Annotated in this window: 26 protein-coding genes (2 of these 26 only partly in view); 16 read left to right on the forward strand and 10 right to left on the reverse strand. The window is 51.1% G+C overall.

All coding sequences use genetic code 11. The annotated features are described in order from the left end of the window. Nucleotides 1–955: the 5' portion of a helix-turn-helix domain-containing protein gene (locus EL628_RS23115; protein WP_126582378.1), read on the reverse strand. Its footprint begins 431 nt before the window's first position; the window shows 955 of its 1,386 coding nt (coding positions 1–955); the start codon lies at nt 953–955; its stop codon lies beyond the left edge, outside the window. A 316-nt stretch (nt 956–1,271) separates the two neighbouring features. Between EL628_RS23115 and EL628_RS23120 the strand changes: the two genes are divergently transcribed. From EL628_RS23120 to EL628_RS23140, 5 genes are all read left to right on the forward strand, one after another. Next, nucleotides 1,272–2,363, forward strand: a complete 1,092-nt coding sequence (locus EL628_RS23120) for a glycoside hydrolase family 5 protein (RefSeq protein ID WP_126582379.1) — start codon at nt 1,272–1,274, stop codon at nt 2,361–2,363. Between the two features lie 225 nt (nt 2,364–2,588). Then, the gene (locus EL628_RS23125; RefSeq protein ID WP_126582380.1) at nt 2,589–3,098 is read left to right on the forward strand and encodes a hypothetical protein; all 510 of its coding nucleotides are present in this window, start codon (nt 2,589–2,591) and stop codon (nt 3,096–3,098) included. Next, on the forward strand, nt 3,095–6,097 hold the full coding sequence (locus EL628_RS23130) for a DUF642 domain-containing protein (protein WP_161975699.1): 3,003 nt from the start codon (nt 3,095–3,097) through the stop codon (nt 6,095–6,097). The genes EL628_RS23125 and EL628_RS23130 overlap by 4 nt, the downstream gene beginning before the upstream one ends. Nucleotides 6,098–6,294: 197 nt before the next feature. Further along, nucleotides 6,295–7,668: a TolB-like translocation protein gene (locus EL628_RS23135; protein ID WP_126582382.1), complete on the forward strand. Its 1,374-nt coding sequence runs from the start codon at nt 6,295–6,297 to the stop codon at nt 7,666–7,668. An 869-nt stretch (nt 7,669–8,537) separates the two neighbouring features. Further along, entirely contained in the window at nt 8,538–9,026 is a 489-nt protein-coding gene (locus tag EL628_RS23140) for a GNAT family N-acetyltransferase (RefSeq protein WP_126582383.1), read from the forward strand. A gap of 110 nt (nt 9,027–9,136) precedes the next feature. Here EL628_RS23140 and EL628_RS23145 read toward each other — a convergent pair whose 3' ends face one another. Then, nucleotides 9,137–10,096: a GNAT family N-acetyltransferase gene (locus EL628_RS23145; RefSeq protein WP_126582384.1), complete on the reverse strand. Its 960-nt coding sequence runs from the start codon at nt 10,094–10,096 to the stop codon at nt 9,137–9,139. A gap of 548 nt (nt 10,097–10,644) precedes the next feature. On the opposite strand from EL628_RS23145, the gene EL628_RS23150 reads away from it, so the two are divergent. The 5 genes from EL628_RS23150 (at nt 10,645) to EL628_RS23170 (ending at nt 17,590) form a co-directional block, all read left to right on the forward strand. Beyond that, a complete protein-coding gene (locus tag EL628_RS23150; RefSeq protein WP_126582385.1) occupies nt 10,645–11,619 on the forward strand; it encodes a hypothetical protein in 975 nt (324 codons plus the stop codon). 420 nt (nt 11,620–12,039) lie between these two features. After that, the gene (locus EL628_RS23155) at nt 12,040–12,789 is read left to right on the forward strand and encodes an ABC transporter ATP-binding protein (protein ID WP_126582386.1); all 750 of its coding nucleotides are present in this window, start codon (nt 12,040–12,042) and stop codon (nt 12,787–12,789) included. A gap of 25 nt (nt 12,790–12,814) precedes the next feature. After that, a complete protein-coding gene (locus EL628_RS23160; RefSeq protein WP_126582387.1) occupies nt 12,815–15,538 on the forward strand; it encodes an ABC transporter permease in 2,724 nt (907 codons plus the stop codon). A 177-nt stretch (nt 15,539–15,715) separates the two neighbouring features. Then, nucleotides 15,716–16,957, forward strand: coding sequence for a sensor histidine kinase (locus EL628_RS23165; RefSeq protein WP_161975700.1), 1,242 nt, complete (start codon nt 15,716–15,718; stop codon nt 16,955–16,957). Between the two features lie 27 nt (nt 16,958–16,984). Further along, nucleotides 16,985–17,590, forward strand: coding sequence for a response regulator transcription factor (locus EL628_RS23170; protein ID WP_126583589.1), 606 nt, complete (start codon nt 16,985–16,987; stop codon nt 17,588–17,590). Between the two features lie 216 nt (nt 17,591–17,806). Here the strand turns inward: EL628_RS23170 and menB are convergent, their stop codons facing one another. From menB to EL628_RS23200, 6 genes are all read right to left on the reverse strand, one after another. After that, nucleotides 17,807–18,670, reverse strand: coding sequence for a 1,4-dihydroxy-2-naphthoyl-CoA synthase (menB, locus tag EL628_RS23175; RefSeq protein ID WP_126582389.1), 864 nt, complete (start codon nt 18,668–18,670; stop codon nt 17,807–17,809). 84 nt (nt 18,671–18,754) lie between these two features. Then, complete coding sequence (gene menD / locus EL628_RS23180; protein ID WP_245994387.1) at nt 18,755–20,572, reverse strand: 2-succinyl-5-enolpyruvyl-6-hydroxy-3-cyclohexene-1-carboxylic-acid synthase; 1,818 nt, start codon at nt 20,570–20,572, stop codon at nt 18,755–18,757. Nucleotides 20,573–20,578: 6 nt separating this feature from the next. Further along, nucleotides 20,579–22,057, reverse strand: a complete 1,479-nt coding sequence (locus EL628_RS23185) for an isochorismate synthase (RefSeq protein ID WP_245994544.1) — start codon at nt 22,055–22,057, stop codon at nt 20,579–20,581. A 33-nt stretch (nt 22,058–22,090) separates the two neighbouring features. Beyond that, complete coding sequence (locus tag EL628_RS23190) at nt 22,091–23,539, reverse strand: ABC transporter permease (protein WP_126582391.1); 1,449 nt, start codon at nt 23,537–23,539, stop codon at nt 22,091–22,093. A 6-nt stretch (nt 23,540–23,545) separates the two neighbouring features. Beyond that, complete coding sequence (locus tag EL628_RS23195) at nt 23,546–24,496, reverse strand: ABC transporter ATP-binding protein (protein ID WP_126582392.1); 951 nt, start codon at nt 24,494–24,496, stop codon at nt 23,546–23,548. A 240-nt stretch (nt 24,497–24,736) separates the two neighbouring features. Then, nucleotides 24,737–24,979 (reverse strand): MbtH family protein, encoded by a 243-nt coding sequence (locus tag EL628_RS23200; protein ID WP_126582393.1) that lies wholly within the window; start codon nt 24,977–24,979, stop codon nt 24,737–24,739. Nucleotides 24,980–25,231: 252 nt separating this feature from the next. Here EL628_RS23200 and EL628_RS31065 point away from each other — a divergent pair. Then, nucleotides 25,232–26,090 (forward strand): IS5 family transposase gene (locus EL628_RS31065; RefSeq protein WP_371859653.1). Its coding sequence is split into 2 segments (ribosomal slippage): nt 25,232–25,618 and nt 25,620–26,090, totalling 858 coding nucleotides; the frame shifts between segments, so codons are not numbered across the junction. A 194-nt stretch (nt 26,091–26,284) separates the two neighbouring features. Here EL628_RS31065 and EL628_RS23210 read toward each other — a convergent pair. Together EL628_RS23210 and EL628_RS23215 are read right to left on the reverse strand one after the other, a co-directional pair. Further along, nucleotides 26,285–26,983 carry a response regulator transcription factor gene (locus tag EL628_RS23210; RefSeq protein WP_126582394.1) on the reverse strand — a complete coding sequence of 233 codons (699 nt, stop codon included), beginning with the start codon at nt 26,981–26,983 and terminating at the stop codon, nt 26,285–26,287. 426 nt (nt 26,984–27,409) lie between these two features. After that, a complete protein-coding gene (locus EL628_RS23215) occupies nt 27,410–30,532 on the reverse strand; it encodes an ABC transporter substrate-binding protein (protein ID WP_161975701.1) in 3,123 nt (1,040 codons plus the stop codon). 472 nt (nt 30,533–31,004) lie between these two features. Between EL628_RS23215 and EL628_RS23220 the strand changes: the two genes are divergently transcribed. The 5 genes from EL628_RS23220 to EL628_RS23240 form a co-directional block, all read left to right on the forward strand. Next, nucleotides 31,005–31,439 carry a hypothetical protein gene (locus EL628_RS23220; protein WP_126582396.1) on the forward strand — a complete coding sequence of 145 codons (435 nt, stop codon included), beginning with the start codon at nt 31,005–31,007 and terminating at the stop codon, nt 31,437–31,439. A 303-nt stretch (nt 31,440–31,742) separates the two neighbouring features. After that, complete coding sequence (locus EL628_RS23225; protein WP_126582397.1) at nt 31,743–32,030, forward strand: hypothetical protein; 288 nt, start codon at nt 31,743–31,745, stop codon at nt 32,028–32,030. 81 nt (nt 32,031–32,111) lie between these two features. Further along, nucleotides 32,112–32,447 (forward strand): MbtH domain protein, encoded by a 336-nt coding sequence (locus tag EL628_RS23230; protein WP_126582398.1) that lies wholly within the window; start codon nt 32,112–32,114, stop codon nt 32,445–32,447. A gap of 267 nt (nt 32,448–32,714) precedes the next feature. Next, nucleotides 32,715–56,387, forward strand: a complete 23,673-nt coding sequence (locus tag EL628_RS23235) for a non-ribosomal peptide synthase/polyketide synthase (RefSeq protein WP_161975702.1) — start codon at nt 32,715–32,717, stop codon at nt 56,385–56,387. A 1-nt stretch (nt 56,388) separates the two neighbouring features. Continuing rightward, a protein-coding gene (locus tag EL628_RS23240) for a non-ribosomal peptide synthetase (RefSeq protein WP_126582400.1) crosses the window boundary here: on the forward strand, nt 56,389–57,671 show its 5' portion. Its footprint extends 11,107 nt past the window's final position; the window shows 1,283 of its 12,390 coding nt (coding positions 1–1,283); it begins with the start codon at nt 56,389–56,391; its stop codon lies off the right edge, out of view.

Consider the following 57,671-nt stretch of genomic DNA (forward strand, 5'->3'; position numbering starts at 1 on the left):
TGTAAGCCCAGTTTGCCAATAGATGCGCTTTCAAGCGCAGATACTCACAATCATTGCGCTGCTCAATACAACCTAAAGCCGTTTCCAGATGATGAATAGCCTCAAGGTGTTTTCCCCCTGCATTGGCCACAATAGAGTACCAATTCAGGCTCTGAGCCTGATTCCAGAGATCATGCCCTGCATAAGCCACATTAAAAGCTCTGGTATGTGCCTGCTGGGCTGCGACATAATCATTCTGGAAATAAAAGCCAGCCCCGATAAGATTATAGATGGTTGAAAAAAAGCCCGGGCAGATGGTGGGATCGAGAAAGACATATGTTTGCTGGACAAGGTGCAATAAGGCCTGGCCCAGAACGATGACCTGCCTGGGACTGGACGTGTGAAAGATCTGCCAGCTCTGTTGAATGCTCGTATCGAGCGCAACGGTGAGTTGTTGCCGTTCCTCATCTGAAATACAGCGTGTAGTGAGTTGCGTCTCCAACTGAAGGACATTTTTTCGGATGCTAGCGGGCATATTTTGCATTCCTTGCAAAATGATGCGTAGGGGCTCGAGGATCGCGTTAAGGTTCCATTGTTCATCAAATAAGGAAGAGAGCTTCTGGGCTTCAAAGATTAACCACGGCCCTGATGGTTCCTGAGCGCGTAAATATCTATCAAGCTGATCTGTGGCTAATTCTGTCAGCGCCGTCTGAGCAGGCTTGTTGCTCTGAATCTCGATTGATGTCTCATGGTCCATTTGAGGACTTGAGAGATCAGGGTGCAGGAGACCTAATTCATGCGAGCTCTTCCCAAAGTAAGCGCATAATCTTCGTCGTGACTCAGCATTGATGACGTAATTATGCTCAGCTCTCCAAATCGTTGAAGCTCCTACCTTTGCTTCATCCGCAAGCCTGGCGGTGGTTAAATTATGTTGACAACGAGCTACGCGCAGAGGATGGATTTGTGCCTTGTTCATCATTGCCTCCCAGGTGCTTCAATGCATCTATTGCAATTATGTACAGACAAGATACAGTTGTCAATGCTCTCTCCTTCAATAAAGGGCCCCTTTTTGGAAGTGAAGAAAAACTGATGATCTGGCTATCGGGGTTTTCATCTAGTACTATAGCATATTTGCTACTTGTTAGCACAAGAAATTTTTATTCAGTTTTTATTCACATTCATGATTTCATTGACTTTTATTGGTACTCTATGCTACACAGAGTGCTTGGAGATAGTTTCTGTCTCATTGTGTCTCTGAGAAAAAGAGTGATAGTAAGAAAGTGTGGTACTTTATGACGACTTCTCACCGCTCCTCTCGTGCAGGATATTGGCACACACACGAAAACTATATTTATGATAGCAACGATCAGATCGTTCGCATTGCGGGCATTAATTGGTTTGGCTTTGAGACATCTACCTATGTCGTTCACGGTCTTGAGCTGAGAAATTATTGCGATATGTTAAAACAGATACAGAGTCAGGGATATAACACCATTCGTTTGCCCTATTCGAATCAGCTCTTTGATCCTGAGAGTAAACCGAACGAGATTGACTTTACTAAGAATCCTGATCTGGCAGGCCTGACGGGTCTGGAGATCATGGACAAGATTATTCTTCAGGCGGGAGAGTTAGGGCTACATATTATCCTTGATCGCCATCGCCCGGATGCTTACGCACAATCGGCCTGCTGGTATACCGCAGACTATCCAGAGACACGTTGGATTGCTGATTGGCAGATGTTAGCGCAACGTTATCGTGATCAGACGGCGGTTATTGGGGCAGATCTCCACAATGAGCCTCATGCGCCTGCTCGTTGGGGTGGAGGTGATCTATTAACAGATTGGCGACTGGCTGCTGAACGTGCAGGGAATGCGATTCTTGATGTCAACCCCAACTGGCTGATCTTTGTTGAAGGGGTTGATTGCTATGGTCCTGATGAGCGCTCATCAGAAGAACTACACTACTGGTGGGGTGGGAATCTCGCGGGAGCGGCGATCGATCCCGTCCGTCTGAATGTGCCTGGTCGTCTGGTCTATTCTCCTCATGACTATCCACCCGAAGTTCACCCTCAACCCTGGTTTTATGCTTCGGATTATCCTGAAAATCTGCCGACCATCTGGGATAAACATTGGGGATATATTGCGAAACAGAAGATTGCTCCAATCTTGTTGGGAGAGTTTGGGACACGATTACAGGATGAGCTGGCTCAGCAGTGGCTTGAGGCGCTTACCCGCTATCTGGGGATGGGGAAAACAGGCATGCATTGGACCTACTGGTGTTGGAATCCAGATTCTGGCGACACTGGTGGTATTTTAGAGGATAATTGGCAGACGATTAATCAAGTCAAGCAGGCGTATCTTGCGTTGATCACACCTTCCAGTTAACGACTGCTTCAAGTGAAGCATCGGTTCACAATAAAGGAATTGAAAACAGGTATCGAAATATGGTGTGTGCTCGACCTTTTTTATGAATAAATCAGCCATAAGGTTTTTTCTGGACCGTAACATAAGTTCATTCGCCAATTTGTGAGAGTATACTCGTTTAAATGGATGTGTATCAATTTATTGAGTGATACACGATTTCTTGCAGATAAGCGAAAGGATTGCCTTATGGCCGAGCTATCCGATACGGAATTTATTTTGCAGGTAGCGCGTGACGTGGTCGAAGAGATCGCACCAGAAGAGCTGGTATCGTTTTCACTGGTTGCGGAGGCATATATACAGAACCCGCAAGGTTTGCTGACGCGCCAGACCTCTGAAGAGGTAGATCTCGGGTTAGGAGCTGGCGAACTGATCACCGTCTGGGCTCCAACGATTTTGCTGCTGCTGCAACAGGCAATCCTACAAGGTGGGAAAGATGCAGTAACAGATGGAACAAAGGCTCTCTTTTCAGGCGCATTTGCGCGCATTGGGAGACTATGGCATCCCAAGAATAAGAAGCAGGCTGTGGCCTTACCTGCGCGGGGGCATGAACTGAGTCGGGAGGAATTGCAGATCCTGCTGAACTTTTTTCATACGACTGCGCTGGAATATGGTGTGAAAGATCCTAAGGCTCGTCAGATCGCGGAAGCCGTGGTGGGTAAATGGGCGACCCGGTCTGTGAAAGAGGCAGGCCAGTGATAAAAACAGCTCCTCTTTCACCTGAGCTGCGACCGAACCTGGGGGCGTTTGGCACCGAGACGGATCGCAGGCTGGTGCTGCTGCTCTTTGCCATTCTCGCAGCCAGCCTCTATATGCTGCATGTTGAACTGGTAAGCACCTTTTTGCAAGGAATGTTTACTGACTGCTTGCAAAAGTCATTTAATCATCCAGGACTGAATCTAAACGCCATGGCACCTGATGGACTGTTGCAGACATGCAGTATCGTCCCGGAACGCTGGCAAACGTTGGGGATGCTAGTGGGCCTGTTCGTACTATTGAGTCTGGGACTGCTCGTGTACTGGCTTTTTCCGCGCTTGAAAATTCTATGGAACAATCTGATGCCGTTGGAGCACTATCGGCAGGCGGTAATTGTGCGCGGGAACGAGCGGATACATATTGTAGAGTTTCTGGAAGATGTGCGTGCGACCTATATACCATGGGTGCAGCTGCGTTATGTAACGAATCGCAAGGAGGCAAAGCAGAAGCTTCCGTCCGTATTTAGTGGGCCAGGACAACTTTATCTCTTTGTGCCTTTTCATACGGTGATGCTATTCCAGCAAGATACAATGGCGTTTCGTGCGGGTGTGCTCCACGAGCTGGCCCATTGTTATCATAAAGATTCTCAGAAGGTCTATTTTGCGCGTGCAATGACGCTGGTTTTTGCGCTGGTCATCTTACTGCCATTTCTCGTGTTTATGCTCTGGTCGCTGATCGTGGTACCTACGAGCCTGACCCCACTGGTAAAGATAGAGTTTGTGTGTAGTCAGTTCTGGGGCGTGCTGGTGATGATGGGGCTCATCTGGTTGCTCTACCGCTCAGTCCTACGATCAAGAGAGGCGGCGGCTGACGTACAGGCCAGCTATTGGGCAGGCACCGATACAGCGTTAGCAGAGGCATTGCAGCGTTTGAATAGAGGAAGACGTTCGTGGTGGCAGGTGCTGCGGAGCTCGTATCCAGATGAGCGAGAACTGAACGTGCAGCAACCGGAAAGGCTCTTCCGTCTCCGTCCCTGGGAGGCGCTGGCGACGGGGATAGCAGCCAGTCTAAGCCTGCCCACCTTCTATTTTACGGTATTGACGCTCTCTTCAGCGTTAAATCTCAGCACTATTTCTCTCCCCGCATTGATTTTTTTGGGGATAATTGGTTCGCTGTTCTTATGCCTGCTGGTTGTGATTGTGGTTGGGCAGATGATCTGGCGAGCAATGCTGCTCGTGAAACTCCAGGGAGGAAAGCACCTGGTAGGAACGGGCCGTCTTGGACTCTATCTGGCTCTGGGTTTCGTGCTGGGTTTTCTCTTCTCATTACAATTTACGCCCTTCCTGATCTATTACTATCTCAACTGGCAGATCGTGCTGGTGTATTTTGGCCCCTGGCTTCTGGCTCTGGCCCTGATCCTGGCTGGTTTCTGCCGCTGGCTGGCTCTGCTGGCGGGCGTCTGGCTGGAGGTAATTGAGAGTAGGAGGATGGCGCGCCGGGTAAGCGCCGTGAATCTCGTGGTGGCCAGCATTGTGCTGGCGACTGTCATGGCCGGGGTGGCGTTTTTATGCTTGATAACGCTGGGTTATCTGTTTCCACAGGGCATTGATTATCACGCTTTACTCAGGCCAATCACATTGCAGGCCAACGATATACGCGTTTTCTATGGGATTATATCCCAGTGGCTGGCCTTTGGCCTCCTGCCCCTTCCCGGAGTCGTCTTCATCCTGATCGTATTATGGGCTATGCCGCTGTTTAGCTGGTTCTGGTATCGGAGGCAAAGATCCACCAATCATTATGGCTGGGGCTTAGCTGATAGGGGTCCAACCACTTTAGAGAGACCATCTGTACACAATCCGTTTCAATTGGGCTTGTTGGGGGAGACGTCACTGGTGCTGGGTGTCTTCTTCTGCGCACTCTTCTTGCTCTTCCATCAGATCTCACTTGCCGTAGTGAGTGTAGAGCAGCTCTATCCATACACGTTTGCTCTGGTCGTCGTCCCACTGGTGATTGCGGCACTCTGGCAAGGTGGACTCGCAGCCTTGTTGTATTGGGAGACTGACGGGCAACGATTCATCAACGGACTGGTAGGCGCGTTTCTGCTGGGAGTGGTGATTGCGATCGGCTGTTTTTTCGTCTATCGTCTGTTTGGGGGAGCGCTTGGCTATCCAGTAGCAGGGGATCAGTTCTGGATATTCTGCTGGCAAGTGCTTGCCTGGGGAAGTATCGGCACCTATGCACTGCTGCTGGGCTTCAAAGGCTGGCAACGTGCGAAGAGTCTGTTTGTATCAAACAGCCTGGAGACTGCTTCACAACCAGTTGTGGATCAGCTTGATAGGAGAGCCGAGAGCAGAGTACGAGACAGGCGCAGGCGGTGGCGCTGGCTGTGGTTAGTCTCAGTATTATTGATAATCATTGCTTTACTCTTACCGCGCTATGTAAGTAAGCAGGCACCAACGGCAATGGCCTTTACAGGTATCGTCAAAGACGGAGATTTTGAAGTTCCTGTTGTGCCGATAGGATCATTTAACGAGTATTCTGCTGGACAAACCTTTAGCGCCTGGACCGTGGCTGCGGGAAGTGTCGATCTGGTGGATAATCAATACTGGCGATCGGGTCACGGCAAACATTCAATGGATATGGACGGAAATAGTGCGGGGGCCCTCTATCAAGATCTCCCAACAAACATTGGAGGAACCTACATACTCTCGTTTGAACTGGCGGCTAATCCTGAATGTGGAGATGCAGTCAAGACATTACAGATCTGGTGGGGCGGTAAACTGCTGGATCAGATTCAGGTGAGCTCGCATGGGTATAACAATCAGCAGATGGGCTGGCACAATTCGCTGAGTTATGCCACACATACAGCGATGAATGTAAAATTTCCATATATAGTACAGGCAACTGCCACAAAAACACGACTGGAATTTATCAGCCTGACGCCAGGCTATTGTGGTGCAGTGATCGATCTGGTGTCAGCAGTAGAGACGAGCACAGTGTAAGAAATCCGCTTGCTGTGAGAAGCTCAGATCTATGGAGCTTGAAATGCGCACAAACGCACAGTAACTGTGTGGCCTATCTCATACCGCTGACCCAAAAAATCCCTTAGAATGCAAAGCAGAAATACCTATTAGCTTATTATCAATCAGAAATCTGATTTTCTTCTGATAAGGTGTGTCTTGCAAGGAGCGTGGTGATTATGCTAAAGCGTTCTCAGCGGATTTCGATTTTTTCGACTCTATCCATCATCTTTTTTGTTTTTATCCTCACAGCATGTGCCAATACACCGGCCAATCCTGGCGATCAAGTGGCTACAACGTCTCCAGGTGGCCAGGGAACAGCAATAGCTCAGACAGCGACCCATACCACGCCTGGGCCATTTGGGGATACGTCGTGCCCGGCTGCCAATACGGCGCGTGCCGCAGTGCTGCACCCGCTGGCCCTGGGGAGCCATCAGAACCTTGTGTATATCTACAATGACGTGCCAGCCAACACCTCAACCTCGTCGGGTGTGTTGAGGCGTTATGATGCAGCAACGAGCCAGAAGGTCGATATCGTAACCAGTGGTCTGCGCATCGATCAGGCTCAGGTCTCTCACGATGGGCAATGGATCCTTTTCCTGAGCATTCCAGATCCTCGGGGCGACCACGAGCATAGTGCTCTGCTCCAACTGGTGCGTATGGATGGTCAGGGTTTGCAGACGCTCTATTGTTTCCCGAATGCCACGTATTCTGGCCAGGGCACCAGTACGCGTCTACCGATCTCGATCCAGTGGTCTGAAGATCAACACACGATTGCCTTTTCAACCAACATCAATAACGATACCAGCACCATTACCCTCCTCAATGTGACAAACGGCCATCTCACCACTCTCCTGAGCCAGCACGATAGCCTTTATACCTACCGTGTGCTGACCTGGCTTGATCAGAAGAACGTGTACATTCTCAAAGAGGGAGGTAGTGCGCCCACACCTCCAGCCACGCTCTACGTTATGGATGTCACTACCGCTTCTCCAGCGCTCGTCAACGTTATGACCACCGATACGCGCATGAGCTACTATTCATTCGATAGCAGTCCTGACGGGTCCAAACTCTTTAGCTCGTACTGTTTGCAGGCAGCCAATCCCTATAATTCTACTGTCTCAAGCGGTCCTGCGAAAGGGGGAACACGCACAACCTTCTTTCAGGGCACGCCACAGGATTGTGTCCAGGTCACCCGCGCCATCTCATCCAGTAAGTTGCTATTGCTGGCTCACGTTGCCACTGAGGCTGGCAATGCCTTCTCCAACGATGTCTGGACCATGGATGCAACCCCTGGAGCCAACTATAATATAGTAAGCCTGCTCTCTGTCTCACCCGACGATGCGACGAGCTACGATTTCAACGAAAGCACCCAGTTTTCCTGGTCGAACATGTCACGCGACAGTAGCTTCTACGCCCTTCAATCCACTAATCCAGCGGCGAAAGTCCAGAGCATTTTGATTGGTCCGCTGGCTGGCGGAGATGCCAAAGCGATCGCGACCACCCCCAGTGGCTTGAGCACCGTGAATCTGGTGGGCTGGACAACAATGTAAAGAAGGCTCCTCCGGTTCCACAATGTTCGCCCCTCCAGGATTCAATTGGAAACAATGTCATGGCGGGGCTGGCATAGTGGAATGGGACATTTCGGCAGGAGACAAGCGACCTGCCCTACTTGTATTGTTTATCACGCACCATTTTGAATATAAAACGATGTAAAGTAGGGCGTCTCTTTCCTCTGTTCCCATTCCGCTCTGGTCGCCCCTCCATGGTTCAATGGGAAAGGAGGCTATGGGGGTGCTGGCATAGTGGAATGGGAAGTTTAGGCAGGAGACAAGCGACCTGCCCTACTTGTATTGTTTATCATGCACCATTTTGAATATAAAACGATGTAAAGTAGGGCGTCTCTTTCCGCTGTTCCCCTTTCACAATGTGAGCCCCTCTATAGCTCAATTGGAAGCGGAAAACGGGAACAGAAGCTATGGAGGGGCTGTCATGGTGGAATGGGAAGTTTAGGCAGGAGACAAGCGACCTGCCCTACTTGTATTGTTTATCACGCACCATCTTGAATATAAAACGATGTAAAGTAGGGCGTCTCTTTCCTCTGTTCCATCTCCACAATGTAATAAATGATGCAAAAAGTGAGCAGTTTTTGCCCAAAAGAGTGAGCATGAGTGCTTCAATGTCTGGAGAAACCGCTTCCCATCTGGTATACTCCTCTTGAGAGTTGGTAATAATTGTCGCTCTCGGCGTAAAGTGGCCGCCAAAAACGGCATATCCTCGGTGATGGTTGCAGATTGTACCTACGTTTTGTGCTACAAGTACGACAAAAGACGAAAACGTTTATCCTCATGGTGGTACGTTTCGAAACATCGACGAGGAAGATCCTGAAAAGTGGTGCATCCTGTATGAACGGGGAGAACATATGGAACCAATCATTGCGCAAGCACGTGTGCGCGACGCTGAAGCGATTCTGAAACTTCAGTACCTCTGCTATCAAACGGAAGCTGCTCTCTACGAGGATTACACCATAGCACCATTAACGCAATGTCTCACTGATCTCCTCTCTGAGTATGATACCCACACTATCCTGGTTGCTCGACTTGGAGAAGAAATTGTGGGTTCGGTACGGGGACAACTTCGTGAGGATGTCTGTCATATTGGACGCCTCATTGTTCACCCTCGGCTCCAGGGTCGTGGTCTTGGAACAAAGCTTCTGGACGCAATGGAAGAACGCTTTGGTAGCGCAACCCGCTATGAACTCTTCACAGGCTCTCGGAGCGAGAGGAATCTGTATTTGTATCGGAAGCTTGGGTACGTATCCCTCCGGGAAGAAACAGTCTCGCCGCAGTTGCGCCTCGTCTTTCTTGAAAAACAAGGAGTCTCCAATCCATCAAAGAATTCATTCTTGTGATTGCGCTGACTGTAGGGAAAAAAACTGTGGCCAACGTCCCTCCCATCCATCAGGCCTCATTCTGCTACTCACTCCATCCTCTCGGCTCGTGAGCCTGAATTGACAGCAGATCACAAAACACGTCGATAAGCAACATCCTGTCTGACGATGTGAAATCCCAACTCCTGATACATTGCCAACGTCTCCTGCGCATCGCCCCAGGATTCGATCTCGATAGTTACTGGACGACGAGGTAACAGCGCATGAACGCCATAGAGCAGCAAGGCGCGATAAAGAGCTGTTGAACGGTACTTAGGAATGACACCGGGGGCGTCAGCGTAACCTATAGGCTGATCACTGATTCTGACGCCCTCAGACGCCGATACGTTTATCAGACCGCGCGTGATACCTGCAAGCTCGCCATCAGGAGCGAAGAGATAATAAATCTGCTCAGGGGGAATAGTTGCAAACCAACCAGCCACATCTTCAAGGGTGCCCTGCTTATGTGACCATTGCCCCTCATAGCTGCGATTATTCGCCTCAAGAAAGACGTTGATATCATTGATCTCCGCATGGGTGCGAATAGAGAAACCTGGAGGAAAGACCGGTTCAGGAAATCCGTGATCGGCTGGGATACTCAAGTGTGTAAAAGCAGAGATTGGTTGAAATCCATGTCTGAGTACAAACGCAGTCGCCTCTTGGTGCTCCTGATTGGCAGTACAGTCCACATCTTGGCACTTCGATTCGCGTGCTCTCTGTATTAAGCGTTCTACCAATGCGCTTCCAATCCCGAGCTTGCGCCATTGAGGATGGACGCCGATGTAGAGAACTGGATGAGGATCATGCCCCCATTGGAAGAAAGAGCCATAGCCAACTAAGGTGACAGGATCATGTGCAGTCACCACCCAGATATCACGCGCCGGATCTTGCCCATACAACTCGCTGGCTTGCGACACGACTTCCTTGCTCACCACCTCAAATCCCGCATCCTCCCCATTCTCCTGTATCGTCTTGAGCAGTTCAACAACCAGCGGCAGGTCATGTTCTTTGTCGAGATTACAAAACGTCAGGTTACTTAAGGTCTGAGACATAGAGGCTTCCCTTTCGTGAAAGGTTTTTTCTGTAATTCAGCGATATATACGTCCTCAGATCAGCTATAGCATGCGTAGCATTGACTCAGAATAGATGGCTGGACAAGCAGTAGTAGCGTGGAGCCTTGCTTTTTCGAGTATACTCGGCTGCATGACAAATAGCAAGATTTTCTCAAAAAAAACGTTTTTCCTGATAACTTTTCTTCATTCGGCTCTAAAGGCTTCATTGGCTCTCAGAAATAAAGAAGGGAGTTGGTAAAAATGCTAATCAGAAGTCGCAATCCATATGATCGGTCAACCAATGGCCCTTACATAATACTTAGAGAAGATTTCTCGTATAAGATATCTCCCCCTTGTAGTGAAGCAATGAGCCTCTTTTCTGGTTTCCGTGTATCATTACTATCTTTACGCTGCCTTACTAAGGACACCTAGAATATGAAAATACACTGAAGTGTACATGAATAATTATATTTATACTTATTATCACTACCAATGTGTAGAATAGCACTTTATTTAGTCATCCCTAAAAAAAGAGGAGAAGTATCGCTATGAAACGATCCCCTTTTATTTTTGTCGCCACTCTGGCTCTGGCCCTGGCAATGGCTATCAACCTTGGCAGTTTTACTGGACCGGCAAGTGCAAGCCCGGGTAGTGAGGTTCTGCACTCGATCAGTAGCATGAAGGTGAAAAAAGCCTGTAGCAAGAATTGTGCTGGTGGTAATAACCTTAGCTATCATGGTGGTAAAGGTGGAGTAGGCGTTGAAACTGGAGCAGACAAGGTCTATCTGATCTATTGGGGATCCCAATGGAATAACAATGATCCTTCTGGAGAGGCCTCCATCCAGCAGAAATTCTTCAATGGCGTCGGTGGCTCAAGCTGGAACAACTCTGTAACCCAATACTGTGAAGGTGTTGCCAGTGGCACCATTACCTGTGGATCTTCAGGAACGCATGCGACAAACCCCAGTGGTGTGCTTGCCGGAGTCTGGTATGATAACGCCTCTGCTGCCCCTTCCAGACCCAGCCAGTCAAACCTCGCCAGCGAAGCGGTGAAGGCCGCAGCACACTTCGGGAATACAACCGCCTCGTCAAATACAACGGTTCAGTATGTAATCAATACTTCCACAGGTCACAGTTCGAGCGGTTTTGGGACCCAATACTGCGCCTGGCACAGTTCGACGAGTTCGAGCTATGGCAATATCGCCTATACTAACATGCCTTATATTACTGATGCAGGTGCGAGTTGTGGGGCTAACTTCGTAAACTCTGGTAGTGCGGGCCTGACCGATGGCATCACCATTGTTGGTGGTCACGAGTTTGCTGAGACCGAGACCGATATCTTCCCCAGTACTGGATGGGTTGACGGCAGTGGGAGCGAGAATGGCGACAAATGCGCCTGGATTAGTTCCGGTCAGGGTGCATCCACCAATATCAGTCTGAGTACTGGGACCTTCCCTGTCCAATCTCTCTGGAGCAACGCGTTCAATAATAATACTGGCGGCTGCGTTATCTCCTATCCATAAATCTCCTCTGAAAACTCTGTTTTCATGAATATCTACTGAGAGTTACGCAAGTTCCTCGGAGGGATCGCCAATTCTGGCGATCCTTCTTTTTTTATAGGCTATGACACGGGAACCGCCGCAAGCCGCCGTCCCTTGAGGGCGTGCAGAGTGTTACAAATGTCATGTGTCCTCTCATGATAAATGCCATCTGCAACTTATGATTGCCTTCACTACCCTGATAACCCCTCCTGCCCGTATACTTTGTTCAGATAAGGATGAGATGCATCCACTGATCAATAAAATATCTTTATAGATATTTATGGTCTTGATAGATAAAAAAATCTCCCCTTTATCAAAAGAGAAATATCTACTTATTAATTCGCTATTGCGACAATGTATTGTCATGTTTGAGATACACAAAAAAGCAGGAGGAAAAGAGCTATGGATAACACTATTGAGCAAACAAACCAGTCAATGGGAGAGGCAGAACAGAAGATTGTGATGGATATCAAGAATATTACCAGAACGCTTCCTCTGGGCCGAGAGCGTATTGAAATTCTGAAGGATATTAGTTTTCAGATTATGAGTGGAGAATTTATTGCAATCGTAGGGCCATCGGGTTCTGGTAAAAGCACCTTACTTGGAATTATTGCCGGCCTGGATAATCCCACTACGGGCCAGGTATTTATCGATGGCGTTGATGTGACACGGCTGTCTGAAAATAAACTGGCGCAGGTCCGCAATCGCAAGATTGGGATGGTTTTTCAGGCCTTTAATCTGATTCCAACGCTCACCGCACAAGAAAATGTGGAGGTTCCATTATATGTTGGCAAACATAAAGGCTCTCCCTCAGTTCGTGCAAAAGAATTATTGACCCTGGTTGGACTGTCGCATCGGCTCCATCATCGACCTGGCCAGCTTTCTGGTGGTGAGCAGCAACGCGTAGCCATTGCACGCGCGTTGGCAACTGATCCCGCTCTGGTCATTGCCGATGAACCAACGGGCAATCTGGATGCCCGTAATGGAAGCAATGTGCTCAAACTTATCAGCGACCTGCGCGAGCAGACTGGCAAGACCTTTATTATTGCAACCCATGATCCGGCTGTTGCCTCGCATGCTGATCGTGCAGTGCGGATTGTTGATGGACGTATAGCAGAACTGGATCACACTCATGGAGTGATTACTCAATAGCTTTGTGCAGAAAGAGGCAACAAACATGAAAGCATCGATGTACTTCAACTACGCATTGCGAGCGCTGCTGCGAGGTCGGCAGCATACCTTATTGGCAGTGTTTTGTATTACCGTTGGTGTTATGGCAGTGGTGGCTCTGCAACTTGTTGGTTTTATGCTCCAAAACTCGCTCAGCACCAATGCACGCGAGGCCAATGATGGTGATATCACGGTCATCGCACAGGGGGCACCACTCAAGGCCAGCGACCTGACATTTTTCACCAACCTCAAGCAAGAGGATACAATTACCGCTGAGACTGCTATTCTCAGTGCAAGCGGCACGCTACAGAATGGGGGCTCTGCAACCCATGCCTTTTCCATTGAGGCGGTTGATCCACACACATTTCCGTTATTGTCGCAGCCAACGTTTGCGACTCCTGGTAATGGGAGTATTGCACAACTTCTAACGAACAAACAGGTGATTGTCACACAACAATTTCTCACGACCTATCACAAACATGTGGGAGATAGTTTCGCCGTCTATGTCAGAACCCCAACTGGTTCAGGTGTGACCCTTACGGCCAGCATTGCCGGAGTGATTGAGAATACAGGCGCGTTTGCCCAATCAGGGAATCTGCTCCTCATCTCCGCACATGATTACCTGGAAGTAGTCCCCGCAGTCCTTGCAAACTACACACTTATAAATATTGCCACTGCCGATCAGGCGCATACTGATAAGACCGTGAAAGAGATCATGACGCGTTTTCCATTGGTGACAACCCTGACTGCAACCGATGTCCTTAAAGGACAACAATCCTCGATCGATCTGATTAACAAATTCCTGGAGATTGCAGGTCTGGTCTCGCTCCTGATTGGAGGCGTGGGAGTCATTAATACCATGCAAGTTGTGCTCTCGCGTCGCAAAACAGAGATAGCGATGCTCAAGACGGTTGGATATCATCGGAGCGACCTCTTTCTCCTCTTTGGTCTGGAAGCGGGTCTCCTTGGACTTATTGGTGGCATCCTGGGAGCCTCCGCTGCCATAGGCGTAAGTTATCTCATTCGCATCTTGCTTGAGAACCTTGGTTCGAATATCCCCTTTGCCCTGAACCTGAACCTGATTCTGGGTGGGGTCGGGGTTGGTACTGTCACTGCGCTCATCTTCGGCCTGCTGCCTATCGTTCAGGCTGCAAATATTCGACCATTGCACGTGTTACGAGAGCTTGAGAACAAGAGTCTGAGTAGTCGTCTCCTGACCTTTCTTCTCCTTGTCCTCTTCTCAATGCTCTTCTGTTTCCTCGCAATCGTCATATTGAACGGCAATGTACTGCTTGGCATTATCGTCACCTACGGCACATTCACCTTCCTTTTGATCTTGAGCCTTATCTTCGGGCTTATTGTATGCGCTGTGAGCAAGTTACCGGTGCCTGAAACACTCCATATCAAGCATGTGTTGTTGATCCTCCCAGGAATCGTCATCTCAGTCCTGGTCTATCGGGTGCTTCCAGTGTTTGGCCTCTTCTTGCTGGCTCTCTCGCTGATGGGAATTGTCATCGTGTTTGTGCCACGTCAGTGGAAGCTCACTATCAAAATGGCCTTGCGGAACATTGGGCGGCAACGCATTCGTACGACGGCAACACTGATGGCGCTGTTTATTGGAGTCTTTGGAATTGGCATAGACATTGGGTTTGGTCAGGATCTGGGACGACAGATTACTGACGGACTGAATCAGAACTCTCCCTACAATCTGGTTGTAACCACAAGTGGTCAGGAGGAGAGCAACGCGTTACGAACTCATCTGCATATCATTCCGGGCCTGACCGACAGCCGTGAAGACCCGTTTGCTGCATCGCTGCCGATTGCGATTAATGGTCGCCCTTCCCAGCAAGAGCTGCCAGCCGGGGACACAGGCCAGCAGGATCTGAACCTGTTGGGAGGAATTGAGGGCTATGATCTGACCAGAACGCTGCCCGCACAGACAATAACGGAAGGACGCAACCTCACTAAGAGTGACGCAACAACGAACAACGTCCTTGTCAGCCAGGTTATGACGAGTAAAGGGTGGGCAGGAATGACGCTCAAGCCTGGCGATAGCGTCACATTGTCCAGTCGTGATGGGAAGGTACAGAAGACGGTACTGATTGTAGGAATCATCTCTGTCCCCACCAGTTTTGAGACATTGGGCGAGGTACTGGGTTCGAGCTCGCTGGTAAATGCACTGAACGCAACGCAGAGCGAGAACACGACGGTCTTTTACATGAAAGTTCCCCCATCGCAATTTGATCAAGCGGTGAGCACATTGGCGCGGATTGCCCCGAATGCTTCGGTGCAAAATCTCAGCGATGCAGGGACCTCTTTCCTGCAACGTGTGACCAGCTTCCTGGATGTGATCATCGCCATCGCATCACTCTCACTGCTTGCCGCAGTCGTCATCATTGCCAACTCTGTTGCCCTGGCAATGCTGGAGCGCAGACGCGAACTGGGTATTCTCAAATCAGTTGGGTATACCAGCCAGACCATTTTGAGTCAGGTCTTGATCGAAAATGGCATCACGGGAGGCGTGGGAGCCTTTATTGCAACGCTATTAGCAGCGGGTAGTGTGACGATTGGGAGTAAAGGTTTCTTCAACAATAGTCTGACGCTGACCATGCAGCCAGTTGTGGTTGTGAGTATGATTATTGTGCCTGTACTCCTTGCACTTGTGACTGCTGTTCTGGTGGCCTGGAATGCAGTTCGTGTACGCCCACTGATCGTTCTCAAATATGAGTAGAGGAGACGGCCATTCCAGAGGCACTATTCAGCCTCTGGAATGGCCTTGAGTAAAGCTTACTGGAGAAATACTTTATTTCAATGTAGAATACCATAGAAAAGAATTTTGTGACGTATGAAATTTTTCATTTATATATCTTTGCATACTCTTGCAGTTGATGAGAAGGACAAGAATCTCATGAGAAAGAAGTACCAACAAGTGATAGTAACCTCCTTCAAAGCTAATGGACCCCTTCCGTATATGCTGGGAATCCTTGCGATTGTCTGGATTCCTTTTGGTCTGTCTGATGGGATCAAAGATCTGTTCTCATTTCATTTTACGTCGTTACATGACGTCGTTATAGCCATTGGAGCCTTACTCTTCGTTGGCCTCTATCTTTGGGGGAGCTATGAAAACGTCCGGTACCTTATTACGACAACGCCACCGCTCAAACGTGCAGACACCTCTGTCTGGTTGTTGATCGCGGTCCTTATAGCATTGAGCATGATGCTCGTCTATCTGAACGAAAAAGATTGGGGATCGTGTTTTATCTTCGTCTGTGCCTACTCATCAACGCGCCTCTCTACGGTCCAGACAGTCTGGATTACGGGAGGCATTATGCTCTATGCGCTCATAGGCGCTGTTGTCCATGCCGTAAGCTGGTCTGAGCTTGGATCGGCACTTTTTTTGGTTGGAATTGTAAGCTTTATTGTAGTTGCGATGGTTCGCTCATACAGGACGGGCCAGGAATTGCGTCTGGCTCGAGAAGAGATTGCCCATCTGGCTGTCACCACAGAACGCTTGCGTATTGCCCGCGATCTTCATGATCTGCTCGGTCACAATCTTTCGCTCATTGCCCTGAAAAGTGAACTGGCTGGCCGTCTCCTGAGAAAAAACGTTGAGCTGGCCAGCGTCGAGATCTCCGATATTGAGCAAGTAGCGCGAAGAATGCTACAAGAAGTACGCGAAGCTGTTGGAAGTTATCGCCAGCCAACGCTGGTCAGTGAGCTGTATAGCGCGCAAGAGATCCTGAATGCGGCTGGTATTGGGTATACCTATGAAGGTGACGAACAGATCCTGAATGATCTGCCTCAAGCGGTTGAGTCTGTATTTGCCTGGACGGTGCGTGAAGGTGTGACAAATATCATTCGTCATAGCCGTAGCCGCCAGTGCATTATCCGAATCATGCGTAGCGGTCAGAGCGGTTCTGTCGAAATTATTGATGATGGTACTGGTATGACAGGCCAGGAGCATCGTCCTGGTAATGGCTTACGTGGCCTGACTGAACGGGTAGAAGCACTGGCTGGTCAATTAAGCGCCGGGCCAGCGCTTCAAGGTGGTTTTTGTCTCGCCGTCTCATTTCCACTTACCCAGCAATCGGAAAAGCCTGGCAGTGCCAGTTATATCTCCAACAACGCTCGTTGCAGTGCCACCTGCTAGCACCAATGAAAAAGAAAGTGAATGATGATGATTCGTATTCTACTGGCTGAAGATCAGGCTATGGTGCGTGGAGCGCTTGCTGCATTATTGACGTTGGAAGGAGACATGGAGATTGTGGCGCAAGTGGGGCGAGGAGATGAAGTTGTTGTCGTAGCGAACGCTACAAAGCCAGATGTGGCCCTTCTGGATATTGAGATGCCAGGATGTGATGGTCTTACCGCCGCGGCTGCGCTCCATGCACAGTTGCCCACCTGCCGCATCCTGATTCTGACCACTTTTGGGCGTCCCGGCTATCTTCGTCAGGCGATGGAGAACGGAGTCGTTGGTTTTCTGCTCAAAGATGCGCCAGCCGCGCAACTGGCGACCGCTATCCGACGAACTATGGTTGGTGAACGCGTGGTTGATCCCACATTGGCCATGGCTGCCTTGAGCGAGGGGAATAATCCATTAACGGAGCGAGAGCGTACTGTCCTGGCCGCTGCCGCCCATGGAGCCAGCCTCAATGAGATTGCCTCTTCGCTTTCTCTATCTGAAGGCACCGTTCGCAACTACCTCTCTGTCGCCATCCAAAAGCTGAGGGCCCACAATCGTATTGAAGCCGCTCGTATTGCCGAACAGAAAGGGTGGCTCTAATTGGCTGGCAACCGCCCGGCAGATCAACGATGAGTAGATGCTGTTTGAACTGGCTGAGAACTGCTGGATCTGTGAAATGTATAGTTAAATATAGTTAAGCATACGTTGGCGACACCACCAGCGATACCCGTCTGAAATCAGACCGGACCGCTGGTGGCGAGGCTTCAACATAGGCCTATCTTCATACCCGTGAATTGGCGACCCGTCGGATCGAAGTTAGGGGAGACGTGGGAATTTCGAGAAATCTGGCGCTCGTTTTTCCAGATAGGCATTCTTGCCCTCTTTGCCCTCCTCGGTCATATAATAGAGCATGGTGGCATTTCCGGCCAGATCCTGGATGCCTGCCAGGCCATCAGTATCGGCATTGAAGGCAGACTTGAGGAAGCGCAAGGCAATCGGGCTCTTCTCCAGAATCTCTTTTGCCCACTGGACTGTTTCTTTTTCCAACTGGTCCAGGGGCACAACCGTATTGACCAGCCCCATATCCAGCGCTTCTTGAGCATTATATTGTCGGCAGAGATACCAGATCTCACGCGCCTTTTTGTGACCAACCAGGCGTGCCATATACGTTGCTCCCCAGCCTGCATCGAAGCTACCAACGCGAGGGCCCGTCTGTCCAAAGCGTGCGTTATCGGCAGCGACCGTTAAATCACAGAGCATATGGAGAACATGTCCTCCGCCGATAGCGTAGCCAGCTACCATTGCAATAACCGGTTTTGGTAAATATTTAATGATCTTTTGCAGATCCAGGACGTTGAGGCGAGGCATCCCATCTCCACCAACATACCCGCCATTGCCGCGAACACGCTGATCTCCGCCTGAGCAGAAGGCCTTCTCCCCTTTTCCCGTAAAAATGATCACGCCCACTTCAGGATCTTCACGGCACAGGTTGAATGCGTCGATCAATTCGCTAACGGTTTCTGGCCGAAAAGCATTACGCACCTCTGGACGATTGATCGTAATTTTTGCAATGTTATCAGCCTTCTCAAAAAGAATGTCCGTATACTCTTTAACTGTCTGCCAATCGAGTGCAGGTTGAATAGGATTATTCTCTGAATCGGTGGTAATCTGCTGTACCATAGGTTGTCTCCTTCTCTGTTCACTGTGCTAGCTCAAAGCCGTGTCGGGCATTGAGACGGCACAGTGATAATAATCATAAGCAATCTATACGTCATGCAACGCCTGCTCGGTGATTTTCCAGAGTTGGCGATGCATCAGTACATTACTTTCACGCTCGGTGCGCAGCTCGATGATGGTCATCCCCTCATGCTGTAAAGCCATCTGTAGTTGTGACTGGAATTGTTCCCACGTCTGGGCCTGATGGACTGGCCATCCATAGAGCCGACCACTCTGCTGATAATCCAGGCCAAGCGGCGTCCCAAAGAGTCGATCGAAGTGGTCCGGGTGAGCGGCTTGCGGCAGAAAAGAGAAGATACCTCCACCATCATTATTAATTAAGATAATAGTCAGGCGCAGTTGATGGAGATGAGATGCAAGCAAGCCATTCAGATCATGAAAAAATGACAGGTCGCCAATTACAAGGACAACTGGTTCATAGTGTTCTGCTACAGCACTGATGCCTAAAGCAGTAGAGATCAGACCATCAATGCCATTGGCCCCTCTATTCCCCATAAGACGAACATACCCATTTCGCCGCCAGAAGAAGGTATCCAGGTCGCGTATCGGCATACTATTGCCCACCATAAGCGTCGCCCCCGTTGGAAGCATGGCCGCCAATTCAATAAAAACTCGGCCCTCGAAAGGAGTGGCGAAATCCTGTATCATCGTCTGAAGTGTTTGTTGTGTAATCTGGTCCCTCTGTTGCCAGGACGTTAGCCAGTCCTGACTTTTTCCAGGCACTCCTGGATGCGACAGCTCCTTAAGAGAGGCCAGCAGACACTGACAGAACAGTATCTGATCGGCGTAGATGAGCTCAGAAGCGAGCTGCGTTGGCTCCTCCCATCCATTCTGTCCATCAATGACCAGTTGAGGACAATGGCCCTGTTGTTGAAGATAGAGCACAAGGGGCTTGGAGGTAGGCATCGCGCCAAAGCGAATGATAAATTCTGGCTCTGGTAGATTATGTTTAATGCGTAAGAACGCATCGTAGCTTGTGATAACCAGCTCATTATCGAAACCGCGTAGTTGCGATAGTGGATCAGCAAGGACAGGGCAGCAGAGATGCCGGGCAAGTTGGGGCAAAACACCAGCCAGTTCTGGATCATGTTGAGGACCAACGATAATAAGGCCACGTGTAGCCGCGTGTAGCCGTTGTGCCAGTTCTGTGACCACATGAACCGGTGGTGGCGCAAAGCGTGCATTACTGACAGCGACATAGGGGCTGCTCTCTGTCCTGCCATACCAGGCTGTTGTCTGACGCTGCTCGACTGGTGGAAGTGGACTGTCCGCACTGGGCTCGGGGACCAGTGGCTCGCGCAAAGGGAAGTTCAGATGAACAGGTCCTGCTGGAATCGCCAGTGAGGAAGAAACAGCGCGATTAGCCATTGTGCGAATATAGCGCAGCATGGCATCGGTTGCTTCAGGCAGTGGTAGATCCACGAACCACTTGACATGTGTCCCAAACAGGCGAATCTGATCGATACTCTGAGGAGCACCACATTCGTGTAGCTCATGTGGTCGATCAGCAGTAAGCACCAGTAAGGGAATACGTGAGAGCCTGGCCTCAACAAGAGCAGGTAAAAAATTGGCAGCAGCCGTACCAGAAGTGCAGACCAGTGCCACTGGTGTCGAAGATCGCTTCGCCATGCCCAGACCGAAAAAGGCTGCTGAGCGCTCATCGACATGTGTCCATAACCGGATCTCTGGTTGGGCAGCAAAAGCCAGCGCCAGCGGAGTCGAGCGCGAGCCTGGGCAGACAACAACATGGCGCACACCAGCGCGATACAATTCTTCTATAAAAGCTGCCACATAGGCGTACGTCGGATTGGCTGGTTGCCTGATATGTTCAGATGGCATATTCATGTATGATCAGTTCTCCCATCCTAATCCATGCAGCATCACTTTGAGCTTCAGACATGACTCGACATACTCGCTCTCAGGATCTGAAGCTGCAACGATACCACATCCAGCAAATAAGGTTGCATCGCGCTCACCGATTAAGCCCGATCGTAAAGCGACTGCAAACTCGCCCCCGCCCCCTGCATCGATCCAACCAATCGGGCTGGCGTACCATCCACGATCGAGAGCCTCTTGTTCTCGAATGGCTTGCAGACTGGTCTGGCGTGGGAGCCCGCCCACAGCAGGCGTGGGGTGAAGGTGAGCAATCACTTCCAGAATGCTATAGCCAGCCAGGAGTTCGCCCATGATCGGAGTCATGAGGTGCTGAACATTCTTGAGCTTAATCAGTTGGCGCTGATCGCCTGAGCGGACCTGACGGCAAAACTGAAGCAGAGTCTCTTGCAGCATAGCCACAACGCTATGGTGTTCTCCTTGATTCTTAGCGCTGGCAAGGAGCTCAGCACCAATCTGCTCATCCTCCAGTTCATTGGTTCCGCGTGGGGCAGTCCCGGCCAGCGCCATCGTAGAGAGCTGGCCCTCGTGAATGCGTACCAGACATTCTGGAGTAGCGCCAGTGAAGCAGCGTCCTCCACGCTGAATAGCAAAAATATAAGAGCCGGGATTACTCCGTGTGAGCCTGGTAAGAATCTGGCTCACATCAAGGCTGGCCTGTATCTGGGGATTGAGCGTTACTTGCACCCCGCGTGCCAGCACAACTTTTTGATAGAGACCTGCCTGGATCTGCCGCACAATGTTTCCCACAAGCTCTCTCCACTCGTTGGCGGGACGCAGATCGTGGATAGCCATACACTGGCTGAAATTAATCATTGACTTCCGTGTCGAATGACTGTCTAAGGCGGCCTGGAATCGTTCGAGAAGAGCCTGTGTCTGTGTTAGATGGAGCTCAATGTCATCGTCTGGTCCCACGAGTATATTTATAGCGACCATTGTCTGTCCAGCCTCTTGCAAGAACAACATCTGAGGCAAAATAAGCAAGCCATGGGGAAAACCTTCCCAGAGAGGCGTCGTTGGCTGGAGCACATCAAAGCTAAATCCACCATAAAAGAGAGGGAAGCGTACTTGCGTATCTGATGGTGCTCCACTAATGACCGCATGTTCTACCAGCGTCTGCCAGCCTGTCGCCGTCTCAGTAAAACGTGTAGCCCCCCAGGTTTCAATCTGCGCAGCAGAGCCACAACCGATAAAGGCCGTTTGCGTTGATGGTTGGGTCCAGAAAAAACAATCTCCCGGTATGCATTGCTGAAGACAGGGAAACAGATTGATGGGCTGGAAGTATTCAACGGGCTTGACAAGGCAGGCGACAATGTTTCGCTGATAGTGCAATGCCCTGCTGGAAGCTTCTTGAAGCGAAACACGTAGTTGCTCCTGATCGAATGAGACACTGCGCAGGGGAGGAGTACCCATGCTTTCTCTATTGGCGACAACCATAAATTTCACCCACGCCTCCTGAATGTTCTTTAACTATTCATTCTTATCTACTATTATTTGTGCCACTCCATATTTGCCACGCGTTGCATTTCTTGCTGTGCACAAATAACGAAAAAAAGCACCTGCACCAGATTTCTGCCCATACATCAGCACCCCGGAACGGTAGATAGAAGCTGCAAACCAGGTAAGCCCCAGAAGGGCAGCCAGCATAAAGAGACTACTGAGGGCGATCTCCCACCAGGGAAGAGGAACAGCAGCTTCGCGCACGAGCATCATCATAGGCGTAAAAAATGGAACATATGATAGTGGCACTATCCAGTTAGCATCAGGAGTAAATGTGGCGTAGAAGCTGACCAGATAGCTAGCCATAATGAAAAATGACAGAGGCCTGGCCGTACTGGCCACTTCTGCCTGGCTACTTACCAGAGCGCCAGCAGCGGCATAGAGTGCTGCATACAGCAGAAAGCCCAGCACAAAATACAGGACGAGCAGACCAAGCATGTTAAATGAAAGCGCAGTCATTTCAGGCAGCGTGCTATTCGCCTCAATGTGGAGAGCCCTTTGCAATGGAGGCTGTATAAGTAGCGTCACACTGCCAGCGACGTAGATCAGGCTCATCTGTGAGACACCGACCAGGCCAACTCCAATGATTTTACCGAGCAGGAGCTGGAATGGCGTCGTCGCATTGATCAAGATCTCTATAATGCGCGAGCATTTTTCTTCGCCAACACCTGCGGCAACCATATTGCAATATTGCTGAATGAACAGGAACAGAAGCACCGTAGTGAGCATCGTTACAATAATGGCGGAATCATTTTCCAGAGGGCTCCAGGTATTTTGCTCCAGAAGTGAGCTGGTCGCTTCAAAGACAGGCGGAGTAAATAGTGAATCTGTTTGTGCTGGTTCAACACCAATCTGGCTCAACTTATCCTGAATATGGAGCTGCGCTGCCACTGTCTGCACCTGAGACAGATCCATATTATGTGTGAGAGACTTATTGGTATAGTAAATAAATTGTAGATCTCCAGACGTGTTGCGAGCGATCTGTAGCAGAATTGAAAGTTCATTGTCGCGTACTTGTTGACGAAATATATCAATCTCTGTGGCGGAAGCCATACGGAGTGCGAAGTGCGCTTTTTGAGAGGATTTCGCGATGACCTGCTGGGAACTATCATCTCCAACGTTCAGATTAGCATTGAGAAAAGAAAGAAGCGTGTGCCCATCAAAATTGCCGATCTTGCCAGCTGTATTGATAATGACAATCTGCGTCTGTGTTCTGGCAGTGATGGTCGTGAGAATAGTAGGAATAAATGCAGTGATAATGACCACCAGTACCAGCAGAAACGTGATCATCTGAAAATTGTGCTGTTGTACCTGCGCCAGATATTCACGCTTAATAATCAGAGGAAGGGTAAACCGAATTTTCCGCTTTGTTCCGGCAGGAAACGGGCTATTGTGGGCGACATGATTAGATAGCGGCATCGTTAGCTATCCCTCTTTTCCGATTGTGACATCCGCCAGAAGATTGTCTGGCTGAGAGATGCCTGCAACCTTCTCAATGAAGATATCGTGAAGCGATGGCTCTGCCAGTTCAAAACGTGTGATCTGACCACCTCTGTTCAGTGCTTCTTCTAGAATCTCATCCGGATGAATATGAGCTGGCAGAACCATTTCAACATAGTCCTGGCGACGTTTCGTTATCTGTATGCCTGACATCTTGTCCAGCCAATAGATCTCCCGGTCATGTTCTTGCGCCAGACGCAACACTTTGCGGCCAGTGCTGCGCTTTACGTGTTGAATCTCGCCAGAGATAATGCTGCATCCCTGATTGATGATCATTACGTGCTGGCAGAGCTCCTCCACTTGCTGCATCTGGTGCGTAGAAAAGATAATAGTTTTCCCTCTTTGATGCAATTCCAGGAATGCGCTCTTAAGCAGATCTATATTCACTGGATCCAGTCCACTGAACGGCTCATCCATAATAAGCACATCGGGATCATGCAGGATAGTTGCCAGAAACTGTACTTTTTGTTGATTGCCCTTTGACATCTCGCGCACTTGCCGCTTGCGATAAGCCGAAATCTGAAGATACTGGAGCCAGTGATCGATCTCTTGCAGAACTTTTCGTTTTGGTATGCCATAGAGCTGTGTCAGGAACAGCAACTGATCCTCAACCGTCATTTTGGGATAGAGGCCGCGTTCTTCGGGAAGATAGCCCCAGAACTGGCGGTCGAGAATCTGCACAGACTGACCATTCCAGGTGATTTCTCCTGTATCGGGTCGAATCAGGTCGAGAATCATGCGCATCGTTGTTGTTTTACCGGCTCCGTTGGGTCCGAGAAAACCGAAGATGCTCCCCTGCTCAACCTCCATCGAGAGGTCGCGTACTACAAGGTTCCCCATATAGGATTTATTGACATTCCTGATCGAAAGACCCATGGTTCCCTCCTTGTCGTAGACCTCCCCTGGTATGCACGCCTATCCCGTTCTTCAACCTGATGTATGCATAGATCTGGTGGTATTTGTAGAATGCGAACTTAAAAGCAGCTCCCATCTGAGGATGCTGCTTCCATTTACCGGGTACTGAGACTGTCAGAGATGGGATGTAGGAACATCACAGAGCGGTGCAGCCTGAGCAGGTATAGACCCTGCTTTAAAGCGCAGCCCGCTTCATGGGCACTATATTTCCTGTTTAGCCGTTTGTTGGAGTGCCGCTTCTTCCATCTTTTTGCGCAGACTCAAGGGGCGCATATCAGTCCATACCTCTTTGACAAAGGCCAGGCACTCTTCTTTTTTGCCGGTTTTGCCAGCGTCTTTCCAGCCGAGAGGATTTTCCAGATAGGTCGGCCAGATCGAGTACTGTTCCTCGTGATTAACCACGACTCTGTAAATAGTTGTGTCTTCTTGTTCGTCAGAGCCCATAGCTTCCTCCTGGGGAGATAATCTAGTATGCAGCCGTCATGTAGCTGCTTCCACTACTCTCTAGGAGAAAATATACCCTCATGAAATAGAAGGTACAATGGATAAGGGATGTACTTTTGAGGGGCATTTCTACGCTTAGCAAAGTATTTCACCTGATGTACCAGTTTTTTCTTAGAGTGTGTCCTAAAACCAGTAAGTGGCCGATAGAAAAAAGAAAGGAGTCAAACAAGCGATCAGAAAGGATCACAGCCAATGGAAAGAAGCATCACGCGAAAGCCGTACGCCACCGATCTGACGGATGCCCAATGGGAGTTGCTGGCTCCCTTCATCCCAGATGTCTCGCCCAATGCGACCCAAGAGACCATTCCCAGGCGCGAGATCGTCAACGGCATCCTCTACGTGTTGCGAACAGGCTGTTCGTGGAGACTGACACCCCACGATTTGCCCAACGGCAAGACGCTGCACCATTATTTGCGTCAGTGGAAACACAGCGGGGTTTGGGAGACCGCCATGACCAGCTTACGCAAACAAACCCGTCAGGCCATTGGCCGAGAAGAGGAACCCAGTGCGGTCATCATCGACAGCCAATCGATCAAAACCAGTCCCGTCCGAGGCATCGAGCGTGGGTTCGATGCGGGAAAAAAAAATCTGGGGTCGTAAACGACATCTTCTCGTTGACACGCAAGGCTTCGTTCTGGCGGTCAAAGTGCATACCGCGGGCTTGACCGACCGCAAGAGCGCTCCTCTGCTGTTGGCCGGGCAAAAAGAATACTTCCCACGAGTTTCGTATCTGTTCGCTGATCGGGGATACACTGGGCCGCTTCTTGATTGGATCAAAGAGCACCTTGGCTGGGAACCGGAGATTGTCCCTCATGAACACAACGACTCCCAGAGCGATTGGGTGCTCGTCAATGGGGAACCGGTCAAGATTGCCAAACCAAAAGGCGGTTTTCAGGTTCAACGAAAACGATGGGTTGTTGAACGCACCTTTGCCTGGCTCACGCGGTTTCGTCGCTTGGCGCGCGATTATGAGGGTCTCCCTTCGAGCAGTGAGGCTCTTATCCAGATCGCTGCGATCCGTCTCTTTTTGACGCGTTTGGCTCCTTTCTAGGCCTTTGCGTTTATCTTAAGACACACTCTTAACAGTTCTAATACGAATATTCCCTGTGCTCTCTTCCCATGTTCTCCCTCTCAAACTTGCCCTGTTCCTTATTCTATGTCTGTTCCTCATCCGCTGGAGAGAAGAAGGCCTGGCTGCGCCAGAAAATGCGCAACCAGACCTTTCTTGCCTGCTCTTCTGCCGTGTCAGGCCTGTGGTAGATCGAGAATAGAAAAGAGACCGAAGCGATAGGCGGCTAAGAGTGCATCATGTTCGCTATGCACCCCCAGTTGTTCATAAATATGTTGGCGATGCTTGCCTACCGTGGTGGGTGAAATACTGAGCTTCCTGGCAATGCTTTGTTGGCTGTGACCCAGGCACATTAAAGTTAACACTTCACGTTCCCGTTTGGTCAATGAGACAAAAAGAGGTGTACTGAGATGTTGGCATTGTCCTTGCAAAAAAATAGATTGTTCAAAGGCATGCAAGAGCCAGCCACATATCTGAGCAAGCAGTTGGGCAATGGTAAAAGGAATGGATGGAAGGGTCAGCTGTTCAGGATCAGGGGCAATACACAGGGTCCCGTAGACTACTTCACCAAACTGTACGGAAAAACTGAAGAGTGTTCTACCAGTAGGGGACGCGGTCAACTGGTTTCCCTCACGATCTCGCAATGTGAGTTGAGCTTTCCCTTGTGTAATGTTTGTGACTTCCCTGCACAGTTGCTCTGCTACTTTTGTTGTTTGCCCAACAATTGTCTGACTGGCCCAGAGTAGACGAAGAACATATTGAATGCTATCAATGTGGCCTGCTTCGTATGCACTACTGGTGGGCTTCGTATGATACTGAGAAGCAGCTACAGCTACCTGCGTATGCTGTGGTCTCAGTTGCTGGGTAGACGACATCCAGGATCCTCCTAAAAATAGGTGTCAGGAACTGACATTTGATCAGCCGTACAAGATAATATGATCAATGCCAATTAATAAACTGAATGATTGAAGACCTGCATGTATGCCCTCGAGAGAGGTCTATACAATCGGATCTTGTGTACAGATAAGAACAATAGTACATAAATAAGTGCTAATTAAACAGATCATTAGTAATCAATTGAGTAGTCATTTACTATCATTAAGCGGAGTGAGACTAGTCACATTGCTATAAAGGATAGTATTCAAGATTTTTGGAGAGAGCATTTCTGTGAGGCATGAGAGACAGAAGCTCAATTTTTAGGAAGTGTTATAAACGGTCTTAACCCACTACTATCTTCTATGCCAGAGTTCAGTCTATGCATAGATCACGGACCTTCGTCCTGATGAGACTGCATGGTAATGCTATGGGCGAAATTGACCAACAACCTGTTTGAGCACAATCTGATTTTTACCATCAATGCTCTCAATATCCAGTAGGACAAAGGCCTTGTTAATCGGATCACCCTGATTATTAAAAGCGATCAGCCCACTGATGCCCTGAACTGGTGGGACCTGTCCTTTGCCTAAGGAAACGAGCTTCCGATAGAGGATCTCGCCTGTGATGGTTGGTTGTTGCGCCAGTATGATGGCCTGACTGATAACCTGTAGCGCATCATAGGTTAAGATGGCATGGCTTCCAGGTTGAGGAATACTGATCGTATCAACAGAGATATCTTTAAAGGTATTAAACCAATCGGAGAAAAAAGGTGGCTGCTGCGTTTTTGGAACATGTTCAAACGTCCACTCGTCTCGATGGGCAAATGCAGAAAAGATGAGTCGACGCATATCATCTGGAAACTGTGCGGCGATTGAGGCATCTGTGCCTCCTCCATAACCCAGGATTAAGTTTGTCGCTACTGCATCGCCTCCCATGATTTTCAAGTTTGCCAGGAATGTGTTTCCCGGGTCAGCTCGCGAGGCATTTCCCAGTGCATGAGCCAGGCGTACAGCATCGACATCAAAACCGGCTATAAAGATAAGATTAACATTCTTCCTCTGTGCTTCTTGTATAACGCTCTTTTGATAGGTATCGACTGTAGTTACGCCTATACTAAAATTGTCGGTGGTATCATAAAGAATACTTGCCTTTTGGGAGGTGACCCTCTCACTGAAGGCCTGGGCGAGAGAGACACTGTAAGGATCGGTAGGATCTTGCATCAACAGGATTGTATGGGCATGAAACTGATTAACAGCGACATCGCCCAATGTCTGGCCTTGCTGATCATCAGTTGGGTTCACGCGAAAGAAATAAGGGCTGCCACTAAGCGTGGTACTGGATGCCGATTGTGAAATCATAGGGATATGCATTCCTGTGATGATATCAAGGGCATTTGTGGTTTGCGAACTAAATGGCCATCCAACCACTGCAATAATATGGTCGGGATTATTGTTTCTTACACGATTGGCGATGAGTTGTGCCGCAGTTGCGACAAAGGCGTTATCCGCACCAGAATTATCGATAAGAATACGCAAATGTAGTTTGTGTGGAAGCAAGCCTTCGGTATTGATCTCACGTTGTGCCAGAAAAGCGGCCTGCATAATAGAGCGGGCACGAAGAAGATAGGTTGGTTCGCTGGCAATCGCCAGTCCCAGTACGACAGTGACATAGGGGGCACCGCTTTGCCGAACATGAAGATTCTCGTTATAGATCTGAAGCTCTCCATCACTTGCATCGGTACTGATCGCTTGAGTCATATAATTAACGGCACAGCTGGTGTTGCCTTGGCGCAGGCAGGAAGCTGCAAGATCTTTCAGGTTCCCATCCATGCGACCTGCGTAGGTATCGAAAATAAAGTTGCCATCGCTCAGGCCAATGCCTTTTTCTTGAAAAAGCTGAGCTTCCAGCCTGGTCTCTTCAGCCAGACTGTTGGTGATCGTACCCTGTATTGTCTGACTTTTACCCAATCCGAGGAGTGGATAGAGGAGCATTGTGAGAATGCTGCTGAGCGCAATAATGCTTATAATGATGAAAATGCCCGACTTCTTCCTCGCAAAATGCCAGTTTCGTCGGGCAAATAGTTGTATAGGATTGATAGGTTGATGTGATGATTGATGCTGTGCTGGTGGGATGTATCCTGGGGGATGGTTGCTTTTCTTCTTCGCAGGGGCCTGGTTAAGGGGGCCTGACTTCTGTTCTGATAAGCTGAGAAGCTGATGTTGCGGATATCCTTTTTGCGTGAAATGCTCTCGTAGGACCACCTGTGTCAGGGGGTGGATGGTAAGCGTCTTCTCTAGAGGGTCACGCCGAACGAGGAAATAGCGGCGTAGCTCTGCTATCGCAGCATCAAGCATTAAAGGATCACTGACATGGGCAAGCTTCTCGGTAATAGTCTCTTCGGAAAGAACATTGGAATCGCAGAAAGCACAGATAGACAACAGATCTGTTGCAACTGCATTCGCTTTCTCGACTTTCTCGACAATCTGTAGCAGGGTAGAGGTAACCGATGCTGGATGGCTAGCAACCACCTTTCCGCGTCGATGGAGCAGAGTAGCGCCTTGAGTTCGATAGAGAGAAAGATAGCTGGACAGGCTACAGCCAGTCTCCTCAACATAGGCTCCTGCCTGATCGAGCGCCAGAGGAAGGCCACCCATAGCCTCCATAATGTGTCTGGCATGGGTGCGTAAAAGCTCGGGCGCATCCTGAAGAAAACTTTCGGGATCAATATATCTTGCACGACGAAGAAGTAAGAGCGCCCCTTCTTCTGGATTCATTTCTTCAATATCCAGATGTGGAATAATCATCCCAATGATCTGGATACGGGTTGTAATGAGGATATGATTGCTGTATGTATTGGCAAGGATGGGCTCGATGATCCCCATCTCTTCGACATTATCGAGAAGCAGAAGCCAGTTAGTAGAGGATTGTAGCCAGTTTTTTATCTTGGCAATCGGATCGGTCTGAGGCTGCTCATTCTCTTCAGTGTGAGGCAACAGGCTGGCGATCGCAGCGACGCTAGTCGTGAGCGTTTCATGTGTACTTGCATCAATCCATAGTACAGCCTGGTATTTTTGTCGATAACGATAGGCGTATTCTAAAGCTATCTGTGTCTTCCCAATACCGCCCAGGCCACTAAGAATACAGGTTGCATTATGTGGAGAACGAAGGAGAGGATGAATAGCGCGTAAAATATCTTCACGGCCAGTAAAGAGGAGATTACGAGGAAAAGGAACGTGCCAGATAGGCGGAAACGATAATGGTACAGGCGTTACCTGCTCACCAGGAACGCTAGATTCTGTAAAGAATTCGTCGCTTTTTTCTGTATGTAGAGTGGTGGCTGTTAAGCCCAGCTCTTCTTCGCTTTTCTCAAAAACGGCACAGATTTGATAGCGAAAATAGGCATTGGGAAAGGTAATGCCGCGCTCCCAGCGGCTAACGCTGATTGTCGTAGTGCCAACTTTCTCTGCGACTTCTTTTTGTGACCATTGACGTTGCAATCGTTCACAGATCAACAGCTTATTAGGAATCGCCTGTGACGCTTTTTTCATGTACCACATAACCCCTGGAATTATTTTTCACAGGCTTTTTTCCAGCACTGCATGGTTCTTCCTTTGATTACTTTAGCAGCTGCCTATAAAAACAGGGCAAGATCAATTCCCCTTTTGAGAATAATTTGATCTTTTTGTTGTTTTTCGAACATTTCTTGACTGTGCTTGCCCATTTATGCGAACCTATGATATGTTACATGTGGGGAACGATATAAGAGTAACTGAGTTGTTTCAAAATGTCAATGCTGCGTTCAGCCCTTTAGCAAAAATGCTATTCTCTGTCTCTCATTATAGACGCTAATGGTCATGTTTGGTAATGTTAACTCTGCCCTATAATTTCGTAAAATAGGGAGAGAAATAGACAGAAGTGTATAGGACTAAAGGGGATCAAGAGAAGTTCGAAAGTCGACTGAGAATTGACTGGGCAGAATGGATTGCAAAAACGCAGCTTGTTAGGGAAAGGAAAACTGAGATGAAAGAACAAAATGAGTATCATCACGATGATAAGCCCATCAATAATAAAGGGGTAATTAATGTCCGCAAGTTGGCGGCTCTAGATATTGTCTTTCATGGCATGAAGATGATTATGGTCGAGTTTCTTGCAGCTGTGCTTGTATGCGCTGGCCTTGCTGTCTTGTTGCTCTTTTTTATCTCCAGCCATACGCTGTCAAATACTCTGTTGGGTCTTTATTTCCTGGGCGTAGCTCTGAATTACCTTCCTCTGTTATCTTATGCACTTCTTATTAGAACACGAGATCAGGCGGCAAATGTTGCAGAAAGAGAGTTAAAGGATGTTGATCACTATGGCCGCAGGTATTCTTTACAATCGATACTGCTTATCCTGATCCCGTACGCTTTAGCTCTCCTGGCTCTCTCCCAATTGGCGGCTCGTCGCTCTCACTCATAGCATCAAAGCACTGAGCAGCAGAGAGTATGCTTCGATATCCAGTTCGCTCTCTACTGTACCTATCAACTTCTCTACCACTACTTAGAAAATGGTAGAAATACTCCACAGAAATACTCTTCACCTTCATTGTGCCAGTTGATCGTCTGAAGTACAGTTCTCTTATGCGATATCTTTCAGATGGAAGAAGAGAGATATCGCGAGAGTAAGTACCTGGACGGTCATGTTTTTTCTTCTCGTCACATGCAAAGACAGGTACTGCATTACTCCTCTCGTTGTTGGATCATATCAGATAAAGGATGCGCCGTGAGACAGTACTATAAGGCATATTATTTGAAGGATCTCCGTCAATTTAGCGGGTGGAAGGCTGCAAGTGCCGAGGGAGAGGCAGAACTTGCGGAGGACACAATTTGCTATCTAGGAGATGATTTCCACGTGGTACAGAGCCCTGTACAGGATAAAGAGCCACTCTTCAGCACTGTTACCCAGGAATGGCAAGAGTTTTGCCACACTACATTGAAATTTGAGATTCCTGAGGATCTGCGTACCATTGAAGCACAGAGCGCCGGTGCGACCAGTGCCGCGGCGGTCTAACATCGGCGTCCAAACTCACTCATAAGTAAGACGTACTTCAAGCTTTCACTTCGAACAGTAGCCGAGAAAAGGGAAATAGTGATGAATGATCTTGTGCAACGCCTTTCTGAGCGCGAGCAGCAAGTAGTTGTGGGTGGACCACAGGCAACTTTGCCAGAGTTTCAAAAACGCGTAACAGAGATGGGCTATGTCTTCATCAAGTTTACCGAGACACGCGGAGGCACCGATCTGGGCGTGCGTGTTGATAAGAGTGCCACCGATGTGAGCAAGGCCAATTTTGAACTGGGAACGGGCAGTGTACATGTTGAGGGAACACTCACTTTGAATTATGTCCGTGTACGCTGTGTTGCCGATATCGATCTGGCATCTTTACAGGGTACTGGTCGCTTGCTTGTTCTGGAGGAGGTTCATCCCTAGCCTGTGCCCTTTGTGGCTAGTTGATGAGCACGCAGTGTGAAACGTGATTGATTCTATATATGCAAAGTGATAGATGGCGCAAGTAAGATTATGTGCCTGGTAATTTGTCAGTGAATGGTGAAGAGTGGCTCCTGAGGGCATGGAAACGCGAGGCGTGTTGTAATCTCAGGAGCCATCTTGTGAAAGTGCAGAGAGAATTGATCTTACAAAGGTCATCCAGTCTGGCAACAGAGCGGTAAAGATAGGGTATGAGAAATGCTATACAACATGCTAGTTCGGACTGTGAAAGAGCACGCGGATACTACTGCTCTCGTACATGAGACTTCGCGCCTGAGCTATCGGGAGTTGCACCAGCGAATTCTTGCCTTCAGTGAAGGGCTACGCTCACTTGGTATACAGGTGGGAGGTCGTGTTGCACTGGTGCTGCCCAACTGTCCCGAGTTTCTGATCAGTTACTATGCTGTAGCCCGACTGCAAGCAGTTTTTGTGCCTCTCAGCCCACATCTCAAAGAAGATGAGCTTCTCTTTTATTTAGGCGATTGCACCCCCCATCTTGTCATTACTGATCAAAAAAGGGCCGATCTTTGCTCACATGTTCTTTCTCAGTTAGATCCTTCTATTCAGATGCTTGTTATTGATGATATTCCCTGGCATACGTTTGTCTTCTCCTCTTTATCTATTGGTGATGATGTCTTTGATGAGACGACCTATGATGGCGATATGGTCTATCATTATTCCTCTGGTTCGACTGGTCGTCCCAAGCGTGTTCCTCGCACACAACACAATCTCTTCGCTGATGCCGAGAATATGGTTCAGCTTCTCTCTCTTACTACGCAAGACAGGCTTTTATGTACTGTTCCCTTATTTCATTCGTATGGACAGTTGCTATTTGTACTGATGCCTGTGTATGCAGGGGCAACACTGGTCTTGCTAGAGCAGTATGTGCAGAATGGGGTGGTGGTTGAGGTGCCATTTGCTGCACGCAGTCTGCGCGTGTTAGAGCTGCTGTCCCAGGAACGTATTACGCTGCTCCCCGCAATTCCCTATGTCTTTGGCGCTCTGGCCGAGGTTGCGCCTGAGGTTGAGGTTGATGTAACTGCGCTGCGTGCCTGTTATTCGGCTGGTAGTTTTTTGCCCCGTGAGACATTTGAGCGTTTCTCCAAACGTTATGGCCTCCCGATTCGTCAAACATATGGTACGACAGAGGGAGGGTTGATTGCTGCCAATATAGAGCCAGATGCCGAAGTGATCTACGATTCGGTTGGGACGGTGCCACCAACCATCGAAGTACGAATCCTGGCTGACGATCTGGTGGAGCAGCCAGCAGGTGTGGTGGGTGAAGTGGTGATCAAGAGCCCGACGCTTACCAGGGGATATGCGAACCTGCCAGATGTCAATCGGGAAGCGTTTCGTGACGGTTATTATTATACGGGTGACCTTGGCAAGAAAGATGCCAGGGGACAGCTCTATCTAACCGGGCGCAAAAAGTTTCTGATCGATATCATCGGGGGCTACAAAGTGGACCCGATAGAGGTCGAGGATATTCTTAGCGCTCATCCCAGTGTGGCGGAGGCTGCGATTGCAGGCGTGCGTGAGGGGCAGCGAGATGGGGCTATGCTTAAGGCGTTTGTGATCCCTCGAGGTCCCTGCACAGCGGAAGAACTGCTGGCCTATTGTCGCGAGCGGCTGGCGAATTTTAAAGTTCCACAACTGCTGACATTCTGTACAGAGTTCCCGCGCAGCTCGTTGGGAAAAGTCTTGCGTGAAGAACTGGTGCGCATGCATCAGGATGATACGCCAGCTTCCTCTGGCACCAATGAGATAGCTGCTGTAGTGGGTGCCATATTTGCAGCCAGCGGCCTGGAACGTCAGCAGATGCTGGAGACATATGTCTGCAAGTTGCTGGCTCAGATGCTACGAATGCCTGTTTCAGCTCTTGATCTTCATCAACATCTGACCTTGAGCGGGCTTGATTCTTTAATGGCGGTCCAATTCAAGCAGCGCCTTGAGGCCGATCTGGGCATGAATATTTCGTTGGTCAAGCTGCTTCAGGGGTTGACGATTGCACAGATTGCGGCCTCCCTCTTAGAGCAGATGGAGACGGCTGAGAGCTTCCATCTCGTTCCGATGGAGAAGAGTGCAGCGTACCAGAGCGAGTATCCATTGTCGTATGGACAGAGTGCACTCTGGTATGTGTATCAATCTGATCCTGAAAGCGCGGCATATAATACCAATGTTTCGATGCGCATTCTGGCGGGACTGGATATCCCTGCCTTGCAACAGACATGCCAGCAATTGGTTGATAGGCATGCGTCTCTGCGAACGGTCTACATTCTCAAAGATGGCGGGCCAGTCCAACGCATCCTTGAGTACATGCCTGTGAACTTTTCTGTGCTTGATCTCTCTCAGTACAGTCCTGAGGCCGTACAAGAGCTGATCATTGAAACTGCGCACAAACCATTTGATCTGGAACATGATGGGACATTAAGGGTCCATCTGTTTCTTAGCTCTCACCAGGACCCAATCCTGCTCCTGACGGCTCATCATATTGCGACGGATTTCTGGTCCATGGTGGTCTTAATAGATGAGCTACGCATCTGCTATCATGCTCAGCGAACGGGCGAGCCAGCAGATCTTCCTCAACTGCACTTTCAGTACAGTGATTATCAGCAATGGGAGGCGAAACTGCTGGAGAGCATAATGGGGCGGCAGTCGCAGGAGTACTGGTTGCAGCAGCTTGCAGGCGAATTGCCTGTGCTGAACCTGCCAACTGATCGTGTGCGCCCTCCCCTCAAGACGACAAATGGTGCTCGCTATTTCTCTAGCCTCGATGCTGAATTAACCGCACAGATACGTCAGATTGCCCGAGCCGAAGGCGTGACACTCTACACCGTTCTTTTAACGGCCTTCCAGATCCTGCTTGCTCGCTACAGTGGACAGGAAGAGTTTTTCCTTGGCTCCCCAACAATGATTCGCGACCGGGCCGAGTTGCAGAATCTGGTTGGCTACCTGGTTAATCCAGTGGTGATACGTGGGCATGTCCCAAGCGATATTGCCTTCAATGCGCTCGTGAGACAGGTCAGTCAGACGGTACTGGCAGCACTGGAACATCAGGATTTCTCCTTTATTCGTCTGGTGGAGCACTTGCTGCCCGATCGCGATGCCAGCCGTTCGCCTATCTTTGATGTCATGTTTGTTCTGGATCGACCACAGCGCGTAGAGATGCAGCGGATGCCAGAGATAGCGATCGGGAAGCCAGACGTTCAGATGGATCTGGGTGGTCTGCTGGTCGAGACCTATCCGCTTCACCAGCAATACGCACAATTTGATCTCTCACTGATTGTCATCGAGACTGATGAGTCATGCCTGACCTCGTGGGAATATAATAGCGATCTCTTTGATGAAGAGACGATTGCGCGTCTGGTTGAACATTTTCATCATATGCTTACCTGTATTGTTACAGATCCTGAACAGCTCGTTTCACGCATCGAGCTCCTGACTCCAGGCGAGCGACGACAACTCCTTGAGACCTGGAATGAGACACAATCTAGCGCCTCGAATGATCTTCTCGTCCATGAGCTGGTGGCAGAGCAAGCGTTGCACCAACCAGATGCTATCGCAGTTGTAGATGATGCGAACCATCTGACCTACGATGAGCTTGACAGGCGGGCGACACAATTGGCGGTCTATCTGCAAAGCATAGGTGTCGTGCCAGAGACGCTGGTAGGAATCTGTACAGAACGTTCGCCTGAAATGTTACTAGGGGTATTGGGTATTCTAAAAGCTGGCGGAGCCTATGTTCCGCTTGACCCTGCCTATCCACGCGAGCGCCTGACGTATATGCTAACAGATGCTCATGTAACACTCCTGCTCACACAGCAGCATCTACAGGTACAGATCCCAGACTATGCAGGACAAACGATCTGTCTGGATCGTGATTGGATACAGATCGCTCAGCAGGAATCATTACTCTCTCAGAATGTTGTCCAGAGTGAAAACCTGGCCTATGTGATCTATACTTCTGGCTCGACCGGGCAGCCCAAGGGGGTACAGATCCCGCATCGTGGCCTTCTCAATCTCGTGCGCTGGCACCAGTCAACCTATCAAGTCGAGCCGACAGATCGGGCGACACAGGTTGCAGGAATTAGTTTTGACGCCTCGGTCTGGGAGATCTGGCCATATCTCGCCGCTGGAGCCAGCCTGCATATTCCAGATGAGGAGACGCGCATCTTTCCTGCGCAGCTCCGTAGATGGCTGGCAGAGCACGCGATCACCCTCAGCTTCCTTCCAACACCATTGGCGGAGAGTGTGCTGCTCGACTCCGAAGCCTGGCCTGCATCGCTGGCCTTACGGAGCCTGCTCACGGGAGGCGATCGTCTTCGCGTCTATCCTGATTCAGCCACACCCTTCTCACTCGTAAACCACTATGGTCCAACCGAAAGCAGTGTTGTCGCCAGCGCCGGATTGGTTTTGCCTCCCAGCGAAGAGATTGAGCGTGCACCAGCTATTGGTCGTCCGATTGCCAATACGCAGAGCTATATTCTAGACCCACAGCTACAGCCCGTTCCGATAGGTGTTGCAGGCGAGCTGTATATTGGCGGTGCAAGCCTGGCACGCGGCTATCTGGAACGCCCGGAACTGACGGCGGAACGCTTTGTCGCCCATCCATATAGTCAGGAAGCAGGGGCACGCCTCTACCGTACCGGCGATCTGGTACGCTATCTGCCCAATGGAGAGATCGAGTATCTTGGTCGTATCGATCATCAAGTGAAAGTGCGTGGCTATCGTATCGAATTAGGCGAGATTGAGGCTGCACTGAGCCAGTACCCTGGCGTCCAGGATGTTGTGGTTGATGCGCGTGAGGATGGAACAGGCGAAAAGCGGCTGGTCGCTTATCTGGTTGCTGACGTGACCAGACAGGCCGATACAGAACTCCTTACCCAGGAGCAGTCGCAGTATATTGCGACCTGGAAGGATCTCTACGAGCAGACCTACAGCAAGGCGGCAGGAGAGAATGAGGGGATTTTCAATATCGCTGGCTGGAATAGTAGTTATACGGGGGGAGCCATTCCAGCAGAAGAGATGCAAGAGCAGGTAGATCAGACGGTCGAGCGTATCTTAGCATTGAAGCCCAGGCGTGTATTAGAGATTGGCTGTGGTACTGGTCTGATCCTCTTCCGCGTTGCCCCATTCTGTCAGACATATATAGGTACAGATTATTCGGCTGCCGTCCTTGACTGGTTGAGTCAGCAGTCAGTGATGCAAGATATGCCCCATGTCCAGCTTCAAGAACGCGTGGCACACAACCTTGAGGGGTTAGAGACAGAACGTTTCGATACCGTCATCATTAACTCGATCATTCAATATTTCCCCAGTATCGATTATCTGGTCAATGTTCTGGAACAGGTTGTCCCACTGGTTGAGCCAGGTGGTACGATTCTAGTAGGCGATGTGCGTAGCTTCCAGCACCTGAAAACCTATCATGGCTCGGTACAATACTTTAAGGCCTCTGATGGGCTCTCCACCCGACAACTGCAACAGCGTATTGAGCGACAGATACGAAAAGAAGAAGAGATCCTCATTCATCCCGTCTTCTTCTCGGCCCTACAGGCGTATCTTCCACAGATTGGTGATGTGCAGGTCCAGTGGAAGCGTGGGCAGGCGCATAATGAGATTACGCGCTTCCGTTATGATGCATTTCTCCATATCGGCGTAGAGTATCCGCACCAGGAAGAAGAACGTTGGCAGTGGCAAGAAGGCGACCTGGATACCGTCGCCAGAGTGCAGGAACTTCTGATCGAGCGGCAACCAGAAGTGGTCAGGCTTGGTAGCGTACCGAATGCACGTCTCTGGCGTGACGTCAGGGCTTTGCAGAAGCTCTTTGCTGAGGATCAATCACGTCCGGAGACGGTTGGAGAATTACGCGATAGCATGCAGTCAGAACCAGCAGGAATAGATCCGGAGGCATGGTGGGCGCTGGGACGTCAGGTTGGATACGAGGTCGAAGTGAGCTGGTCCGAAGCAGGCGAGGGATTCTGCGAAGTAGTCCTTCGCCGACAGCAGAAGCTCTATACTCCTGTCCGGGTTCCTGCTACTTCCTATAGTAATGCGAACAGATTGTATTCCTGGAGCAGCTATGCGAACAATCCATTACAAGGAAAGCTAGAGTATGCTCTGGTCCCACAATTACGCGCCTTCCTGGAGAAGAAGCTACCAGAGTATATGGTGCCTTCTGCCTTTGTGATGCTCGATGCACTTCCCCTGACGAAGAACGGCAAAATTGATCGACGGAGACTGCCTGATCCCGATCACACACGTTTTGATCACTCAGCTGCTTTTGTTGCGCCACGCACACCGATGGAGCAGATGTTAACGGAGATGGTGGCTGATCTGCTTGTACTGGAACAGGTTGGTATTCACGATAATTTCTTTGAACTGGGTGGACATTCCTTATTAGTGATGCAGTTGATCTCGCGTGTGCGCTCCGTGTTCCAGGTTGAGCTGCCTTTTGTGCTCTTCTTTGAAGAACCGACCGTATCGGGTCTGGCCGAGCGCGTAGAACGGGAACGTGGCAGTGCACAGACGCTCTCACTGGTCCCAATCGAACGCGGTGAACTGCTTGCGGTTTCTTTTGCACAGGAGCGCCTGTGGTTCCTGGATCAGTTAACGCCAGGCAATCCTTTCTATAACCTGCCAGTTGTCGTTCGTTTAGCTGGTCCGCTCGTTGTGGATGCATTGGTCCGCAGTTTGCAAGCAGTGGTCCAGCGACATGAGCAGTTGCGAGCCTGCTTTGTGACAGTAGATGGAAAGCCCTATCAAGTCATCGCAGAGCAACTGGAGATTCCTCTGCCCTTCATCGATCTGAAAGCTCTGCCAGCAGAGGCGCGTGAGGCGGAGATACAGCGCCTGGCTACTCAAGCGATGATGCAGCCGTTCGATTTAGTACAGAGGCCGCTGATACGAGCATGCCTCCTCCAGATTGGTAAAGAGGAACATATCCTCCTCTCGGTCATCCATCATATCGTCTCTGATGGATGGTCGGTTGGTATACTTATTCGTGATCTGGCAACGCTCTATGAGGCATTCTCGCATGGAAAATCCTCGCCGCTTGCACAGTTGTCAACGCAGTATGTTGATTTCTCCTCCTGGCAGCGGCAACTGCTGTCAGAAGAGCTGGTAGAAAGGCAACTGGCCTATTGGAAACGTCAACTCCATGCCGTCCCTATGTTGCAGATTCCTACCGACCGTCCTCGTCCAGCGATACAGTCTTTCCGGGGCAAGCATTATCCGATCCAGATCTCAAGGCCGCTGACCAGATCCTTGAAGGCCTTAAGCCAGCGCGAGGGCGTCACATTATTTATGACCATGCTCGCCTCCTTCCAGCTGTTACTGGCGCGTTACAGTGGGCAGGAAGATGTAGCCATCGGGGCAGGTATTGCGAACCGTAACCATAGAGAGATCGAAGAAATGATCGGTTTCTTTGTCAATACACTGGTTATGCGCACAGATTTCTCTGGTACTCCGACTTTCCAGGATCTGCTCAAGCGTGTGCGTACAGTGACATTAGAAGCCTATGCACATCAGGATCTTCCCTTTGAACGATTGGTGGCAGAGCTACATCCCGAGCGCAGTCTGAGTTATCAGCCTTTATTCCAGACCATGTTTATCTTCCAGAACTTTCCCGTACCTGATCTGGAGCTCTCTGAGGTCAGTATCAGCCCTGTCGCCGTGGACAGCCAGATCTCCAAGTTTGATCTAACGCTCTCGCTGGATGATGCGGGCAATGGGTTGAGTGGTTGGCTGGAATACAGTACCGATCTATTTGATGAAGCCACTATCGCTCGTATGGTTGAGCATTGGCAGGTTCTCCTGGAAGAAGCGGTGGCGCATCCAGAGCTGGCTGTGGGGTCGCTTCCAATGCTTACAGAGGCCGAGCATCACTACTTGATTCACGATAAAAACACAACGGCGACGGAGTATCCACGCGAGGCGCTGGTGAACCTGCTTTTTGAAGCGCAGGTTGCTCGGACGCCCGATGCCATTGCGCTGGTCTCTGCGGAGCAGCAGTTCAGCTATGAGGAACTGGACCAGCGTGCCAATGGTCTGGCTCATCTGCTCTCTGCTCATGGCATTGGACCCGAGGTCGCGGTGGGCGTGGAGACCGAGCGCTCTCCGGAGCTGGTGCTGGCGCTGCTTGCCATTCTCAAAGTCGGTGGCTACTATGTCCCTCTGGATGCGCATCTGCCTCTGGATCGCCTGCGCTTCCACTGCCAGACGGCTCGGGTTCAGCTTGTGCTGCTGGCCGGTTCCCATGGTTCCCAGGCGACCTCCCTGACCGAGCTTTCGTTGCCCCATCTGAATCTGGCCCACCTGATGGCCCTGCTGGTTCCGGTCGCGGCTGCCCCCGCGCTCCCCTGGAGCAGTGCGCAGCAACTGGCCTATCTCATGTATACCTCAGGCTCCACAGGTGAGCCCAAAGCCGTGGCGGTCCCCCATCGTGCCATTGTCCGGCTAGTCTGTCAGAACCGGTTTGCGCAGCTGGATCAGGAACAGATCTTCTTGCAACTGGCTCCGCTGGCCTTTGACGCCTCCACGCTGGAACTGTGGGGGAGCCTGCTGCATGGGGCTCGCCTGGTCCTGGCCCCGGCTCAGCCGCCCAGCCTTGAACTGCTCGCGCCGCTGCTGCAAGAAGAAGCGGTGAGCCTGCTGTGGTTGACGGCAGGACTCTTTCAGCAGATCGTGCAGCAAGAGCCAGCGGTCCTGGCCGGCGTGCGCCAGGTGCTGGCAGGAGGAGATGTGCTGGCTCCTGAGGCGGTGCGAACCCTGCTGCTGCGGCATCCGGGACAGCGGGTGATCAATGGCTATGGCCCGACCGAAAATACGACCTTTACCTGTTGCTACCCGATGGACGATGCCGAGCAGGTGGAGAGTGCGATCCCGATTGGCTCGCCCATCAATAACAGCACTGTCTATGTGCTGGATGCGTATCAGCAGCCGGTGCCACAGGGGGTGGTGGGAGAGCTGTATACAGGCGGCGATGGGCTGGCGCGGGGGTATCTGAGCCGACCGGATCTGACGGCGGAGCGCTTTGTGCCCGATCCATTCAGTGGGCAGGCGGGAGCGAGGCTCTATCGGACGGGGGATCTGGTCTGGTATCGGCCCGATGGACAGCTGGCCTTTGTGGGACGAGGGGATCAGCAGGTGAAGGTGCGAGGGTATCGGATCGAACTGGGGGAGATAGAAGCGGTGCTGGGTCAGCAGGAGGAGATTCGGGAGGCGGTGGTGCTGGCGCGAGAGGATCAGCCAAGTGTCAAACGATTGGTGGCGTATGTTGTGCCTCGGGTCCCCGAAGGATTTGTCTGGGAGCGCGTGCGGAGCAGCCTGAAGGAGCAGCTGCCCGACTACATGGTGCCAGCGCTGCATGTCGTGCTGGAGTCCTTGCCGTTGACGATCAATGGGAAGACGGATCGACGAGCCCTGCCCGCGCCGGACTATGAGCATCTGGGAGAGGCGGAGCAGTATCAGGCTCCGGACAATGAGAGCGAGCGGCGGCTGGTGGAGATCTGGCAACAGGTGCTGGGAGTGGAGCGCGTGGGCGTGCAGGACAACTTCTTTGCACTGGGTGGCGACTCCATCTTAAGCATTCAGATCGTGGCGCGTTCTCATCAATCGGGCCTTCATTTCACTCCTAAGCAGCTGTTCGAGCATCAATCTATCGCCGCTCTGGTGCAGTCTCTTCCTGATCTGATTGCGCCTCGAGCTATCTTACAGGCGGAACAAGGCCTGGTTAGCGGAGATGTACCATTAACTCCGATCCAGCACTGGTTCTTTGAGCAAGAGCAGCCGGAGCCGCAGCACTGGAATCAGGCCCTTGTCCTTACTACTGCTGTCAGCCTTGAACCATCCTTCCTTCATACGTCCATTGCGCATCTGTTGGAGCATCATGATGCCTTACGGCTGCGTTTCATCCGGACAGAAGAGGGATGGCAACAGAAGTACGCTCAGCCAGATACGGAAAGCCCCTTCCTGGTCGTTGATCTCTCTGCACACTCTCAGCAAGAGCAGCAGGCTGCGATTGCAAGCGTGACGACTGAGCAACAGGCAAAATTGAATCTGTCTGCTGGCCCTCTTCTCCGCGCCGTCTATTTTGACCTGGGCTCTGACCATAGTCATAAATTGCTTATCGTTATTCACCACCTCGTCATTGATGGCGTCTCCTGGCGCATCCTGCTGGAAGATCTGCATACAGCATATACACAGCTCAGTCAGGGCCAGACGATTCTTTTGCCATCTAAAACGACATCCTGGCAACGCTGGGCCCAACAATTGCAGGCGCACGCGCAGGCAGAAGAGATTGTCCAGCAGCTCCCTTACTGGCAGGCTATTACCGCATCTAACGTAGCCTCTTATCCCATCGATCACAATACTGGTGAGAACACCGTCTCATCTGAGCAGATGCTTCAGATCTCATTGAGCCAGGAAGAGACCCAGACGTTGTTGCGTGAGGTTCCCCAGGCCTATCATACGCAGATCAATGATATCTTGCTGACAGCTCTAGCCAGGATGTTGCGCCAATGGACTGGTTCAGGAAGACATCTGATCCATCTGGAGGGACATGGTCGTGAAGATCTGTTCTCAGATGTTGATCTCTCACGGACGGTTGGATGGTTTACCAGTCTGTATCCGGTACTTCTGACAACGGGCTCGTCTGGTGAGCCTGGAGCCGACCTGAAAATGATCAAAGAGCAACTGCGAACGCTTCCTATGCATGGGATTGGCTATGGTCTGCTACGCTATCTTCGTCAGAACGAAGCAGAGGCCTCTGATCTTGAATATTCATCACCTCCTGTCATCAGCTTTAACTACCTGGGTCAATTTGATCAGGTCACTACTGAGACAGGTCTCTTCTCCTGGTTTGAAGAAGCGGACGGCCAGTCGCGTAGCCCACAAGGGAAGCGCGAACATCTGTTGGATCTGAGCGCTCTCATCCGTGGCGGGCAGTTGGCGATTACCTGGTATTATAGCGCTAATTACCATACGACAGAGACGATTCAGGCTCTGGCTCAATCCTACATCACTGCCTTGCGTACATTGATTACCCATTGTCAGCAGCCGAACGTGGGTGGCTACACCCCTTCAGACTTCCCGCTGGCTCGACTGAGTCAGGAGCAACTGGATCTGATCGCTGGTGGCAGACGCGATATCGAAGCGATCTACCCGCTCTCCCCCTTGCAGCAGGGTCTGGTCTTCCAGAGTCTGTACGCTCCTGGCGAGGGAGACTATATCATTCAGGTGCACCTGACATTGCATGGAGAGCTCAACAGCGAGGTCTTTGGAGCCGCCTGGCAGGCCGTGGTGCAGCGCCATGCCATCTTGCGCACCTCCTTTGTGTGGGAAGAGGTTGAGGAGCCGGTCCAGATCGTGTATCAGCAGGTTACTCTGCCCTATGAGGTCTGGGATTGGCGCTCCATTCCAGAGCAGGACCGGCAGGAGCGTTTGAGAGCCGCACGCCAAGCTCAGCGCCTGCAAGCACTCCCACTCGAGCAGGCTCCCCTGATGCGGCTGCATCTGATACGCATGGAGGAGGAGCATTACGAACTGACCTGGACCCATCACCACCTTCTGCTGGATGGCTGGAGCCTGCCGATCGTGCTCAAGGAGGTCTTCGAGCAGTATCAAGCACTGCTGGACGGGGTCACCCTGGCGTGGGCACCGGCTCACCCCTATCAGAGCTATATCGCCTGGATTCAGCGGCAGGATGCTCAGCAGGCGGAAACCTTCTGGCGGCGTACCCTGGCGGGTTTTACCAGCCCGACGGTGTTGCAGCTCCCCAGTCCACAGGAGCCAGCCGATCCAGCGCAGCGCTATGACGAGCTCCAGCAGCTCCTGTCGCAAGAAGAGACGCAGCAACTGAACGCCTTTGTGCGCCAGCAGCGATTGACGCTCAATACGCTGCTGCTGGGAGCCTGGGCGGTCGTGCTGGCTCGCTTCAGTGGGCAAGACGATGTGCTCTTTGGAACCACTGTGGCCGGTCGACCGCTGGAGATCGCAGGGATAGAGCAGATGGTTGGACTCTTCATCAATACCTTGCCGATGAGGATCAAGCTACCCGCACAGATGGAGCTGCTGCCGTGGTTTACGGAGCTGCAAGAGCAGCAGAGTGCGATGCGGCAGTACGAATATAGCTCGTTAGGCCAGATCCAGAGCTGGAGCGAGCTGGCCCCGGGAACGGCCCTGTTTGACAGCCTGTTTGTCTTCGAAAACTACCCACTGGGCCGTGAGGAGCGGCAGACCGAGAATCAACGGCTGCGTATGACTGCCCTTCATGGAATTGAGCAGACCCACTATCCACTCTCTTTGATGGTCTTGCCCGATCAACAGTTGGGCTTTAAAGTGCTCTATGATCAGGGTCGTTTTACCTCGATCCAGATGCACCGGCTGCTGGGACATCTGCACGAGGTTCTGCAACAGATCCTGACCGCGACAACCACCCGTGTGGGGAGTCTCGCGCCGCTCACACAGACGGAACACAGACACCTGACGCAGGAGTGGAATGCCACCCACGCGACCTATCCAACCGATTCCAGCCTGCATCAACTGGTGGAAGCCCAGGCGCAGCGCAGCCCGGATGCCATCGCCCTGGTCTCTGAGGAGCAGCAGCTCAGCTATGGGGAGCTGGATCGGCGGGCCAGCCTGCTGGCTCATCGACTCCAGCAGCGTGGCATCGGACCCGAAGGACTGGTGGGCGTCTGTCTGACGCGCTCGCTCGACATGGTTGTGGCCGTGATGGGCGTCCTCAAAGCTGGTGGGGCGTATGTCCCACTTGATCCGGCCTATCCAGCCGAGCGACTGGCCTTCCAGCTCACCGATGCGAAGATCCGTCTGTTGCTCACTCAGGAGAGCCTGCTGGAACAGCTCCCGCATGAGGGCATCGAAGTCATCACGCTCTCCGGCGACTGGATCGGGTCCGATGAGCCTGCTCCATCGCACGTCGCAAGCGGCAGCCGACCGGAGCACCTGGCATATGTGATCTATACCTCGGGCTCGACGGGACGACCCAAAGGCGTGGCCATCACGCATCAGAGTGCGGTGAACCTGCTCTTCTGGGCGCAAGAGACCTTTGCAACGCAGGCATTGCAGCGGGTGCTGGCCTCGACCTCGCTCTGCTTTGACCTCTCGATCTACGAACTCTTTGTGCCGCTCGCCTTCGGAGGGACCATCATCCTGGTGGAGAATGCGTTGACCTTCCCCACGCAGGCCGGGCATCAGCAGGTGACCCTGATCAACACGGTGCCCTCGGCGATTGCGGAGCTGCTGCGAGGAGGACAGATTCCAGGCTCGGTGCACACGATCAATCTGGCTGGAGAGGCACTCTCTGCCAGTCTGGTTGCGCAGCTCTACGCGCAGACGACGGTGGAGCAGATCTACAATCTGTATGGTCCCACCGAAGACACAACCTACTCAACCTGGGCGCTTCTGTCAGCGGAGGCGTCTGGGAGCGCACCGATCGGACGGGGACGCGCCAATACGCAGGCCTATGTACTGGATGCGCACTTCCATCTGGTGCCAGTGGGAGTGATTGGGGAACTGTACCTGGCGGGTGCAGGACTGGCGCGTGGGTATATAGGCCGACCGGAGCTGACGGCAGAGCGGTTTGTGCCCCATCCCTTCAGCGAGCAGCCGGGAGCACGACTGTATCGCACGGGAGATCTGGTGCGCTGGCGAGAGGATGGGCAGCTGGAATATGTGGGCCGGGTGGATCAGCAGGTGAAGGTGCGGGGCTATCGCATCGAACTGGGCGAGATTGAGACGGCGCTGGATCAGCAGGAGGCGATTCGCGAGGCGGTCGTGCTGGTGCGGGAGGATGTGCCAGGCGTGAAACGGCTGGTCGCGTATGTGGTGCCCAATCAGGCCGAGCACTTCGATTGGGAGCAGGTCCGCGCGAGACTTCAGGAGCAGCTGCCGGACTACATGGTGCCCGCAGTGCATGTGGTTCTGGAAGCCTTCCCATTGACCCCCAACGGCAAGATCGATCGACGAGCCTTCCCGGCTCCTGATTATGCCCATCTGGATGCCAGGCAGAGCTATGCCGCACCACAAAGTGAGGTTGAACGGCTCCTGGCAGAGATCTGGCAAAAGATACTGGGCATTGAGAAGATTGGTATTCATGACAACTTCTTTGCCCTTGGTGGGGACTCGATCCTGAGCATTCAAGTCATTGCCCGGGCGCATCAGGCAGGCTTACATCTGACCCCCAGGCAGATCTTTCAGCATCCGACCATCAGTCAACTTATGCAAGTAGCCACTCTGGCCAGTGCGCCACTGGCAGAGCAATCGTTAGTCACTGGCGTTGTGCCTCTAACCCCAATACAGCACTGGTTCTTTGAAGATTTACAGGCTGCTCGCCACTATTGGAATCAGGATATGCTGCTCACGGTGCCCGTAGCTTTGAATCGGCGGGCGCTACAACAGGCCGTGGCCGCACTTCTTACACATCATGATGCCTTGCGCTTACGTTCTGTTCACCAGACTGATGGGTGGCAATTGTACCAGTTGGGGGTTGAAGATAGCATACCGCTCCTTTATATAGATCTCTCATCGATTGTTGAAAGTGAGCAGTCTAAAGCAGTCAGTCATGTTGCCGCTACGATGCAGTCCAGCCTGAATCTGGAGACGGGTCCGGTAATACAGGTCGTCTACTTTGATCTCGGAGCACACCCGGGCCGCCTGTTGATGATCATTCATCATATGGCTGTTGATGGGATCTCCTGGCGTATTTTGATCGAAGATCTCTTGAGTGCATACACACAGTCCAGCAACGGCCAGCCGATACAGCTTCCCGCCAAGACCTCATCATTCCAACACTGGTCGCATAGCCTGCAAGAGTATGCACAAAACAGCAATGTCGTGGAGGAATATCCATACTGGCTGGCGCAACAGCAGAACGATACAATCCCTGTAGATTACACAGATGATAAAATCACAGGTCATGCCAACAGTGTAGGATCATCGCAGCATATAGAGGTATCGCTGAGTGAAATGGAGACCAGCGCTCTGCTGCACCAGATACCACTGGTCTATAACACACAGATCAATGATGCCCTGCTTACCGCCCTGACCATAGCCATCACCAGATGGACAGGTGGAGCTTCTCTGCTGCTCGATCTGGAAGGGCATGGCCGCGAAGATATTATTGACAATATAGATCTCTCACGGACCGTTGGATGGTTTACCAGCCTTTATCCGGTCAGGCTGCATCTGGGAGAGGATCCCTCTATTGGAACAATGCTCAAGACGATCAAAGAGCAATTGCGCCAGATTCCACAGCATGGCATTGGCTATGGTCTATTGCGTTACCTGCGCCCGCATGATCAGCGGCTCGCCGAGCTCAGGAATATCGCGCAGCCACAGATCAGCTTCAACTACCTGGGACAATTTGATCAGCTCTTTACCGCAGAAGACTTTACGCAGGCAACCGAAAAGACGGGCATACCAGCCGATCCCTTGATGCAGAGGCCGCACCTGCTCGACATCAATGGCAGCATCTCCGGAAACCAGTTACATCTTGCCTGGACATATAGCGAAAACATGTATCGCCGCGAGACGATTGAGGCGGTGGCACAATCCTTTCTCCAGGCTCTGCGTGATATCATCGCGCACTGCTTACAGCCCGAGGCCGGTGGCTATACACCATCAGATTTCCCATTAGCGCAACTGACTCAAGAGCAGATAGATACACTGATTGGGAATAAGCGGAATGTGGAGACGATCTACCCGCTCTCTCTCATGCAGCAGGGGCTTCTCTTCCATGCTCTCTACGATACACGCGGTGGTGAATATATCACACAGATTCGTTGGACCATGCGAGATGTGCGTGAAAACACAAAAAGCTCTCATCTCTCCTCCTGGATGCAGGCCTGGCAACGGCTGGTCGATCGTCATCCAATCCTGCGTACGGCCCTGTTATGGCAGCAAGTGAGCCAGCCGCAACAGATCGTCTACCGTCAGGTCACCTTGCCATGGACTCAACTGGATTGGCGTATGTACTCAGCGCAGGAGCAACAGGAGCTTCTCGAAACGTATCTGCAAGAGGATCGGGATCGTGGCTTTGATCTGACGCAAGCGCCACTCATGCGGATGACACTGATTCAACTGGACGATACTACCTATACCTGCCTCTGGAGCCATCATCATATCTTGCTCGATGGTTGGAGCATTGGACTCCTGTTTGATGAGGTCCTGGCCTCTTATAAAGAGATCCAACAGGACCAGAATCGGCAGATCCAGCCAGTACGTCCATATCAGGATTACATTGCCTGGTTGCAAGATCAGGATAGCGTTGCGGCAGAGACCTATTGGCGGCAGACCCTCCAGGGATTTACAGCCCCAACGCCGCTAGGAATTGATCACCCGGCCTCTGGCGAGCCAGCCTATCAAGACATCGATCTGGTGCTCAGTCCCAGACTGGTACAGGCCTTGCAGACCATGACCCGACAGCATCATCTAACGATGAATACGCTTATTCAGGGCGCCTGGGCATTTCTGCTGGGTCGCTATAGCGGGCGAGCGGATATTGTCTTTGGCACGACCGTTGCCGGACGTCCGCCAGAGCTGGCAGGGATTGAAGCCATGGTTGGCCTGTTTATCAACACGTTGCCGGTTCGTGTCCAACTCAATGAGCGCGCTACCATCCTCTCCTGGCTCCATTCGTTGCAACAACAGCAGACGGAGATGCGCCAATACGAGTACAGTGCGCTTGCCGATATACAGCGTTGGAGCGAAATTCGTCGAGGCCAGTCACTCTTTGAGAGCCTGTTGATCTTTGAGAACGCCTCCTCTGGTGAGTTCCAGTTGGATGACCTCTCATTGCAGATGGAGAAGAATACTGTTCATGTCAACTATCCCCTGACATTAATCGCTCTACCGGGTGAGCAGTTTATCTGCAAAATCGTCTATGATACACACCGTATTGACGAAGCCGCTGTTCAGCGTCTTCCTGGTCATCTGCACAGAATTCTGGAGGCGATAGCTGCGAATCCAGCCCAACTGTCCGGTCACATCTCTCTCTCGACCACCGAAGAGGAGCGGCTACTCACACAATGGGCACTGGTCTCGAGTTCCATCTCGAGTTCCAATGAACAGATTGAGAGCATCCCCCACCTCTTTGAGCGGCAAGTCGCGCAAACGCCGCACGCCCCGGCTATTCAATGTGGAGATGACGAGCTCTCTTACGCAGAAGTGAACCAGCGAGCGAACCAGCTTGCCCGCCACTTACAGGCGCAAGGGGCACGAAAAGGTACGAGCATTGGACTCTATGTATCCCCCTCAACTCATGTCCTGGTAGGTATGCTAAGCATCCTCAAACTTGAAGCGATATGTATGCCTGTTGAGAGCCAGTATCCACGCAAATATGTGGAGCAACTTTTGAAAGAGGCACAGGTACTCATAACCCAACAGAAGATGCTCGATCATCTGCCAGAATTTAACGGGAGTCTCGTACTGCTCGATCAAGCTGCGGAACGTATCGCCGGGGAAAGCACCGCCAACCTTGCCAGCGAAGGAAGCGCCAACGATAGCGCCTATAAGATTTTCTCCGTAGGAAATTGTGTGCAGATTACGCACCGTCACATGTATCAACAGGTTGCCCGCTTACAGGAGCAGATGCAACTGACAGAGCAGGATCGCGTCTTACAACACAGCTCAATCAGCCTGGATGCAGCACTCTGGGAATACTGGTGGCCACTGCTCTCGGGCAGCAAAGTGGTGATTGCGGATGAGTCGTCTCAGCACAATTCCGAGGCCCTGCAAAGATTAATTGAGGCACAGAAAGTTACAATCGTACATGTAGCACCAGCGCTATTGGCCCAGCTACTTGCTCATCCAGATGGCTTGAATACAACCATTCGAGGTATCTTATGCAGTGGCGACGTGATAACAAAAGAGGTCGCTGCTGCCTGTGCGACACTGACAGACATACAGGTTCGCTACCTCTATACAACACCAGAAACTCTTACCTATCTTTGCAGCCCTATGGCTAACGATAGTAGCTCCAATCCAGATCACGCCATAGCCAGCATCCCGCTTCAATCAACCGTTATTCTGGATGCCTTATTCAGAAAAGTACCGTTGGGAGTGCGCGGCGACCTGTATGTTGTCGTTGATCACTATTGCTATCGTGAAGGGACAGAGCTGTTGGATCTGCCACTCATCAAAAATAAGTGGCAGGAGAACACCTGGCTCTTTAAGACGGGCCAGCAAGCTCACTATCTAAGCGACGGGCGCATTACCATACTGGGCATGGACGAACAGACCATCCTGCGGAATGGTTACTACTTCAATAGAAACATGGTGCAAAAAGTAGTAGTAAGCGCCCCGGGCATCGAGGATTGCGCCATCCTGGCTCGCGTACAAGAAAATGGCCAATCAGCACTCACAGCCTACATTGTCCCCGCAGGTCCTTTCCAACTACAGCGCCTGCAACACTATCTCAGCTCGCGTCTACCAGAGGCGCTCCTTCCAACGACGTATATCCCAATGACTCATCTTCCGCTGAACCCAACCGGAAGAATCGATGAGCAGGAATTGAGCCGCTTTGCAGAAGCCACGCCCGAAGGCATTGCTCATTGGAAGGAGTCGCTACACGAGAGTGGATTGTCGGAGATCAAAGCTGTCAGCCAGGAATATAGAGAAAAGACGCCGGTCTTGCACCTGGCGGATCTCTTAGCGGATTGGCAAGGGGAACTGAGTAGAGAGGGGCAAGAGGAGGCAGGAGAGGTCGTGCCGCAACCAGATGGAGTGGAGGAAGATGAACCTGTGCGCATGGCCTGGAGCGATGGTGGTCCGCTCTTCATTCCAGAGGATGCGCCGCAGACGCTTACTCAGGCATTGCTAGAAACCGCCATCAAATATAAGGACAAAGGCATCATCTATCTCCATCCAGACGGTACAGAAGAGATTCAATCCTACGCAGACCTGTTGCACGAGGCCAAATGTATCCTGCGCGGCTTGCAACAGGCGGGGCTACGTCCACGCGATAAGGCCATCTTACAAATCTCTACCCTGCGTGAGCACTTTGCCACCTTCTGGGCCTGTGTCTTTGGTGGCATCATTCCCGTCACCGTTGCGGTCGTGCATTCATATAGCGAAAGAAACAGCGTCGTCAATAAACTGTACAATATCTGGGAACTGCTGGACCATCCACCACTGATTGCCCGGGCAGACATGAAAGATGCACTCGAAGGATTGCGTACCATCCTGCCAATGGACGACCTGCACGTACTCTCTGTCGATGCATTAAAAGCCAACGAGCCTGTCACAGAGCTCTACCCGGCCCAGCCCGAGGATATCGTCTTCTTCCAGTTGACATCGGGCAGCACCGGCATCCCCAAATGTATTCAGGAGACCCATCGTGGTATCATCCACCATATTCATGGCGCGCGCGAATTCAATGGCTACTCAGCAAGCAACGTCTCTCTCAACTGGCTCCCGGTTGATCACGTGGTGCCGATCCTCACCTGTCATCTGAAGGATTGCTACCTTGGCTGCACACAGATCGAGGTGCGTACTGAAACGATCCTGACCTATCCGCTCAAATGGCTGGATTATATTGAGAAATATCGTGTCACGCATACCTGGTCGCCTAATTTCGGGTATAAACTGGTCAGCGATGCGCTCTCCAGGGGCACTGAGAAGACCTGGGATCTCTCCTCGATCCACTACTTCTTAAATGCAGGTGAGCAGGTTACACTGCCCGTCGTCGCAGAGTTTCTGCGGCTGACCGCACCTTTCCAGGTTGTGCCACATATGATACAGCCTTCCTTTGGCATGGCTGAAGCCTGTACCTGCATGACGTTCCAGCAACACTTTGATCTCATTGGTGGCGTGCATCGCTTTGATAAAACATCACTGGGCGGCAGACTAAGAAAAGCCAGAGAAGATGATCCGCGCCCGATCACCTTTGTGGATCTGGGCGGACCAGTGCCGGGCATCCAGATTCGCATTACCGATAGCAACAACCAGACAGTCCCCGAAGGAGTGATAGGGCGCTTCCAGATCAAGGGCGCTGTCATCACACCTGGCTATTACAAAAACGCGAAAGCGAACGAAGAAGCTTTCGTAGGTGATGGCTGGTTTAATAGCGGAGATCTGGGCTTTATTCTTAACGGTCGCCTTACACTCACTGGCCGTGAGAAAGAGATGATCGTTATCAATGGCGCCAACCTCTATTGTTACGAGATCGAGGACGTCATCAATACCATTCCCGGCGTAGAACCAACCTTTGTGGGCACAAGTGGTATCGCTGACCCACGAACTGGCACCGAGGGGCTGGCAGTCTTCTTTACTCCGACCGCGACCGGTATTGAGGAACGTATCGAGCTGATTAAAACCATTCGTGTTGAGGTGACTACCAACATTGGTGTGAATCCGCTTTATATCATTCCCGTCGAGAAACGAGATTTCCCCAAGACCACCAGTGGCAAGATCCAGCGTACCCAGCTGAAAAAATCGCTCCAGGCGGGTGAATTTGATGCCCTTCTCAAGACAATTGATCTGCATCTGGCCAACCAGAATACTCTGCCTGACTGGTTTTATCAGAAGGTCTGGGTACGGCGTGATACCCAGTATCAGGTACCACGTCGTATAGACAATGAGGTTACGCTGCTTGTACTCGACAGGTTGGGTCTGGGCACTAGTCTCAGCTCGGACCTGATGCGCAAAGGACAGCGCGTGGTGAGTATCGAGATGGGCGAAAACTTTGTTCAGTTGAATGCCAACCACTATCGTATCAATCCAACGCGCAAAGATCATTACAACGCACTATTGGATGGACTGAAATCCGAAGCGATCTCCATTGGCCAGATTATCCACTTGCAGGCCTATAGTGCCTATAAGGGAGAGCCAGCCAGCGGCACACAGCTAGAAGAGGAGCAGAAGGTGCTCACTGCCAGTCTGCTCTACCTGATTCAGGCCGTCCAGCAAGTGAACGACAGTAGTCAACCGGTTGAGCTCTACCTGGTCAGCAGTGATGCACAGGCTGTCAACGCCAACGATCCCATCGCGCTGGAGAAACTGGCACTTTCTGGCCTGATCAAAACAATTGAGCAAGAGCTCGTCTGGATGCGCTGCCGACATATCGATCTACCAGTAACCGATCCTCTTGCTGATTCAGCTCTGCTGCTCCAGGAGATACATACTGTTCAGGGAGACGCTACCGTAGCTTATCGTGATGGTATCCGCCTGATTCAACAATTGAGCAAGATCCAATGGACGCAAGAACCCGTCCAGCAGAGCCCGATCGTGCAGGGTGGCTTCTATCTCATAAGTGGAGGCCTTGGCGGAGTTGGTATCGAAGTCGCGCGGCTCCTCTTAAAACAGTATCAAGTCAGGCTTCTCCTGGTGGGTCGCAGGCCGTTGCCGCCACGCACTATGTGGGCCAAATTGATCGCTGATGATGCTCCAGATGCCCCATTAGTTGCAGGCTATCTGGAACTGATGCAGGCCGGAGGAGAGGTTACCTATAGTCACCTTGACATCTGTGATCAGGAGGCTTTAGAGCAAGTAGTCGATGAGCTGGAAGGCTACTACCAGCGCCCATTGGATGGAGTTTTCCATCTGGCGGGAACGTTTACAGAACGTATCTTGCAAGAAGAGACGGCTGATAGCCTTGCGGAGGCACTACAAGCAAAAGTTACCGGTGCCTGGGTCTTACACCAGCTCTTGAAAGAGCGCCCTGACAGCCTGTTCGTCACATTCTCATCTGTTAACGGCTTCTTTGGAGGCTCTTCGGCTGGCGCGTACTCAGCCGCGAATAGCTTCCTGGATACCTTTGTCCACTATCAACGCAACCGCTATGGCCTGCAAAGCTACTGTTTCTCCTGGAGCATGTGGGATGAGATCGGGATCAGCCATGGCTATCATATGAAAGAGCTAACACGAGCTCGTGGTTATTATGTCCTTCCACCGCGTCAGGCGCTCTATTCTCTGCTGATCGGCTTGCAGCGTACAGCACCATTCTTATTGATTGGTCTGGATGGTGCCAATCAATTTATTCGCCGCTTCATCCAACAGCCAGTCCATGCATTGCAAGAGGTTATCACCTATATCGCCGGTCAGCCGGGGGCATGGCCTGTATCGCAGCCAGCCAACTATCGTCTGGTAACGGTAGAGTCGCTCCCAACCACCGAGACTGGTGAGATAGATCTACGGAAGCTGATGGCGGCGCAGAGCGAAGAGATCATCGAAGCGCGTACAGAACTGGAGCAAAAGCTTATCAACATCTGGCGCGATGTCCTTGGTATCACGAGTATTGGAATTCACGATAACTTCTTCTCACTTGGTGGAGACTCTATTAGCAGCATTCAGATTGTGGCGCGGATGAATCAGGCGACTATTCCTATGACGGCCAGACAACTATTGCAGCATCCCACCATTGCCGAGCTGGCCGCCGTAGTCAGCACAACGCCGATCATCCAGGTAGAACAAGGGCCTGTCAGCGGTGACGTTCCCCTGACACCTATCCAGCACTGGTTGTTCGAGCAAGAATTAGTAGATCTCCAGCACTGGAATATGTCGCTACTTGTAAAGATCCAGCGCCGGATTGCGCCCGAGATCCTTAAAGCGGCCTTTGCTCAGGTTCTGCACCATCACGATGCGCTCCGTCTCCGTTATGCCCGGGAGGCGTCTGGTTGGAGACAGTGGAATGCAGGCATAGAGCAAGAGGTGCCATTTATGGTTATGCACCTGTCAATGATCGACGAAACTGCCCAGGCACGAGCGATTGAATTGACAGCAACCGCGCTCCAGAGCAGTCTGAAGCTCGAAACGGGACCACTTATGCGTATGGTCTATTTCGACCTTGGCCCCGATCATCCTGCGCGGCTGGCAATTATTGTGCATCACCTGGTCATAGATGGCGTCTCCTGGCGTGTATTGCTGGAAGATATAGAGCAGATCTGCCTGCAACTTGAGCAGCGACAGAACGTGCAGTTACCTGCGAAAACGCTTTCCTTCAAGCAATGGTCCGAGCAACTGGAAGCTTATGCACAGACAGAGGCAGCCCTCCAGGAACTGGATTACTGGCTTACCACGTCTGTCAGTGCACCATCGTCAGAGCTGCCTCGCGACTACATTGGGGGATACAACACCGTAGCCTCAATGCAGGCGATCTCGCAGCAGTTGGACAGTGCAGAGACGGAAGCGCTCCTCTACAAAGTGCCCGCAGCCTATAACACCCAGATCAACGATATCTTATTGACCGCACTGGCTCTAACGATGAAAGAGTGGACAGGAGCCCCTTCGCTACGAGTGAATCTGGAAGGCCATGGACGTGAGGAGATTCTGGATCGTGTCGATATCTCTCGGACGATAGGCTGGTTTACCAGTTTGTATCCTGTCACCCTTGATCTATCAGAAGTTGAAAGCATGGATGAGGAGATCAAAGCCATCAAAGAGCAGCTCCGCAAGATACCGCAAAAGGGCATTGGTTATGGGATACTCCGCTATCTGGCGAAGCATGAGCAGCGGCCCGAGATCAGTGAGAAGATTGCTCGTTTGTATCAGACGCAAGAAGTAGAGATAAGCTTCAACTATCTGGGCCAATTCGATCAGACCCTGGGACAGAACGCCCTGTTCGGCCTGGCCCCTGAAACGCTAGGAGCTGAAAGAAGTCCGCGTGGAGCTCGCCAGCATCTCCTGGATATTACCGGCAGCATCATTGGTGGGCAACTTCAGATACATTGGATGTACAGCGATCAATTCCATGCTGTAGAGACCATCACCCAGCTGGCCGACAGCTATATGCAGACAGTGCGGAACATCATCGCTCATTGTCAGGACAAAACGTCAAATGAATTTACTCCGTCCGACTTCCCATTGGCCGCGCTAAAACAGAAGGAACTGGATGTAATCGTCAAAAAGCTGAATCGTAAGAGAGGGAGATAAGGTGACACAATCTGTAATACAGGATATCTATCCGCTTTCACCGATGCAGCAAGGCCTGCTTTTCCACAACCTGTACGATACTCATGTCGAACAGATACATTTTGTCGTCAGTGGGAAGCTTGATCTTGTGATCTTCGGACAGGCATGGAATCACATCTTGAGCAGACACACCTCTCTGCGCACAGCCGTTCTCTGGGAAGAAGTGGAGACGCCAATCCAGGTAGTGCATCGACAGGCCAGTTTAACCGTGGACTATCTGGATTGGCGAGGATGGACACAGGAACAGCACCAGGAGCAGCAGGATCTCTATCTGCAAGCCGAGCGGAGACGTGGCTTTGATGTGACTGAGCCTCCACTCTTGCGCGTGAGCTGCATCCAGCTTGATACAGAGCAATTTAGGATCATATTACACTATCATCACCTGATTCTGGATGGTTGGAGCCTTGCTATTGTCCTGGGTGAAGTCTTTCTCTGTTATGATGCACTGAGAGACGGCAGAGCCGTAAGGATAAAACCTTCGCGACAATATAAAGATTATATCGCCTGGCAATTAAAGCAAGATGCGCATCAGGCAGAAGAGTTCTGGCGCTCGACGCTTCAGGATTTTACCAGCGCCATTCCATTGGGAGATCGCAAGGCCAGCGATGCGCCCGAGCACTGGGTACAGGCTAAGCAAGACATCACCCTCTCTGTACAGGCAACGCAGGCCCTACAAGAGCTGGCCCACACAAAGCAACTGACACTGAATACTATCGTGCAGGGGGCCTGGACGCACCTGTTGGGTCGATATAGTGGATGCAAGGATATTGTCTTTGGCGCGGTCGTCTCAGGACGTCCACCGGATCTTGTGGGTGCTGAATCCATTGTTGGTTTATTTATCAATACATTGCCCGTTCGTGTTCGTCTGACAGCAGAGGTTACGCTCCTCGAATGGCTTAAAGAACTCCAGGCGCAACAGATCGAGATGAGACAGTATGAATATAGCTCTCTCACCGATGTGCAAACGTGGAGCGAGATCCCACATGGCGAACCACTCTTTCGCAGCCTGTTTGTGTTTGAAAACTACCTGGTTAGCTACAATGCAAGTGATGTACAGGGGAGCCTGACCGTCAGTGATATGCAAGCGTACAACCAGTTATATTATCCGCTGACGTTACTGGCGACTCCTGGTCCACAATTACATCTCGAGCTTCTTTATGATCGCAACAGTTTTGAGCATAACATGATCGCTGATATGCTCAGGTATCTCTCTACGCTGCTTGAAGAGATGGCTCAGCACCTCAC

Source organism: Tengunoibacter tsumagoiensis, assembly GCF_003967535.1.
Taxonomy (GTDB): Bacteria; Chloroflexota; Ktedonobacteria; order Ktedonobacterales; family Ktedonobacteraceae; genus Tengunoibacter; species Tengunoibacter tsumagoiensis.

Bases quoted from the DNA above. Each gene is read 5' to 3' on its own strand.
- EL628_RS23220 (WP_126582396.1), top strand. From the start codon at position 31,005: ATGAAAGAACAAAATGAGTATCATCACGATGATAAGCCCATCAATAAT.
- EL628_RS23230 (WP_126582398.1), top strand. From the start codon at position 32,112: ATGAATGATCTTGTGCAACGCCTTTCTGAGCGCGAGCAGCAAGTAGTT.
- EL628_RS23135 (WP_126582382.1), top strand. From the start codon at position 6,295: ATGCTAAAGCGTTCTCAGCGGATTTCGATTTTTTCGACTCTATCCATC.
- EL628_RS23235 (WP_161975702.1), top strand. From the start codon at position 32,715: ATGCTAGTTCGGACTGTGAAAGAGCACGCGGATACTACTGCTCTCGTA.
- EL628_RS23165 (WP_161975700.1), top strand. From the start codon at position 15,716: ATGAGAAAGAAGTACCAACAAGTGATAGTAACCTCCTTCAAAGCTAAT.
- EL628_RS23195 (WP_126582392.1), bottom strand. From the start codon at position 24,496: ATGGGTCTTTCGATCAGGAATGTCAATAAATCCTATATGGGGAACCTT.
- EL628_RS23155 (WP_126582386.1), top strand. From the start codon at position 12,040: ATGGATAACACTATTGAGCAAACAAACCAGTCAATGGGAGAGGCAGAA.
- EL628_RS23150 (WP_126582385.1), top strand. From the start codon at position 10,645: ATGAAACGATCCCCTTTTATTTTTGTCGCCACTCTGGCTCTGGCCCTG.
- EL628_RS23200 (WP_126582393.1), bottom strand. From the start codon at position 24,979: ATGGGCTCTGACGAACAAGAAGACACAACTATTTACAGAGTCGTGGTT.
- EL628_RS23190 (WP_126582391.1), bottom strand. From the start codon at position 23,539: ATGCCGCTATCTAATCATGTCGCCCACAATAGCCCGTTTCCTGCCGGA.
- menB (WP_126582389.1), bottom strand. From the start codon at position 18,670: ATGGTACAGCAGATTACCACCGATTCAGAGAATAATCCTATTCAACCT.
- EL628_RS23215 (WP_161975701.1), bottom strand. From the start codon at position 30,532: ATGAAAAAAGCGTCACAGGCGATTCCTAATAAGCTGTTGATCTGTGAA.
- menD (WP_245994387.1), bottom strand. From the start codon at position 20,572: ATGAATATGCCATCTGAACATATCAGGCAACCAGCCAATCCGACGTAC.
- EL628_RS23145 (WP_126582384.1), bottom strand. From the start codon at position 10,096: ATGTCTCAGACCTTAAGTAACCTGACGTTTTGTAATCTCGACAAAGAA.
- EL628_RS23160 (WP_126582387.1), top strand. From the start codon at position 12,815: ATGAAAGCATCGATGTACTTCAACTACGCATTGCGAGCGCTGCTGCGA.
- EL628_RS23120 (WP_126582379.1), top strand. From the start codon at position 1,272: ATGACGACTTCTCACCGCTCCTCTCGTGCAGGATATTGGCACACACAC.
- EL628_RS23125 (WP_126582380.1), top strand. From the start codon at position 2,589: ATGGCCGAGCTATCCGATACGGAATTTATTTTGCAGGTAGCGCGTGAC.
- EL628_RS23185 (WP_245994544.1), bottom strand. From the start codon at position 22,057: ATGGTTGTCGCCAATAGAGAAAGCATGGGTACTCCTCCCCTGCGCAGT.
- EL628_RS23170 (WP_126583589.1), top strand. From the start codon at position 16,985: ATGATTCGTATTCTACTGGCTGAAGATCAGGCTATGGTGCGTGGAGCG.
- EL628_RS23140 (WP_126582383.1), top strand. From the start codon at position 8,538: ATGGAACCAATCATTGCGCAAGCACGTGTGCGCGACGCTGAAGCGATT.
- EL628_RS23210 (WP_126582394.1), bottom strand. From the start codon at position 26,983: ATGTCGTCTACCCAGCAACTGAGACCACAGCATACGCAGGTAGCTGTA.